At 38.2% G+C, this 57,671-nt stretch carries 47 protein-coding genes and 2 tRNA genes (1 of these 49 only partly in view); 34 read left to right on the top strand and 15 right to left on the bottom strand.

Annotated features, from left to right (window positions below; all coding sequences use genetic code 11):
* A protein-coding gene (locus R2R28_RS24155) for a peptidase M61 (protein ID WP_316828222.1) crosses the window boundary here: on the top strand, positions 1-1,522 show its 3' portion. The gene continues 257 nt to the left of window position 1, outside the view; the window shows 1,522 of its 1,779 coding nt (coding positions 258-1,779); its start codon lies beyond the left edge, outside the window; its stop codon occupies positions 1,520-1,522.
* A 204-nt stretch (positions 1,523-1,726) separates the two neighbouring features.
* Here the strand turns inward: R2R28_RS24155 and R2R28_RS24150 are convergent, their stop codons facing one another.
* A complete protein-coding gene (locus R2R28_RS24150; RefSeq protein WP_316828221.1) occupies positions 1,727-2,191 on the bottom strand; it encodes a hypothetical protein in 465 nt (154 codons plus the stop codon).
* 256 nt (positions 2,192-2,447) lie between these two features.
* On the opposite strand from R2R28_RS24150, the gene R2R28_RS24145 reads away from it, so the two are divergent.
* The 3 genes from R2R28_RS24145 to R2R28_RS24135 all read left to right on the top strand — a co-directional run bounded on the left by R2R28_RS24145 (position 2,448) and on the right by R2R28_RS24135 (position 7,900).
* Positions 2,448-4,223 carry a long-chain fatty acid--CoA ligase gene (locus R2R28_RS24145; RefSeq protein WP_316828220.1) on the top strand — a complete coding sequence of 592 codons (1,776 nt, stop codon included), beginning with the start codon at positions 2,448-2,450 and terminating at the stop codon, positions 4,221-4,223.
* Positions 4,195-5,916, top strand: a complete 1,722-nt coding sequence (ggt, locus tag R2R28_RS24140; protein ID WP_316828219.1) for a gamma-glutamyltransferase — start codon at positions 4,195-4,197, stop codon at positions 5,914-5,916. Before R2R28_RS24145 ends, ggt begins: the two co-directional genes overlap by 29 nt.
* A 661-nt stretch (positions 5,917-6,577) precedes the next feature.
* A complete protein-coding gene (locus tag R2R28_RS24135; protein ID WP_316828218.1) occupies positions 6,578-7,900 on the top strand; it encodes a DUF6089 family protein in 1,323 nt (440 codons plus the stop codon).
* Between the two features lie 187 nt (positions 7,901-8,087).
* Here the strand turns inward: R2R28_RS24135 and R2R28_RS24130 are convergent, their stop codons facing one another.
* Positions 8,088-9,065: a hypothetical protein gene (locus R2R28_RS24130; RefSeq protein ID WP_316828217.1), complete on the bottom strand. Its 978-nt coding sequence runs from the start codon at positions 9,063-9,065 to the stop codon at positions 8,088-8,090.
* A gap of 109 nt (positions 9,066-9,174) precedes the next feature.
* Here R2R28_RS24130 and R2R28_RS24125 point away from each other — a divergent pair, with 109 nt between their 5' ends.
* From R2R28_RS24125 to R2R28_RS24085, 9 genes are all read left to right on the top strand, one after another.
* Positions 9,175-9,609 (top strand): MarR family winged helix-turn-helix transcriptional regulator, encoded by a 435-nt coding sequence (locus R2R28_RS24125; RefSeq protein ID WP_316828216.1) that lies wholly within the window; start codon positions 9,175-9,177, stop codon positions 9,607-9,609.
* Positions 9,610-9,620: 11 nt separating this feature from the next.
* The gene (locus R2R28_RS24120; protein WP_316828215.1) at positions 9,621-12,026 is read left to right on the top strand and encodes a 3-hydroxyacyl-CoA dehydrogenase/enoyl-CoA hydratase family protein; all 2,406 of its coding nucleotides are present in this window, start codon (positions 9,621-9,623) and stop codon (positions 12,024-12,026) included.
* A 362-nt stretch (positions 12,027-12,388) separates the two neighbouring features.
* Complete coding sequence (locus tag R2R28_RS24115) at positions 12,389-13,564, top strand: acetyl-CoA C-acyltransferase (protein ID WP_316828214.1); 1,176 nt, start codon at positions 12,389-12,391, stop codon at positions 13,562-13,564.
* Between the two features lie 104 nt (positions 13,565-13,668).
* Positions 13,669-14,022 (top strand): four helix bundle protein, encoded by a 354-nt coding sequence (locus R2R28_RS24110; protein ID WP_316828213.1) that lies wholly within the window; start codon positions 13,669-13,671, stop codon positions 14,020-14,022.
* Positions 14,023-14,183: 161 nt separating this feature from the next.
* Complete coding sequence (locus tag R2R28_RS24105) at positions 14,184-15,977, top strand: acyl-CoA dehydrogenase family protein (RefSeq protein ID WP_316828212.1); 1,794 nt, start codon at positions 14,184-14,186, stop codon at positions 15,975-15,977.
* Between the two features lie 265 nt (positions 15,978-16,242).
* Positions 16,243-16,689 (top strand): FKBP-type peptidyl-prolyl cis-trans isomerase, encoded by a 447-nt coding sequence (locus R2R28_RS24100; protein ID WP_316828211.1) that lies wholly within the window; start codon positions 16,243-16,245, stop codon positions 16,687-16,689.
* Positions 16,690-16,830: 141 nt separating this feature from the next.
* The gene (locus tag R2R28_RS24095) at positions 16,831-17,322 is read left to right on the top strand and encodes an FKBP-type peptidyl-prolyl cis-trans isomerase (protein ID WP_316828210.1); all 492 of its coding nucleotides are present in this window, start codon (positions 16,831-16,833) and stop codon (positions 17,320-17,322) included.
* A gap of 3 nt (positions 17,323-17,325) precedes the next feature.
* Positions 17,326-18,198 (top strand): hypothetical protein, encoded by an 873-nt coding sequence (locus R2R28_RS24090; RefSeq protein WP_316828209.1) that lies wholly within the window; start codon positions 17,326-17,328, stop codon positions 18,196-18,198.
* Positions 18,199-18,323: 125 nt separating this feature from the next.
* Positions 18,324-19,355, top strand: a complete 1,032-nt coding sequence (locus R2R28_RS24085; RefSeq protein ID WP_316828208.1) for a hypothetical protein — start codon at positions 18,324-18,326, stop codon at positions 19,353-19,355.
* 8 nt (positions 19,356-19,363) lie between these two features.
* On the opposite strand, the gene R2R28_RS24080 is transcribed toward R2R28_RS24085, so the two are convergent.
* Together R2R28_RS24080 and R2R28_RS24075 are read right to left on the bottom strand one after the other, a co-directional pair.
* Positions 19,364-20,659, bottom strand: a complete 1,296-nt coding sequence (locus R2R28_RS24080) for a deoxyribodipyrimidine photo-lyase (protein ID WP_316828207.1) — start codon at positions 20,657-20,659, stop codon at positions 19,364-19,366.
* 141 nt (positions 20,660-20,800) lie between these two features.
* A complete protein-coding gene (locus tag R2R28_RS24075) occupies positions 20,801-21,703 on the bottom strand; it encodes a TIGR01777 family oxidoreductase (protein ID WP_316828206.1) in 903 nt (300 codons plus the stop codon).
* Between the two features lie 170 nt (positions 21,704-21,873).
* Between R2R28_RS24075 and R2R28_RS24070 the strand changes: the two genes are divergently transcribed.
* The 4 genes from R2R28_RS24070 (at position 21,874) to R2R28_RS24055 (ending at position 27,992) form a co-directional block, all read left to right on the top strand.
* Positions 21,874-23,148, top strand: a complete 1,275-nt coding sequence (locus tag R2R28_RS24070) for a DASH family cryptochrome (RefSeq protein WP_316828205.1) — start codon at positions 21,874-21,876, stop codon at positions 23,146-23,148.
* A gap of 211 nt (positions 23,149-23,359) precedes the next feature.
* Positions 23,360-26,155 carry a 2-oxoglutarate dehydrogenase E1 component gene (locus R2R28_RS24065; RefSeq protein ID WP_316828204.1) on the top strand — a complete coding sequence of 932 codons (2,796 nt, stop codon included), beginning with the start codon at positions 23,360-23,362 and terminating at the stop codon, positions 26,153-26,155.
* 151 nt (positions 26,156-26,306) lie between these two features.
* Positions 26,307-27,545, top strand: a complete 1,239-nt coding sequence (odhB, locus tag R2R28_RS24060; RefSeq protein ID WP_316828203.1) for a 2-oxoglutarate dehydrogenase complex dihydrolipoyllysine-residue succinyltransferase — start codon at positions 26,307-26,309, stop codon at positions 27,543-27,545.
* Between the two features lie 87 nt (positions 27,546-27,632).
* The gene (locus R2R28_RS24055; RefSeq protein ID WP_316828202.1) at positions 27,633-27,992 is read left to right on the top strand and encodes a DUF2809 domain-containing protein; all 360 of its coding nucleotides are present in this window, start codon (positions 27,633-27,635) and stop codon (positions 27,990-27,992) included.
* 113 nt (positions 27,993-28,105) lie between these two features.
* Here R2R28_RS24055 and R2R28_RS24050 read toward each other — a convergent pair whose 3' ends face one another.
* The 5 genes from R2R28_RS24050 to ileS form a co-directional block, all read right to left on the bottom strand.
* Entirely contained in the window at positions 28,106-28,786 is a 681-nt protein-coding gene (locus tag R2R28_RS24050; RefSeq protein ID WP_316828201.1) for a DUF1080 domain-containing protein, read from the bottom strand.
* A gap of 180 nt (positions 28,787-28,966) precedes the next feature.
* Entirely contained in the window at positions 28,967-29,485 is a 519-nt protein-coding gene (locus R2R28_RS24045) for a DUF4269 domain-containing protein (RefSeq protein WP_316828200.1), read from the bottom strand.
* Between the two features lie 338 nt (positions 29,486-29,823).
* A complete protein-coding gene (locus R2R28_RS24040; RefSeq protein WP_316828199.1) occupies positions 29,824-30,426 on the bottom strand; it encodes a lipoprotein signal peptidase in 603 nt (200 codons plus the stop codon).
* The gene (locus R2R28_RS24035) at positions 30,426-30,809 is read right to left on the bottom strand and encodes a TraR/DksA family transcriptional regulator (RefSeq protein WP_025144123.1); all 384 of its coding nucleotides are present in this window, start codon (positions 30,807-30,809) and stop codon (positions 30,426-30,428) included. Before R2R28_RS24035 ends, R2R28_RS24040 begins: the two co-directional genes overlap by 1 nt.
* A 30-nt stretch (positions 30,810-30,839) precedes the next feature.
* Complete coding sequence (gene ileS, locus R2R28_RS24030) at positions 30,840-34,241, bottom strand: isoleucine--tRNA ligase (RefSeq protein WP_316828198.1); 3,402 nt, start codon at positions 34,239-34,241, stop codon at positions 30,840-30,842.
* A 268-nt stretch (positions 34,242-34,509) separates the two neighbouring features.
* On the opposite strand from ileS, the gene R2R28_RS24025 reads away from it, so the two are divergent.
* The 7 genes from R2R28_RS24025 (at position 34,510) to R2R28_RS23995 (ending at position 41,132) form a co-directional block, all read left to right on the top strand.
* Positions 34,510-34,782: an isoleucyl-tRNA synthetase gene (locus R2R28_RS24025; RefSeq protein WP_316828197.1), complete on the top strand. Its 273-nt coding sequence runs from the start codon at positions 34,510-34,512 to the stop codon at positions 34,780-34,782.
* A gap of 338 nt (positions 34,783-35,120) precedes the next feature.
* Entirely contained in the window at positions 35,121-35,786 is a 666-nt protein-coding gene (locus R2R28_RS24020; protein WP_316828196.1) for a DUF6134 family protein, read from the top strand.
* A 1-nt stretch (position 35,787) separates the two neighbouring features.
* Positions 35,788-36,792 carry an NAD-dependent epimerase/dehydratase family protein gene (locus tag R2R28_RS24015; protein WP_316828195.1) on the top strand — a complete coding sequence of 335 codons (1,005 nt, stop codon included), beginning with the start codon at positions 35,788-35,790 and terminating at the stop codon, positions 36,790-36,792.
* A gap of 111 nt (positions 36,793-36,903) precedes the next feature.
* Entirely contained in the window at positions 36,904-37,695 is a 792-nt protein-coding gene (locus R2R28_RS24010) for an SDR family NAD(P)-dependent oxidoreductase (protein ID WP_316828194.1), read from the top strand.
* Between the two features lie 53 nt (positions 37,696-37,748).
* Complete coding sequence (locus tag R2R28_RS24005; RefSeq protein ID WP_316828193.1) at positions 37,749-38,315, top strand: RNA polymerase sigma-70 factor; 567 nt, start codon at positions 37,749-37,751, stop codon at positions 38,313-38,315.
* Between the two features lie 4 nt (positions 38,316-38,319).
* Entirely contained in the window at positions 38,320-39,270 is a 951-nt protein-coding gene (locus R2R28_RS24000; protein WP_316828192.1) for a FecR family protein, read from the top strand.
* A gap of 5 nt (positions 39,271-39,275) precedes the next feature.
* Positions 39,276-41,132 (top strand): STN and carboxypeptidase regulatory-like domain-containing protein, encoded by a 1,857-nt coding sequence (locus R2R28_RS23995; RefSeq protein WP_316828191.1) that lies wholly within the window; start codon positions 39,276-39,278, stop codon positions 41,130-41,132.
* Positions 41,133-41,215: 83 nt separating this feature from the next.
* On the opposite strand, the gene R2R28_RS23990 is transcribed toward R2R28_RS23995, so the two are convergent.
* Positions 41,216-43,567 (bottom strand): efflux RND transporter permease subunit, encoded by a 2,352-nt coding sequence (locus R2R28_RS23990; RefSeq protein WP_316828190.1) that lies wholly within the window; start codon positions 43,565-43,567, stop codon positions 41,216-41,218.
* Between the two features lie 121 nt (positions 43,568-43,688).
* Between R2R28_RS23990 and recO the strand changes: the two genes are divergently transcribed.
* From recO to R2R28_RS23975, 3 genes are all read left to right on the top strand, one after another.
* On the top strand, positions 43,689-44,414 hold the full coding sequence (gene recO, locus R2R28_RS23985; protein ID WP_316828189.1) for a DNA repair protein RecO: 726 nt from the start codon (positions 43,689-43,691) through the stop codon (positions 44,412-44,414).
* A gap of 94 nt (positions 44,415-44,508) precedes the next feature.
* Positions 44,509-44,586, top strand: a tRNA-Val gene (locus tag R2R28_RS23980).
* A 58-nt stretch (positions 44,587-44,644) separates the two neighbouring features.
* Positions 44,645-44,719, top strand: a tRNA-Val gene (locus tag R2R28_RS23975).
* A gap of 275 nt (positions 44,720-44,994) precedes the next feature.
* On the opposite strand, the gene R2R28_RS23970 is transcribed toward R2R28_RS23975, so the two are convergent.
* The gene (locus tag R2R28_RS23970) at positions 44,995-45,411 is read right to left on the bottom strand and encodes a VOC family protein (protein WP_316828188.1); all 417 of its coding nucleotides are present in this window, start codon (positions 45,409-45,411) and stop codon (positions 44,995-44,997) included.
* A gap of 133 nt (positions 45,412-45,544) precedes the next feature.
* Between R2R28_RS23970 and R2R28_RS23965 the strand changes: the two genes are divergently transcribed.
* From R2R28_RS23965 to R2R28_RS23955, 3 genes are all read left to right on the top strand, one after another.
* The gene (locus tag R2R28_RS23965; RefSeq protein WP_316828187.1) at positions 45,545-46,456 is read left to right on the top strand and encodes a hypothetical protein; all 912 of its coding nucleotides are present in this window, start codon (positions 45,545-45,547) and stop codon (positions 46,454-46,456) included.
* A gap of 71 nt (positions 46,457-46,527) precedes the next feature.
* Positions 46,528-47,160: a class I SAM-dependent methyltransferase gene (locus R2R28_RS23960; RefSeq protein WP_316828186.1), complete on the top strand. Its 633-nt coding sequence runs from the start codon at positions 46,528-46,530 to the stop codon at positions 47,158-47,160.
* 69 nt (positions 47,161-47,229) lie between these two features.
* Complete coding sequence (locus R2R28_RS23955; RefSeq protein ID WP_316828185.1) at positions 47,230-48,126, top strand: NAD(P)/FAD-dependent oxidoreductase; 897 nt, start codon at positions 47,230-47,232, stop codon at positions 48,124-48,126.
* Between the two features lie 14 nt (positions 48,127-48,140).
* Here the strand turns inward: R2R28_RS23955 and R2R28_RS23950 are convergent, their stop codons facing one another.
* Both R2R28_RS23950 and R2R28_RS23945 read right to left on the bottom strand, forming a co-directional pair.
* Positions 48,141-48,305 (bottom strand): hypothetical protein, encoded by a 165-nt coding sequence (locus R2R28_RS23950; RefSeq protein ID WP_316828184.1) that lies wholly within the window; start codon positions 48,303-48,305, stop codon positions 48,141-48,143.
* Between the two features lie 203 nt (positions 48,306-48,508).
* Positions 48,509-49,966, bottom strand: a complete 1,458-nt coding sequence (locus R2R28_RS23945; protein WP_316828183.1) for an amino acid permease — start codon at positions 49,964-49,966, stop codon at positions 48,509-48,511.
* A 479-nt stretch (positions 49,967-50,445) separates the two neighbouring features.
* On the opposite strand from R2R28_RS23945, the gene R2R28_RS23940 reads away from it, so the two are divergent.
* The 4 genes from R2R28_RS23940 (at position 50,446) to R2R28_RS23925 (ending at position 55,829) form a co-directional block, all read left to right on the top strand.
* Entirely contained in the window at positions 50,446-50,781 is a 336-nt protein-coding gene (locus R2R28_RS23940) for a PadR family transcriptional regulator (protein WP_316828182.1), read from the top strand.
* Positions 50,782-50,795: 14 nt separating this feature from the next.
* Positions 50,796-52,535: a PspC domain-containing protein gene (locus R2R28_RS23935; protein WP_316828181.1), complete on the top strand. Its 1,740-nt coding sequence runs from the start codon at positions 50,796-50,798 to the stop codon at positions 52,533-52,535.
* Positions 52,536-52,673: 138 nt separating this feature from the next.
* Positions 52,674-55,127, top strand: coding sequence for an outer membrane beta-barrel family protein (locus tag R2R28_RS23930; protein WP_316828180.1), 2,454 nt, complete (start codon positions 52,674-52,676; stop codon positions 55,125-55,127).
* A gap of 339 nt (positions 55,128-55,466) precedes the next feature.
* Positions 55,467-55,829: a hypothetical protein gene (locus tag R2R28_RS23925; protein WP_316828179.1), complete on the top strand. Its 363-nt coding sequence runs from the start codon at positions 55,467-55,469 to the stop codon at positions 55,827-55,829.
* 834 nt (positions 55,830-56,663) lie between these two features.
* Here R2R28_RS23925 and R2R28_RS23920 read toward each other — a convergent pair.
* Positions 56,664-56,855, bottom strand: coding sequence for a hypothetical protein (locus R2R28_RS23920; RefSeq protein WP_316828178.1), 192 nt, complete (start codon positions 56,853-56,855; stop codon positions 56,664-56,666).
* 437 nt (positions 56,856-57,292) lie between these two features.
* The gene (locus R2R28_RS23915) at positions 57,293-57,478 is read right to left on the bottom strand and encodes a hypothetical protein (RefSeq protein WP_316828177.1); all 186 of its coding nucleotides are present in this window, start codon (positions 57,476-57,478) and stop codon (positions 57,293-57,295) included.
* Positions 57,479-57,671: the final 193 nt, after the last annotated feature.

Raw genomic sequence — 57,671 nt, 5'->3', positions numbered from 1 at the left:
AGCAGCAAATATTCAGGTAAATTACCGTGTTTATGCATTCGAAATCTCGGTGCGTACTCCTTTTATTGATGAATCGCATGCTTTCTTATCTCCAACAGGGATTTTTATGCATCCTGCTGGCATGATTAAATCACCAAGTACCGTAAAAATTGTTCCCTTCAATACCTGGAGCAAAGTATCAACCGGTTTAGTGCCCGTTGCTGGCGAACAGTTTACTTATAAAGCCAGTGATTTTGATATTCTTTATGATAGCCCTATTGAAGTGGGTAACCAGGATGTTTTCGAATTTACAGCAGCAGGCGTTCGCCATGAAGTAGCCATGTATGGTGGCGGTAACTACGATAAGGAAAAACTTAAAGTAGATATGGCTAAAATTGTAGAAAAAGAAACAGAAGTTTATGGTGAAAACCCAAACAAACACTACGTTTTTATTGTACATAATTTCTTAAAAGGCGGAGGTGGTTTGGAGCATTTAAATTCGACCACTTTAGGTGCAACCAGAAACGCATATAATACAGCTGAAGGTTACAAAGGTTTTTTAGGTTTGGTGGCGCATGAATATCATCACCTTTGGAATGTTAAACGCTTACGTCCGGTGGCTTTAGGTCCGTTTGATTACGATAACGAAAATTACACCACCAACCTTTGGGTAGCAGAAGGTTTTACTTCGTATTACGAAAATAAATACCTGCACAGGGCTGGTTTTACCGATGTAAACGAGTTTTTGAAAGATCTTGCCGGAGGTGTTGGTACCGTATTAAATACACCGGGAGCTAAATATCAATCTGCAGCTTCATCAAGCTACGATGCCTGGATTATCGGTTATCGCCCGAATGAGAACTCAAAAAACAATTCCATTTCTTATTATAACAAAGGTGAGGTAATTGGTATTTTAATGGATCTTGAAATTATTAACGCCACAAAAGGCGCCAAAAGTTTAGATGATGTGATGAAAGCCATGTATTTACAGTGCAAAACTTTAAAACGCGGTTATACCGATGCGGAGTTTAAAGCAATGGTTGAAAAAATATCAGGCATTAGTTTTACTAATTTCTGGGCAAAATATGTGAACGGTGTAGATGATGTTGAATATGTAAAATACTTCGGTTATGCCGGGGTTGATGTTGCTACAGAAAATGCTACGCCAGGTAAACCGGTTACTGGTGCTTCTGGTCAGTTAACCAACGATGGTTTGGTTATTACTTCTACAACAAGGAATTCTGCGGCCTGGATTAGTGGGTTAAACGTAAATGATGTGGTACTCAGTTTAGATGATACTTCTTTAAGTGATGCCTTATCAACCGTGAGGTTAAAAAGTCCGTTAATTTCTTTAGATGTAATTCCGTTAGTAGGCAAAAAGAACATCGGCGACGTATTAAAGCTAAAAGTTAAACGCGATGGACTTGAAAAAGAAATTTCTTTAACCTTAAAAGAAAATCCAAACGTACGCTTAAAAGCAACCGTAAACGAAAATGCAACACCAGCGCAAAAAGCAGTGTTAAAAAAATGGACAGGCGTTTAGTTCGTTAGCAGTTAAAAGTTTTCAGTTAGCAGTTGATTATTACTGCAAACAAAAAATCCCGTAAGATGAATTTCTTACGGGATTTTTTATGCTTTGACTTTCAGCTTTAGTCTTTTGACTATCTGCTTTTGACTTTCAGCTTTAGTCTTTTGACTTTCAACTTTAGTCTTTCAACGCCAAACGCGCTCCGTTCAACAAGTTCTGCTAAAAAGTATATCTAAACCCTAAACCAAATCTTCCGGCGTTAAAATCGCTATCATTGCTGCCAATATATAGCCTAGGTCTCCAATCTAAAGCCAAAGCTAAAGGAGCGCCTGAGAATTTATAATCTAAACCAACCATTGGTACTAAATAAAAGCTAGAGCCACCATCATACAATTGTAATGAGGGACCACCACCTAAATACCAATCTAAACCTTTAGCTCCCGGGATAGAAGAATTATATTGAAGAAAAGCCTGGAGAACGGTAGAGTTTCCGCCAAATAAAACATCGCCTTGAATCGCAGCTTTTGAACTGAAATGATGTCTGATGGAAGGACCAACCAAAGTAGCACCATCACCAAAATCGATACCTAAACCAATTCCGGTTTTATAGTTTTGAGCTTTAACGTTTGTAGTCGTAATGGCAAATAATGCAATGCAGCCTAAAATTGTAAATAACTTTTTCATAATTTAAATGTTTTTGTAAAATAATTACCTGCCTAACAACTTTAATGCCGTTTATGTTTTTTTGGTCAAAATCTAAAATGATAAAAAACAATGCTTGCATAGTAATTTTGTAATTGCTAAGTTTATTTAAATATTTTTTTAGGAGGAGGTAATGCAGTGTTTTATTGATTGCGAAGTATTATTTTCATTAAAAAGAGATATTGACATCAATCTTTGAGATTGAATTTTTAACTTAACCAAATATTATACAATTCATATGGCGGCAGAAATTAAACGGGTTTTTGATCTTTTGAAGTATAGCCTCGAAAATCCACAGCAGGAGTTCATCAGCGGAAAAATTAATGGAAAATGGATAAATTATAGTACAGGCGATTTTTGTGCTGCCGTAGATAACCTGAGCCGTGGCTTAATTAAACAAGGTATTTCAAAAGGCGGTAGGGTAGCGGTAATGTCGCATAACAGGCCTGAATGGAATATTGCAGATTTTGCAGCTAACCAGATTGGAGCCTACCAGATTCCATTATACCCAACCCTTGCCGAGCACGACATTGAATTTATATTAAAAGATGCAGAGATTACCATCATTTTTGTTGCCGACGAAGAACTATATAAAAAAATAAAACCTTGCGCTGATGCGGTAAATTCTGAAATCAAAATTTATAGCTTTAACGAAATTCCCGAAGCCGAAAACTGGAATACATTAATCGAATCGGGCAAAGCCAGTACAGACATTGACCTCGATGAATACCGTGCCAGGGTTGCACCCGAAGATATCTTAACTTTAATTTATACTTCCGGAACTACTGGTACCCCCAAAGGAGTAATGTTAACGCATGATAATTTAGTGGCGAACTTTGTAAACTCAGCCGTGGTAATGCCTGATGGTGTTAAAAAAGGTTTGAGCTTTTTGCCCTTGTCGCACATTTTCGAACGGATGATCATTTATCTCTATCTGTTCAACCATACCGCTATTTATTATGCCGAAAGTATGGATACCATTGTGGCCGATATTCAGCATGTAAAACCCAATGCATTCTCTACCGTTCCGCGTCTGCTCGAAAAAGTGTACGATAAGATTATGGAAAAGGGAAAGGCATTAACAGGTGTTAAAAAAGGAATCTTCTTCTGGTCGGTGGCTTTGGCCGAAAAATATACCATTGATGCAGGTGCCTGGTATAATTTTAAACTTGGTATTGCCCGTAAACTGGTTTTTAAAAAATGGCAGGAAGCCCTTGGTGGTGAAATTGTGGTAATTGTTTCAGGTGGGGCTGCACTAAACCCACGTTTAGCCAGAATTTTCTGGGCAGCAGGTATGCCTGTTTTCGAAGGTTATGGTTTAACCGAAACCTCACCGGTAATTACCGTTAACCACTTCGGTGGAACCATGTTCGGAACCGTTGGTGAAGTAATTAAAGGGGTAGAAGTTAAGATTGCACAAGATGGTGAAGTGTTAACCCGTGGTCACCAGGTAATGAAAGGTTATTACAACCGACCTGATTTAACCGATGAAGCTGTAGATAAAGACGGTTGGTTCCATACCGGAGATATCGGCGAGTTGGTTGATGGCCGTTTCTTAAAAATTACTGACCGCAAAAAAGAAATGTTTAAAACAGCTGGTGGTAAATATGTGGCGCCACAAATGCTGGAGAATAAATATAAAGAATCGATATTTATCGAACAGATTATGGTATTGGGCGAAAACAGGAAATTCCCTTCAGCCCTGATCGTTCCAAATTTCGAAACCTTAAAAACATGGGCAGGCAGAAAGGGCATAACTTTTACCACCAACGAAGAAGTGATTAAAAACGAACAGGTACTTGCCAAATATAATGAAGTGATCGAGGCAGCCAATGTTGGCTTTGGTAAGTGGGAGCAGGTAAAAAGATTCGCGCTGTTACCAAAAGAATGGAGTATAGATGGAGGCGAACTTACCCCGAAATTAAGTTTAAAAAGAAAAGTAATTACCGAAAAAAATAATGAGGTAATCGAAAAAATATACAAGGATGCAGAAAACTATAAAGCCCCTCAATAATTTTAAAAATTGTTTAGCTTCCTTAACCCTGGTGGTTTTACTGGCTGGTTGCGTAACTGGTCAACTGGGGAAAAACAATAGTGGCGAATATAAAAACGGTATGGTGGTTTCGGCCCATCCGGAAGCATCGCAGGTTGGGATAGATATTTTAAAAAAGGGAGGTAATGCTGTTGATGCAGCGGTGGCTGTTCAGTTTGCGCTTGCTGTGGTTTATCCGAATGCTGGCAATATTGGCGGCGGTGGTTTTATGGTTTACCGTGGTGCAAACGGCGAAATTAATACTTTAGATTTCAGAGAAAAAGCGGCTGCATCAGCAAGCAGGGACATGTATCTCGATGCTGCCGGAAACCCGATTGTAGATAAAAGTCTTTATGGCCATTTGGCTTCCGGTGTTCCAGGGTCAGTTGATGGCATGGCAGAAGCACATCAAAAATACGGCAAACTTTCCTGGGCGCAAGTAATACAGCCTGCGATAGATTTGGCACAACGCGGTTTTAAAATTACAAAACGCCAGGCAAGCGAATTAAATAGCCTCCACCGAAAATTGATGGATTTTAACCCCGCAGGAACTGCTTTTGTCAACCTGGAAAGTACCTGGCAGGAAAATGATGTACTGGTTCAAACAGAACTGGCCAATACTTTAAAACTCATTCAGGAAAAAGGCAGGGCAGGTTTTTATGAGGGCGCAGTGGCCGATTCGGTGGTGGCTGAAATGCAACGCGGAAAAGGATTAATCACAAAAGAAGATTTAAAAAATTACCATTCGGCCTGGCGTAAACCCATTACCGGTAATTACAGGGGTTATAAAATTATTACCATGCCACCAACATCAAGCGGTGGCATTGCCCTTGTGCAGTTATTACAAAGTGTAGAAAAATTTCCCCTAAAAAAGTGGGGCCATAATGCCGATTCTACCGTTCAGGTAATTGTAGAAGCCGAAAGAAGGGTATATGCAGATCGTGCAACACATTTAGGCGATCCTGACTTTTACGCAGTACCGCAACAACAACTGTTAAGCTCAGATTATAACCAAAACCGTATGGCAAATTTTAACTGGGCGGCAGCTACACCCAGCACAGAGGTATTGGCGGGTGAAATAAAGGGAGCAGAACATGAAGAAACTACACATTTTTCTATTGTAGACCGTGATGGTAATGCTGTTTCGATCACAACTACTTTAAACGGCTCTTACGGATCGTTGGTGGCAGTAAAGGGTGCGGGTTTTTTACTCAATAACGAAATGGACGATTTTTCGGTTAAACCAGGTGCGCCAAATATGTACGGTTTGGTAGGAGGTGAAGCAAATGCCATTGCGCCAAATAAAAGAATGTTAAGTTCTATGACGCCTACTATTGTAGAGAAAGATGGAAAATTATTTATGGTGGTGGGTACACCAGGAGGATCGACCATTATTACCTCTGTATTCCAGACCATTATAAATGTAATTGATTTCGATATGTCTATGCAATCAGCTGTTGCTGCAAAGAAATTTCACCATCAATGGCTGCCTGATGAAGTATATGTAGAAAAAGATGCGATTGATAGTGTATCGACTGAAAAATTAAAAGCAAAAGGTTATAAAATTGTACCCAGAGGAGCAATTGGCAGGGTTGATGCCATCTTAAAAACCAAGTGGGGGAACTATCAGGGTGGTGCCGATCCACGTGGCGATGACAAAGCCGTTGGCTGGTAACAAAATCATCTCTTAACACGAAAAATCAGGGCAGCCTTGCCGGATCAAAAACACTTGAGTAACATCAATATAATGAACTGTTTTTCTTTTATTCTTTCATCTTGTGGCAACTTTTAAGAAGTGTAGAAATATTTCCCCTGTAAAAAAGTAAACATTTTTGCAAGTAGGTTACACATAAATATTATTTGTTTAGTGTTAAAATCAATGCCTTTTTAAAACAAATAAAACATTCAATGTTTTGATGTTCAGAGTTGTAGAGAAAAATGGAATATTGTTATAACAGTTGCTACACCTATAGGGAGTATTATTACTTTTGCAATCCTAAGGAATCAGTAATGCTGGCGATTTTAAGTTGTTAATTTTATCAACCTCTTAAAAGCGAGAGAATTTTATCACTAATGGCTAAAATAAGTTGGGTATAAGACAAGAAATTTCTTCCCCTTTACGGTTCAAAGATTTTAAAGGATAAAGATTTAAAAAATGGCCAGGCATACTTTTTAAAGAAGATATGTCTCAAAAAACAAATTCAGTATATTAGTGATAACGCCAAATTCGTCAACAGTTATTGTTAAGAAGTTAATAATTATTTTGACAAGCTTGTATTTTTTGGTATGGCTATTGTAAAGATTGGGAAACGCTATTCAACGTTATACAGAAAATTATGAAATTACAATTATTCAAAACCTTACCAGTAGCACTCGCTGGTTTATTAATCGGGTCGGTTGCTTCAGCGCAGGAGAGCCCGGTAACTTCAACAACCAAGTTCAGGACATGGTCGATTGGTGTTAACGCAGGTGTATTAACCCCGCTTTCACCACTTGGAGGTAAAAACGATTTTAGCAACAACAAATCGAGTTTAGGTTATGGCCTTTACATCAAAAAACAATTTACACCTTATTTCTCGCTACGTTTAGACGGAGTTCGCGGTAAATTAAAAGGCGATAATACCGAAGCTTACGAAAGTGGTGTGGTAAACAATTCTCCGGTAAGGGCTTTTGATACCGAGCTATCATACTCTGGAACTTTGAATGCTGTAGTAAACATGTTCAATATTGATATGTTTAAAAAAGAGAACACTTTACAACTTTATGCTTCAGCTGGTGCTGGTATTGCAGGTTACAAACCAACCATTACAACAGCTGGCGGAACTACCGAACTTAATGGAGGTGATAACATTCACGAATTAATTATCCCGGTAGGTTTAGGTGCTAAATTTAAAATTTCTGATGCCGTTAACTTAGATTTAGGCTGGACAATCAACTTTGTTGATGGCGATAACTTAGATGGTTACTACAGAGGAGGTAATGATAAATACAACTATGCTTACGCTGGTTTAGAATTTGCTTTGGGCAGTGGAAAACAATTGGCTTTCCACAATCCGGTAGCTTTAACTTATGATGAAGCTTTAAAGGCAAAACAAACTGCTGATGGTTTAAGATCTGATTTAAATGCGCAAAAAGCCGATAATGCAAAATTACGTGGTGAATTAAACGATATCTTAAAAGATACAGATGGTGATGGCGTAGCAGATAAATTGGATAAATGTCCAGATACACCTGCAGGTACAGTTGTTGATGGTTCTGGTTGTCCATTAAAAACTCCGGAAAAAGTTGTAGAAAAAGTAATCGTAACCGAAGAAGACCGTAAGGTAGTTAACGAAGCAATTAAAAACTTAGAATTCGATTTAGGTAAAGCTACTATCCGTTCTAAATCTTTTGCTTCATTAAACAGGGTTGCCGGATTATTGGTGCAGAAAAACTTTAGCTTAAAATTAGCAGGTCACACTGATAATACTGGTTCAAAAGAATTAAACTTACGTTTATCTAAAGACAGGGCAGAATCTGTTAAAGCATATTTAGTTTCTCAAGGTGCAAATGCATCACGTATTGAGGCTACAGGTTATGGCATGGGCCAACCAATTGCTACCAACAAAACAGCAGCTGGTCGTCAACAAAACCGTCGTGTAGAGTTTACACTTTACTAGTCTGTTTTAACACAGCATAGAAAAAGTCCCGATGAAAATCGGGACTTTTTTGGTTTAATGAGGTTTAAAGCGATACAGTCGTCATTGCGAGAAGGCTTTTTTAGCCGACGAAGCAATCTTATTTGCATGGGTTTTAGCGATCGCTTTAAGATTGCTTCGTCGTTCCTCCTCGCAATGACGACTCTTCTTATTTAAGATCCACAATCACCTTTTTAATTTCGCTTAAATCATTCATCTCAAAATTTAGCGTTTCGGGATAGAACCTTTGATAAATAATCTTATCATCTTTACTATCATACACGCTGATGATTTTATCGTTAGATCGTTGTGTGTACACCACATATTTAACCTTACTATCTTTACTCAAAATCAAACTATCAAGATCATGGTAGGATACAAATTTGAGCTTATAATTATAAGGTTCTAAAACAACGCCTGATTTTGGTAAAAGTGCCAATCTGGATGAAAACACCTCTTTAATATATTCAGGTACGTAAAGTGTTTCTTTTGCTAGTTCGGGCAGGCGTAATTTATTGTAAAATTGATAATCAATGTTACAGTTTTCATTGGCAAGTAATCCATCGTTGATCTGTTTTAAATAACCAGCTAAAAAGCCCGGTGACCAGTTCAGAAAAACAGACTTATTATAAAGTTTTGATAAAAGATTATTTTTTAAAGTTCTTTTTGATCCGAATTGTTCGTCCTGAGTTTCAATTTGGATGTTCGTTGCCCGGTCAGCAAAAAGATTAACCATGGCCAATACACGTTCTTCCTTTACTTTGGGTTTTTTAGATGGACTTACTAATTTTAATGCATAAACTACATTTACATGGGTAGAGCTATCCAGTTTCTCCGCATAGCCATCAAAATAGAAAAATGAGTAATTGGCAACCGTATCGTAACGGGCCAGTTCTTCGGGTTTGATAATTTTATAAGGCGTAATTGTCCAGGTTCTTTTAATGGCCTGCTCAAATTTTTCAAGTTCAGCGTAATCGCTATACTGCAGGGTAAATAATGTGGTCGTTTTTTTTAGGACTTCTAATTTTTGACTATTCAAAATATTCGCCCCAAAATAAGATACCTGACTTTTGCAGGTTGTTGTCCATACCAGAAATAGGCTAAACAGGAGTGTTCCTTTAACTTTTAACATATTAAGTGATTTCATTTTGTGTACAATAATAATAAGAAAATTTTGACAATTATTTTGAATTTTCCTATTGCATTAACAAAATACATTCATTAGCTTTGTTATGCAAGCATAATAAATTAATAAAATGAAGCAACAACAAACCATAGATTACCATATTAAGTTTGCCTGGCAAAATATGTTCAACAAGTATAATCAAATGGCATCCAGTTTTGGAATTACACAGGCCATTGGTTACATGCTTATTAATATTGATGATACTGATGGAACTGCAGTTTCAAATTTAGCGGCCTTGCTTGGTGTTAAGGCTACCAGCCTTTCGCGTATGTTAAACAATATGGAAGAGGCCAGTTTGATTTACCGCGAAACTTCTGCTGGCGACAAACGTTCGGTAAAAGTTTTTCTCACTGATTTTGGCAAAGAAAAAAAACAATTAGCTAAAGGTGTTGTTCGAAAATTTAATGAATACCTGGATGAGCATTTTACCAAAAAGGAGAAAGAAACATTCATTAATTTATTGATAAAACTAAATGATATTACAGTAGGATATACTGTTGATTAAATACAATTCTGATGAAACGAAGCATTAATAAAGTTGCTGTTTTAGGTTCGGGTATTATGGGTTCGCGTATTGCATGCCACTTCGCCAACATTGGTGTAGAGGTTTTGCTGTTGGATATTGCCCCTAAAGAACTTACTCCAGAAGAGCAGGCAAAAGGATTAGCCCTGGATAACCCGGCGGTAAAAAACCGGATTGTAAATACAGCTTTGCAAACAGCCGTAAAAACAAATCCATCGCCTGTTTATACCAAAAAAGCATTAAATAAAATCAAAACAGGGAATTTCGACGATGATATGTCGAAAATTGCCGGTTACGATTGGGTAATTGAAGTAGTAGTCGAAAACCTAGATATTAAGAAAAAAGTTTTCGAGCAGGTAGAACAATTCCGCAAACCTGGTACTTTAATTACTTCCAATACCTCTGGTATCCCCATTCATTTGATGGCCGAAGGAAGAAGTGACGACTTTAAATCTCATTTCTGTGGAACACACTTTTTTAATCCGCCGCGTTATTTAAAATTACTGGAAGTTATTCCTACTCCACATACCCAACCGGAAATTGTTGATTTCCTGATGCATTATGGTGATAAATTTTTAGGAAAAACAACCGTTTTATGTAAAGATACTCCTGCTTTTATTGCTAACCGCGTAGGTGTTTATTCCATCATGGCACTTCTGCACCTGGTTGAGAAACTGGATTTAACAGTAGAAGAAGTTGATAAATTTACAGGCCCGGCATTGGGCAGACCAAAATCGGCTACTTTCCGTACTTCAGATGTGGTTGGTTTAGATACCATGATCAAAGTGGCGAAAGGTCTTTATGATAATTGTCCCGATGATAAAGCACATGAGTTATTTAAACTTCCTGCTTACGTGCAGAAAATGGAAGAGAACAAATGGCTTGGCGATAAAACCAAACAGGGTTTCTATAAAAAAACAAAAACTGCAGAGGGCAAAACAGAAATCCTTGCGCTTGATTTAAAAACATTAGAATATAAGCCTCAGCAAAAAGTAAAATCGGCTACTTTAGAAATGACCAAACCGGTGGAAAACCTTCGTGAACGCATGAAGATTTTTGCTAAAGGAAAAGATAAAGCAGGCGAATTATTCCGTCATTCTTCGTTCGGCCTTTTCGAATATGTTTCTGATCGTATCCCTGAAATATCCGATGAGTTGTACCGCATCGATGATGCCATGCGTGCAGGTTTCGGTTGGGAATTAGGCCCGTTTGAGCTTTGGGATGCCGTTGGTGTAAAAGAAGCCATTGAAGGGATGGAGCAATATGGCAATAAAGCTGCGGCCTGGGTACACGAAATGCTAAATGCCGGAAATACTTCATTTTATAAAGTAGAAAATGGCGTTAAAAAATATTATGATATCCCTTCTAAAAGTTATAAAGCTTTACCGGGCACAGATGAATTTATCATTCTAGATAACCTTCGCGAAAATAAAACCCTTTGGAAAAATTCAGGGGTTTCGATCATTGATTTAGGCGATGGCATTCTGAATGTAGAATTCCACACCAAAATGAATACCATTGGTGGTGATGTGATTTCGGGAATAAACAAAGCGATTGATATGGCCGAGAAAGACTACCGCGGTTTGGTAATTGGTAACGATGGTGCAAATTTTTCTGCTGGTGCAAACGTGGGGATGATTTTTATGATGGCGGTTGAGCAGGAGTGGGATGAATTAAATATGGCGATCAGGATGTTCCAAAACACTTCGATGCGTATCCGTTATTCTTCTATTCCGGTTGTAGTGGCACCTCATAATTTAACCTTGGGTGGTGGTTGCGAGTTCAGTTTACATGCCGATCACGTTCAACTTTCTGCCGAAACGTATATGGGCTTGGTTGAGTTTGGTGTAGGCGTTATCCCAGGTGGTGGCGGAACAAAAGAGTTTGCTTTACGTGCTTCTGATGAGTATAAAGATGATCAGATTGTGCAGAATGCGCTTAAAGATCGCTTTTTAACCATTGGGATGGCCAAAGTTTCTACTTCAGGTTACGAAGCATACGAGTTGGGTTATCTGCAAAAAGATAAATTTTCGATCTCGATGAACCGTAACCGTTTACTGGCCGATGCAAAAGCAAAAGCAATTGAACTGGCCGATGCAGGTTACACCAAACCGGTACAACGCAACGATATCAAGGTGTTAGGAAAGCAAGGTTTAGGAATCGTTTATGCGGGTGCAAATAGCATGTATGCCGGGCATTTCATTTCTGAGCATGATAAAAAAATATCCGAAAAATTAGGTTATGTGATGTGCGGCGGCGATTTATCTTCTCCAACAGAAGTAACCGAACAATATTTACTGGATCTGGAAAGAGAAGCATTTTTATCACTTGCAGGCGAACGGAAATCGTTAGAGCGGATCCAAAGCATTATTACAAAAGGGAAACCGTTGAGGAATTAAGATGAGAGTGGAGATGTGAGTATCAAGTATCAAGATTGGATGCTTGAAGACTTTGAAGAGCAGGGGAGGGTTTTTTGAACATCAAGCCTAATTTCTCTAAACCCGATAGAAGTGGCAATACTTTTTGGTGGTTACCGAAAAAGATTGCCACGTCGTTCCTCCTCGCAATGACAGGAATGGTTGCAATGACAGAAGTTAAAAAAGATTGAAACGAATATCGGGACTACCAGAACCAATGAAATGCAGGTTTTGTTTTTCTAAATATTAATAAAAATAAAATACCGGCGATTTTCAAGCTTGAGCCTAGTCTTGATACTTGATATTCGCTACTTAATACTAATAAGCTACTTAGATACTAAACAATGGAAGCATATATTATAGCAGGATATCGTACAGCAGTAGGTAAAGCACCACGCGGCGTATTCCGTTTTACAAGAGCTGATGATTTAGCCGCAGAAGTGATCAGGGCTTTGGTGGCATCGGTTCCGAATTTAGATAACGAACAGATTGACGATGTAATTGTGGGTAACGCTACACCCGAAGCAGAGCAGGGCTTAAATATTGGGCGTATGATTTCGCTGATGGGCCTGGATACCGATAAAGTTCCGGGGGTTACTGTAAACCGTTATTGTGCGTCGGGTTTAGATACCATTGCCTCTGCAGTTGCCAGAATTAAAGCAGGCATGGCCGATTGTATCATAGCCGGTGGTGTTGAGGTAATGAGCGGAATGCCTTTCGGTGGATGGAAATTGGTTCCAAACGCTGAGGTAGCGAAAAACAACCCGGATTGGTATTGGGGTATGGGTTTAACAGCCGAAGCCGTAGCGAAAGAATATAACGTGAGCCGTGAAGATCAGGATGCTTTTTCGTTAAAATCTCATGAGAAAGCCATTCACGCTATAAAAAATGGTCATTTAAAAGATGGTGTTCTGCCAATCACGGTAAACGAAAATTACCTTGATGCCAACCTTAAAAAGAAAACGCGTTCTTACGTGGTTGATACCGATGAAGGTCCGCGTGCAGATACTACTTTAGATAAGTTAGCGAAACTGAAACCTGTATTCGATGCCGTTGGAAGCGTAACCGCGGGCAACTCATCGCAAACATCAGATGGGGCAGCTTTTGTTTTAGTCGTGTCTGAAAAGAAAATGAAAGAATTAAATGCAGAGCCGATTGCCAGATTAGTAAGTTATGGTATCGCAGGTGTTCCGCCGCGCATTATGGGGATTGGTCCAATTGAGGCGATTCCAAAAGCATTGAAACAGGCGGGTTTGAAAAAAGAAGATATCGATTTAATCGAACTGAACGAAGCTTTTGCCTCTCAATCTTTAGCTGTAATCAGAACATTGGATTTAAATCCTGATGTAATTAATGTAAACGGTGGTGCAATTGCACTGGGTCATCCACTAGGTTGTACCGGAGCAAAATTGACCGTGCAGATTATGAATGAGCTAAAAAGACAGAACAAAAAATACGGAATGGTAACCATGTGCGTAGGAACCGGACAAGGTGCCGCAGGAATTTTTGAGTTGTTTTAATTAGTATCGAGATATGAGTATGTAGTATCAAGATTTAATAGCAGGTGAATAAACCAGTTTATAAATCATCCCGACATATTACTCAGTCACTAATACTAATATATATGCACAACTTTAAAGAGTTAAAAGTTTGGCAAAAATCAATTGATTTAGCTGTTGATGTTTACAAAGCTAGTTCATTTTTGCCTGTTGATGAGAGATACGGTTTGATTTCTCAAATGAAACGATGCTCTGTTTCTATACCCTCCAATATTGCTGAGGCGGCCGGTAGGGGAACTAGCGCTCAGTTTAAATATTTTTTAAGCATAAGTCAGGGCTCGGCTTTTGAATTAGAGACCCAATTGATTATTTCAAACCGACTTGATTTACTAGATGATGAATTATCAGCCGATTTGATTGAAAAAACAACAGAAATTCAAAAAATGGTTTATGCTTTGGATAGAAGTATCAAGATATGAGTATCAAGTATCAAGATTTAATAAGGTAATAATGAAAATAATAAAACGGTGGCAAGTATTTGAGACTATCCTTGATACTCGCTACTAAATACTAACACTTGGCGACATTCAGTTTCAGATCCTGTCATGATACTTGATACTCGCTACTAGATACTATTAAAATGGAAACAACTGAAAAAAAGACAATTAAAGGCGGTGAATTCTTAATTAAGGATACCACCTATCAGGAAGTATTTATCCCTGAAGAATTTGATGAAGAGCAACAGATGATTGCACAGACTTGTCGCGATTTTTTAGCTTCTGAGGTTTATCCCAATTTAGATAAAATTGATAAACAGGAAGACCCTGAATTAATGCCAACGCTTTTAACCAAAGCTGGCGAACTTGGTATTCTTGGTGTTTCGGTTCCGGAAGAATATGGCGGTTTTGGAAAGAACTTCAATACTTCTATGCTCGTTGCCGACGTGGTTGGTGCCGGACATTCTTTCGCGGTTGCACTTTCTGCACATACAGGCATTGGTACCTTACCGATTTTATATTATGGTAACGAAGCACAAAAAGCAAAATATATCCCTAAACTAGGTTCTGGCGAATGGAAAGCAGCCTATTGTTTAACAGAGCCAAATTCGGGTTCGGATGCAAATTCTGGAAAAACAAAAGCCAAACTGAGCGACGATGGTAAACATTATATCATTACAGGGCAAAAAATGTGGATTACCAATGGCGGTTTTGCTGATATTTTTATTGTTTTCGCTAAAATTGACGATGATAAAAACTTAACTGCATTTATTGTGGAGAAAGATTTCGGTGGCATTACCATGAATCCCGAAGAACATAAAATGGGTATCAAAGGTTCTTCAACCCGCCAGGTTTTCTTTAACGATTGCCCTGTGCCTGTTGAGAATATGCTGAGTGAACGGGAAAACGGTTTTAAAATCGCGGTAAATATTTTAAATATCGGTCGTATTAAATTATCGGCTGCAGCTATTGGAGCGTCAAAGGCAACCTTAAATACAGCCATTAATTATTCAAATGAACGTATTCAGTTTGGTCGCCCGATTTCGAAATATGGTGCCATCCGCTTCAAAATTGCAGAAATTGCCTCTAAACTTTATGCAGTAGATGCCGCAAATTACCGGGCTGGACAGAACATCGATGATACTTACGACCAACTGGTTGCGGGTGGAATGGAATCGGGTAAAGCCCGATTAAAATCTGTAGAGCAATTTGCGGTAGAGTGTGCCATTTTAAAAGTATGGGGCTCGGAAGCACTGGATTATACGGTTGATGAAGGCGTGCAGATTTATGGGGGCATGGGTTTTTCTGCCGATGCACCAATGGATAGGGCTTACCGTGATGCACGTATCAACAGGATTTTCGAAGGTACGAACGAAATTAACCGCTTGTTAACCGTTGATATGATGCTGAAACGGGCCATGAAGGGAGAATTGGATTTAATGACACCAGCTACTGCTGTTGCCGCTGAATTAATGAGCATCCCTGATTTTGGCGAAGAGGATACAACTTTATTTGCTGCAGAGAAAAAGGTATTGTCTAATTTGAAAAAAGCAACACTAATGGTAGCAGGTGCTGCGGTTCAAAAATTAATGATGACGCTAAGCAAAGAGCAGGAAATTTTAATGAACATAGCCGATATGGCCGGTTATGTTTACGTATTGGAATCGGCTTTATTGCGGACTGAAAAATTAGTAAGCACGCGTGGTGAGGAAGCATCTGCAGGACAGCTGGACTTATTGAGGATATATTTGGTAGAAGCTGTAGATGGTATCGCCAAAGCAGGTAAAGAAGCACTTTGGGCTTTTGCGGAAGGAGATGAACAACGCATGATGTTGGTGGGCTTACGCCGTTTTACAAAAGTAGAACCGTTTAACGTTAAAGATGCACGCCAAAGGGTTGCGCAACAATTAATTGAAGCGAATAAATATATTTTTTAAGGTAGAAGGTTAGAAGGCGAAGGGTTTAAGGTTTGAGTGCATAACTCAGGCCCTAAACCTTTTTTAGTTTGTAATACATTTTGTATTTATCATAAAGATATTTCTATCTTATTTTGTCATGTTGAGCCTGTCGAAACATATGCTGTCATGCTGAGGAACGAAGCATCTGTTTCATCGGTTGCGGATGCTTCGTTCCTCAGCATGACATAAGTTCAAAAAATTATCACCTCTAAACTTTATAACATTAAAACCTTATTTTCGCCACATGATTAAATTTAGATTTCTTGCGATACTTCTTTTATGCTTAGTTGGAGTTTCATCTTGTAAAAAAGACGAAGATCCCGAAAAACAGATTACCGATTTTATCCAAAAGAATAATATCAATGCTGTGAAAGATGCTTCTGGCTTATATTATCAGATTATTAAGCCTGGTACCGGTTCTTTTAACTATCCCACTAATACCAAAATAACCATCAAATATGAAGGAAGGTTGTTAAACGGCGATGTTTTTGATAACGGCGGGGGTAAAGAACAAACCTTTAACCTGGCCGAATTAATTCAGGGCTGGAGAATAGGTATCCCTAAAATTCAAAAGGGCGGAGAAATCAGGTTAATCGTTCCACCAGGTTTAGGTTATGGAAGTGGTGCTGTAGGTTCAATCCCGGGTAATTCGGTATTGGATTTTACCATTCAGTTGTCTAATGCACAATAAAAGTAAAGACTAAAGGAGAAAGATCAAAGCTGGAAACCTGTATTTTCAATTTTCAATAATGTTCTTTGACCCTTAGCTCTTTAAAAATTGTTAAAATAGGTTAAAAATTGTAGCATCCGTATTAAAAGCTTATTTTTGCAGATGATGGTTAAGTTTAAACATATTATTTTATTGATATGCGTGGTGGGGTGCATTGCTGCCTGTAAGAAAGATGTATCTATGGATGATTCTTATGACCCTACTCCACAATTTAAAGCAGATACTGCTGCAATAGGTGCTTATGTTAAGGCTAATAATATCCCGGTAACAAAAGATGCCAGTGGTATTTATTATCAGATTATCGCACCTGGATCAGGAAATGTAACCTACCTTACTTCAACTTTAATCACCGCTGATTATGAAGGTAAATTATTAAACGGTACTATTTTCGATAGCACTAAAGGAACACCAATCTCTTTTAAACTTGGAAATGTTATTTTAGGTTGGCAATTTGGGATTCAAAAAATACAAAAAGGCGGGATGATCAGGTTAATTATCCCATCTTACTTCGCTTATGGAACAAAGTCACCATCAACCTTGGTTCCTGCTAATTCAGTACTAGATTTTACTATAACACTTACAGACGTACAATAATAAATGAACAAATTTACTAAACTTGGCCTATTTACACTTTTACTGGCTACTGTAGTTTTCAGCTCTTGCAAAAAGGACTATGAGACGATAGAAAGCGTAGATGATGCAGCTATTCAAACATATTTGAAGCAGAATAATCTTACTTTCACTAAAGATTCAGGAAAAGAGTACTATTATAAAATTACAACGCAAGGTACTGGCAGTACGGTCTTAAATCAGGATTCAGTTTATTACACTTATACTTTCAAAACTTTATCAGGACAGGTATTACAGCAAGTATCTGATTTGATGATTGTGGGTACCTATTTAGGGTATACAGATCAGTTTCGTATTAATAGCACTGCTGTGAATTATATTTTTGCTCCTGTTAGAGAAGTATTATCTAAGTTAAACAGGGGGGGGAAAGCTACTTTAATTATGCCTTCGCATTTAGCTTTTGGTAAAAATGGCATAAGTACTTTGAATATCGGCTCAAATGAGAATATTCTTGTTGATTTGGTAATGTATAGCGAATCTAAGAGGCACGAAATCGATGAGTTAGAAATTAATAAATTTATTGCTAATAATAATTTAACACTGATTAAAGATCCTTCAAGGGCACGCTATAGTATTAGTACTCCAGGAACGGGAACCGATGCAATTAGCGTAAATTCTACAATTGTTGCAAATTATACGGTTAGGTATTTAGATGGAACGGTGATACCGCAAGCTTCTGATCAGATAACTGAAGTGCTAAGCAATTTATATAAAGGCTGGCAACTAATTTTGCCAGGTAAAGTAACTGCAGGAGGAAAACTTCGTTTGGTGCTCCCAGCTGACCTAGCTAATGGAACTCCTTTGGATTTTGACATAGAAATTGTGAGTGTTACGAATTAGAGAATATCTTTTTAAAACTTTTTAAAATGCTCAACTATTAGTTGAGCATTTTTTTTGTTTTCCTGTTTTATAACTTATTTTTTAGTTGTATACTTGTATGGTAAGGGAAAACATACAATTAATATATGAAAAACAAAATTAATTTACGCTGCTTAATACTACCTATATTAGGCGTTATCTCAATTGTCTCCTGTAAAAAAGATGCTAATGTTGGGAATTCAGATGAAAAAATTTTAACAGATGCCGTAACTATTGAAAACAGCTATTTAAAATTTAGAGATCAAAAAGCCTTTGATTCTATTGTTAACGTTCTTTTAAAACCAGAAAATTTAAATTCAAAGCCAAAGGAGTTCGCCAGCTTCAAATCTTATCACGATGCTTACATTGATATAGCTAAGGAGTATGAAAATGTAAATACAAGCAAGTTATTTGATGATTTTAAAAATAAGTACTCAAATATTGTAGAAATCAAAGCAGATAGTTCTTTATCGTATAAATTTGGTACGCCGCTTTCAGCGTTGTTTACTAATATTAAAGGTGAGGTAAAAATTGGCAATGTAACCACTGTTTACACAAAAGACCAAAGGATGATATCTTATGCTGGTACTTATAAAAATGAGTCACAAATCAATAGTATATATAAAACTGACGCCAATAAGGGTTTATTTGTAACAAAGATTTCAAACAAGGCTGTTGGGATGGCTGATGTGGAAGCGACTTATGGACCAACTGTTACAAATACTATAAAATCTGAATTATTTTATAACGAGGACGGTAAGAGAAGACTTTTTGTTGAATTATGGAAAGATAGTGCGCCAAGAACTGACATTGAGGTTTGGGATCCAGCGTCATTAGAGTACCGTATCAGATACTATTTTAGTTCACGCCAGGAGTTAAAGAAAACTTTTGGCGGATGGAGAACAAATGAAACCGACTACTATTTCAGTAATTTGAATTATAATTACAGCTTTACTATTTACCCATCTCCAAACCCAACTTTATTTAATTATAGTTTAACAAGTTATAGTGTTGGAAATGCAACCGGACCTATTATCTTGGATATAGGAACTAAAGAAGGTAAGCCTGGCTCAATTAGCGGTACAGGCCGTTTCTTTAGTGGTGGTGTACCTAACGCTCCCTCATTTAATGTAAATTAATTAACAATTTAATTTAACGCTTCTTTAAAAACTTTTAAAACCCTTTCCCTTGCAAAAGTATGCTCAACTATTGGTTGGGCATATTTTTTTGTTCCGAATTCTGGCACCCATTTTTTGATATATTCAAACTTTGGATCGAATTTTTTGGTTTGAAGTTCAGGGTTAAATACCCTAAAGTATGGCGCGGCATCGTTACCTGAGCCTGCTGCCCATTGCCAGCCGCCAACATTACTTGCCATTTCGTAATCCAATAACTTTTCGGCAAAATAGGTCTCGCCCCAACGCCAGTCAATCAATAAATGTTTGGTTAAAAAGCTGCCCACAACCATACGTACGCGGTTATGCATCCACCCGGTTTGGTTCAATTGCCTCATCCCTGCATCTACAATGGGGTAGCCCGTGTTTCCTTCGCACCAAGCCTTAAATTCTTCCTCATTGTTGCGCCATTTAATCTTATCATATTGCTTTTTAAACGAATCCGAAGCAGAATAAGGGAAATGCCAGAGTATGGTCATGTAAAACTCCCGCCAAGCCAGTTCTGAAAGCCAGACATTCGATTTTGCCTCTATTGCGTCGCTTACTGCTTTTCTAATACTTAAGGTGCCAAAACGCAAATGCAAGCCAATGTGTGTCGTACCATCTATTGCGGGGAAATCGCGTTCCTTTGCATAGTTATCCAGTTTGTTTTTATAACTGATTTTCGGAAAATCCAGCTTGCTTTTTTCAAAGCCCATGTCTTTTAATGTTGGGCCTGGTAAATGTTTGGTTTGAAATAAATTTTTGAAGTATTTTTTTGTAGGATAGGCCTTTATATAGAAGTCGTTCAGTTTGGCATGCCATTGTTTATAAAAAGGGGTAAAAACAGTGTATGGTGTTTTATCGGCCTTTAAAATTTCGTTTTTTTCAAAAATAACCTGATCCTTATAGGTTTTAAAAGCTATTTTTTCGCTGGTTAAAAATTCAGCCATATTATCATCGCGTTCGCGGGCGTATGGCTCATAATCGTGATTGGTATACACTTCCTTAACCTCGTATTCTTTTAAAATTTCAGGCCATATTTTTTCAGGTTTGCCATATTTTACCAGTAAATCCGATCCTTGTTGCTGAAGCTCTTTCTTTAAATCTACAATGGTTTGGTAAATAAAAGTTACCCGGGCATCATCTTTTGGAAGTTTATCTAATATGTTTTGATCAAAGATAAATAATGGTAAAACTGGATTACCACTCTTGAGCGCATGATACAAAGCAGCATTATCTGCTAAACGTAAATCGCGGCGAAACCAGAGGATAGATATTGAAGTCATTTGTGATTTTAGAATTGTAATTTTTTCGAGGGGATTATAGTTGGCAATTAACGGTTTGCAGTTAACAATTAAGCAATTTATCCGATTTAGCGTTAAAGCGTTTGGCGTCGATTAACCGATTTAAACACTTAACCGATTAACCTATTTATACAGGTCTTTCAAAGCATCTTCCAAATGTGTGAATTTAAATTTAAATCCGGCATCTAAAATTTTTTGCGCAGAGGTATTGTTGCTCATTAAAACGGCTTCTACCCGTTCTCCTAACAATAATGCCAATACCTTTTTAGGAACTTTAATCGGCCAAACCGGTCGGTGCAATTGTTTGGCAATGGCTTTTGTTATGGCGATATTGGTTACCGGAAAAGGCGCACAGGCATTGTAGCAACTTTCCAATTTAACATTTTCTACGGCTTCGATATACATTTCAACCATATCATCAAGGTGTATCCAGGGCGTCCACTGTTTGCCCGTACCTAAAGCTGCACCGGCGAATAATTTAACCGGTTGAGCCAATTGTGGCAATGCGCCACCTTTGCTGCTAAAAACGATCCCTGTACGGAGTTTTACTACCCTTAAGCTTAACTTTTTGCCCTGATCTACGGCATCTTCCCAAAGTTTACAGCACTCCGCTAAAAAACCATAACCATTTGGACTTTCTTCTGTTAAAATTTCATCGCCGCAATCGCCGTAAAAACCCACGGCAGAAGAAGAAACGAATGATTTGACCTCGTGATCGGGTTTAGACTTAATGGTTTTAAAAAGTAGCTCAGTTGATTTTACTCGACTATCAATAATCTGTTTTTTACGCTCATCCGTCCATTTTTTATCTGCTACAGGTTCTCCTGCCAAATGGATAATGGCATCCACACCGTTAAAACAATTTGCATCAATGGTACCTTTATACACATCCCACACAAAACTGTTCGGATCATTACTCTTTTTTCGGGAAAGCGTATTCACCTCGTAACCTTTGCTTAACAAATGCTTTTTCAGCTCAGTACCCACCAGTCCGGTTGCCCCGGTAATCAGAATCTTCTTTGCCATCTTTTTAAAACACTAAAGATACAAAAGGGTTTTTTTGATGCCATTTTAAAAGATATTAATTTGGTTCTAATGCTTTTGTTACCTGTTTGTAAAGAAATATTTAGGGGTTTGATGAAGAAGAAAAATAAGATAAATTTGTAAACGCGTTCTTACACCCTTTTCGATAAAAGATGTCCAAAAAAATTTTAGTCTGGTTCAGAAATGATCTTCGCCTGCACGATAACGAAATGCTGGTCGAGGCAATTGCTAAATCTGATTCGATTTTGCCAGTTTACATTCTTGATCCCCGTTCTTTTGGGGAAACAAAATATGGTACGTTAAAAACAGGCAACATCAGAGCGCAGTTTATTTTAGAAAGTGTTTTAGGCTTACGTACCGCTCTAAAACAAATTGGCGGCAATTTACTTATTGCCGAAGGTAGTCCTGAAGAAATTATTCCTCAATTGGTTCAGGAATACGAAATCACCGAAGTATACCATCACCGCGAAGTAGCCCGTGAAGAAACCCACGTTTCTACCCTGGTAGAAAATGCACTTTGGAAACTACGCATTAATCTTAAACATTTCATCGGTCATACCTTATACAATAAAGAAGATTTACCTTTCCCGATTAAAGATATCCCCGACGCTTTTAACCAGTTTAAGAAGAAAATCGAACGCGATTCGATTATCAAACCTTGTTTTGCAGCCCCAGATCGCATTAACGTAGCCGAAGTAATCGATTGGGGTACGTTATCTTCGTTAGAAGAGCTTAATCTTTTACCACAACTGAAAGATCAGCGTGCTGATTTCGAATTTGCTGGCGGTGAAGCCGAAGGTTTGGTGCACCTGCAGAAGGTAATTGTGGCCATGCAACAGGCGGCAACCACAAAGAATTTAATTCTGGCTTCAAAGTTATCTGCCTGGTTGGCAATGGGCAGTTTGTCACCCCGTAAAGTGTACTGGGAAATTAAAAAAATGGAAGGTGTACCTAATACCAAGGCTATGTTTAACCATATTTTGTTGGGCTTGCTTTGGAGGGATTATTTCCGTTTTATGTTCAAAAAATACGGCAATACATTTTTTAGCCCGGATGGTTTTGGAAGCCAGGGTTTGGTTGACATTACAAACGAACAGGATAATTTCTATAAATGGAAGAATGCCCAAACGGGTTTTGCAGTGGTAGATGCCGTAATGACAGAATTAAACCAAACCGGTTTTATTTCGAATATTGCCAGACAAACGGCTGCTTTATACCTCATCAATAATTTAGAAGTTAGCTGGATTTTTGGCGCGGCTTATTTTGAAGAAAAACTGATCGATTATAATCCAGCGAGTAACTGGGGGAACTGGGCCAATATTGCGGGTGTGGGGAATGATCAAAAATCAAAGAGTGTGTTCGACTTAGATAAAAATATCAAAAATCTCGACCCAAAAGGCAATTACGCTTTAACTTGGGCATCGTAATTGTAAGGATTGAGTTATAGAATGATTGAGTGTTGAATGAGTGATTTTTGAGTGATTAAATTTTAACGGATTTTGCCCATTTTTTGTCTGCTGGATCACGCCGCTCTCTCATTCGCTAATTTAAAACGCGCTCATTTATTTTAATCGAGATTTTTGCCATTTATATAAGGTAAAATTCTAATTTTGTAATGCTTATAGTAAACAGTAAATAATGGATAGTTTATCTTATCTTAACGGCGCAAATGCCGAATACATAGATTCTTTATATCAGTCGTATCAACAAGATCCTGAATCAGTTGAGTTTGGTTGGCAAAAGTTTTTTGAGGGTTTTGATTTTGGAAGAGGTTCCGAAGCCCCGTCAGTAACAGCAGAAACTCCTGAACACTTCTTAAAAGAGGTTAATGTTTTAAACCTGATTGACGGCTATCGTAGCCGAGGTCATTTGTTTACGCATACCAATCCGGTGCGCGAAAGACGTAAACATTTGCCAACATTAGATCTTGCAAATTTTGGATTATCGGATGCCGATTTAGAAACCGTTTTCAACTCTGGTGTAGAGATTGGTATCGGTGCCGCAAAATTAAAAGATATTGTAGCCTTTTTAAAACAAACATACGCACACTCAATCGGTGCAGAATATAAATTTTTACGTACACCTGAAGTGTTGAACTGGATTCAGCAAAAAATGGAAAGTGCACGTAATACCCCTAACTTCTCAATTGAAGAGAAAAAACGTATTCTCCGGAAGTTAAACGAAGCGGTAAGTTTCGAAAATTTCCTTGGAACAAAATTCTTAGGTCAAAAACGTTTCTCGTTAGAAGGCGCAGAAGCTTTAATCCCGGCATTGGATTCAGTAATCGAAAAAGGTGCTGAATTAGGAATTGAAGAGTTTGTAATTGGTATGGCACACCGCGGTCGTTTAAACGTATTGGCCAATATCATGCAAAAAACCTATAAAGATATTTTTGCAGAATTTGAAGGCAAGAGTTATAACCCGGATACCCCATTTGGTGGTGACGTAAAATATCACTTAGGTTATTCAACCGATGTTACCACCAATGCAGGTAAAAGCGTTCACTTAAGTTTATGTCCTAACCCATCGCACTTAGAAACGGTTGATGGTGTGGTAGAAGGCATGAGCCGCTCTAAAATTGATTTCAAATATGGTGGCGATAACAGTCGTTTAGCGCCAATTTTGATTCACGGTGATGCATCAGTTGCCGGACAAGGTATTGTTTACGAAGTAATTCAGATGGCAGGCCTTGAAGGTTATAAAACTGGCGGAACGATCCACTTAGTGATCAACAACCAGATCGGTTTTACCACCAACTATAAAGATGCACGTACCAGTACTTATTGTACTGATATTGCCAAAGTAACCTTATCTCCCGTTTTCCACGTAAATGGTGATGATCCTGAAGCTTTGGTTTATGCAATTAACCTGGCAATGGAATACCGTCAGAAATATAAAAACGATGTTTTTATTGATATTCTTTGTTACCGTCGTTTCGGTCACAATGAGTCTGATGAGCCAAAATTCACGCAGCCATTATTATACAAAACAATTGAAAAACACCCTAATCCAAGGGAGATTTATATTGAGCAATTAACTAAAGAAGGTAAGTTAGAGGCTGGTTTGGCAAAAGAAATGGAAAAAGATTTCCGTGGTATTTTGCAGGAACGTTTAAACGAAGCAAAAGAATATGTTGCAGGAAGTACCGAAGTTAAATTTGGTGGTGCATGGGCAGATTTACGTATGGCAACGCCTAAAGATTTCGAAACTTCACCAGTAACTGCAGTTAAAAAATCTACTTTATTAGAAATTGGTAAACGCATTACTGCCTTACCAACCAATAAAAAGTTCTTCAAAAAAATCGAAAAACTATTTGCTGAGCGTAGCAAAATGGTTAATGAAACTTATGTTTTCGATTGGGCAATGGGCGAGCAGTTGGCTTATGGTACTTTGTTGTCAGAAGGTAAACGCGTTCGTTTAAGCGGTCAGGATGTTGAAAGGGGAACTTTCTCCCACCGTCATGCGGTTTTAACCCTTGAAGACAGCGAAGAAGAATATGTACCATTGGCAAATATTTCAGATCAACAGGCACCATTTGATATTTACAATTCACACTTATCAGAATACGGTGTTTTAGGTTTCGAATATGGTTATGCGATGGCAAACCCGAATGCTTTAACCATTTGGGAAGCACAATTTGGCGATTTCTTTAACGGGGCACAAATTGTGGTTGATCAGTATATTGCAAGTGCAGAAACCAAGTGGCAGCGCGAAAATGGTTTAGTAATGTTATTGCCTCACGGTTACGAAGGTCAGGGACCAGAACACTCATCAGCACGTATTGAGCGTTTTATGGAACTTTGCGCCGATTATAACATGCAGGTAACCAACTGTACTACTCCGGCAAACTTCTTCCATGTGTTGCGCCGTCAGTTTAAACGCGATTTCCGTAAACCATTAGTGGTATTTACACCAAAAAGTTTACTGCGTCACCCCGCCTGTGTTTCTAAATTAGAAGAATTTACAGATGGTGGTTTTAAAGAGGTAATCGACGACGTAAATGTTAAAGTGGCAGAGGTAACACGTATTGTTTTCTGTAGCGGTAAAATTTACTACGAGTTATTGGAGAAACAACAAGCTGATAAATTGAAACATGTAGCCCTGGTTCGTGTAGAGCAGTTGTATCCAACCCCGGTTGATCAGATGGAAGCCATCCAGAAAAAATATAAAAATGCGAAAGAAATTTTCTGGGTACAGGAAGAACCAGAGAATATGGGCGCATGGCCATATTTATTCCGCAGGTTGTACAAAACCGCATTAAAAGGGATTGATGTAATTTCGAGAAGAGAGAGCAGCAGTACGGCTACAGGTTTTGCAAAACAACACGCTAACCAACAGGCTTATATTTTAGCAAAGGCTTTAGAGGTTTCGGTAACAGAAGATGTAAAGGATATTGCTAAAAAAGCCACAAAAAAATTAGTTCAGATAGATTAAAGAGCATAGGGCCGTGCGTTTGGAGCATAGCGTTTGATAATTGAAAGATAGGTTTAAGACGGAAGGTTTGAGGTATAGGGTTTAAACTCCCTAAACATTTCAGCTTTACAACATTTAACCTTTAACGATAAAAAACATAACATTACAAAAAATGAGTTTAGAGATAAAAGTTCCACCTGTAGGTGAATCGATAACCGAAGTTGTTTTATCACGTTGGATAAAAAACGATGGCGATGTTGTTGAAATGGATGAAGTTATTGCCGAGTTAGAATCGGATAAAGCAACATTCGAATTAACTGCAGAACAAGCTGGAACTTTAAAAACCATAGCTGCCGAAGGTGATACTTTAGCCATTGGTGCAGTAGTTTGTAAAATTGAAGACGGCGGTGCAGCTGCTAGTCCTAAGTCAGAAGTCGAGAGTCCTAAGTCTGATGCACAAGCTCCGGCTGCTGTTGCAGAAGCACCTAAGGCTCAGGATTCAGCTGCTTCTAAAGACTCTTATGCTACAGGAACGCCATCTCCTGCTGCTGGTAAAATTCTTGCAGAAAAAGGAATTGATGCTGCGGCTGTAAAAGGTACTGGTGTTGATGGCCGTATTACCAAAGATGATGCTGTGAAAGCTGAAGCTGGCAAAAAACCAGAAGCACCGAAAGCAAGTGCTCCTGTTGCAGCTGCTGCTCCTGCAGGTAGCCGTGGCGAGCGTCGTGAGAAAATGTCTCCGCTACGTAGAACTGTTGCGAAACGTTTAGTTGCTGTTAAAAATGAAACCGCAATGTTAACCACTTTTAACGAGGTTAACATGAAACCAATTATGGATTTACGCGGAAAATATAAAGACCAGTTTAAAGAGAAATATGGTGTTGGTTTAGGTTTTATGAGCTTTTTTACTAAAGCAGTTACCGAAGCTTTAAAAGATTTCCCTGCAGTTAATGGCCGTATTGAAGGTGAAGAATTGGTTTACAATGATTTCGCTGATATTTCTATCGCAGTTTCTGCACCGAAAGGTTTAGTGGTTCCGGTAATCCGTAATGCCGAAAGCATGAGCCTGGCCCAGATCGAGAAATCGGTTTTAGAATTAGCTTTAAAGGCACGTGACAGCAAATTAACACTAGAAGAAATGACTGGTGGAACTTTTACCATCACTAACGGTGGTGTGTTTGGTTCAATGATGTCGACACCGATTATCAATGCGCCACAGTCGGCTATTTTAGGCATGCACAACATCGTTGAGCGCCCTGTGGCTGAAAAAGGTGAGGTGGTAATCCGTCCGATGATGTATGTTGCTTTATCTTACGATCACAGAATTATCGATGGACGTGAGTCGGTTGGTTTCCTGGTTCGCGTAAAACAATTGTTAGAAGATCCAGCTAGATTGTTATTGGGTATCTAGGTTTAGATCTAATATATTTTATAAAGAAGTCAAGTTTTAATAGCCAGTGTGCTATAAAAAACTTGACTTCTTTTTTATACCCGAAAAATGAAATTAACGTTCAACTCAAAATCCCTCTTTATTTTCCTGGCGATATTCATCGTGGAAATCTTAATTGGCAAATACCTTAACGACGCTTTTATCAGACCTTTTGGCGGTGATGTATTGGTTATTATCTTGATTTATGCATTCTTTAGGATTTTCCTTAAAACAAATAATAAGCAGTTAGCATTAGGCGTCTTAATTTTTTCTTTCGTAATTGAGTTCCTCCAAAAGGCAAATTATGCTACCTGGTTTGGTTGGGAAAACAACAAATTAATGAGCATTATATTGGGTACTTCCTTTAGCGTTTACGATCTGCTCGCTTATTTTGTAGGTTATCTGCTCTGTTTGTGCTTTAAGGATTGAGTTCTGAGCTACTTTATAAAATCGACGTCATTTCGAGCGCAGTGCAACGCAGTCGAGAAATCTGTCTGGATAGATCTCTCCATTTCGCTACGCTTCAGTCGAGGTGACGAATGCTATTTAGACAAAGCTTTAATTGGTTTTAAATCCAATTGTTTAAATTCTACTTCACTGCCCTCGGCTTGTAGTGCAATCTGGCCACTATTTGCGGTGCAGTTTGTACCGTAATTTACCAATGTACCATTTACCCAAACTTTAACTTCGTTATTCAGGCATTGTATCACCATGGTGTTCCATTCGCCAAGCGGTTTTTCGCTATCATCTGTCAGGTTTTTAATACGGCGGAGTTTATCGCCATTTACACCCCATTTTTCTTTAGGGCCACGTCTGGCAACCATATCAGGTACCGTAATATCTTCTTCAATGCACCAGAAATCGCCAGCATCTTTATGTTGCATCTGTACTTCCAGCGATTTTGGAAACATGCCATACAGTGCCCTTGGTGTTGATGCATGTACCAAAACACCACAATTACCTGGTTTGCCGGCAAAACGGTATTGTACGGTTAACTGGTAATTTTTATAAATTTTATCGGTTATTAAATGCCCGCCTGGTGTACCTAAACTTACCAGCATACCGTTACGAACTATAAATGGATTGATGGTATCGGGCTTCTTGTCCATTGCAGGCACATCTACATGCCAGCCATTGAGGTTTTTTCCGTTGAAGAGGCTTTTTTGGGCAAATGCTGAGCTACTAATAATGACTAATAATAAAAAGAAGTAGTAAAGTTTCATAATATATTTGGTTTTGTATTCCAAATATATCATATAAATGGCAGAATAATTGTAAGTAGGACCGTCATTTCCACTGGAGTGCAACGGAATGGAAAAATCAATAATAGCTTTATATTATAGATCACTCCACTGCGGTCGAGATGACAATGCCTCGCAGTCTGACTTGGACTTAGCGTCGTTCTAATACTCCAATTTCAGTAATTCTTCGTATGCATCTCCCTCAAGCCCTAATAACTTGGCAAAAGCTGGTTCAGTTTTATAGCCTCGTTTTTTTAGGCTAATAATTTCCTGCCGGAATTCTTCGCCTTTTTCTAAAATAAGTTTATGCTCAATAAGCATGTGCCGGTAAGCGTTTTGCAGCGTTGTAGGGGTGTTTTGCCCGAATATCTCTATCTCAAACCCATTAATAATGAAATTTGCTTTAATTGCCTCGAATTTTAGACTTTCGGTGATAACAAAGCCATTTTCTCCTCCGAATAGGTTTTTTAGCTCATTGATAAACACATTTTGATCAGATATTTCACAGATGATATCCAGATCACTGCCTTCGATATCAATATTAATGGGGATGGTACCGACTAAAACGGGGCTGTAAACCGTAAGCTTTTCTAAAACCTTATGAGCTGTTAAAATTTGGTATGCTTTTATCTGTTTTTCGTTTCCTGAAAGGAGGTAAGATATTTCGAAGAAATTGATCATTTATTATTGGCTATGGGTTTTTAACCTTTGTTTCTTGCAGTACCCAAAGTTAATAAACCCGATAGGATGAATGCCAATGTAATTTAGCATTGTCGTGATTTTTATTTTGTTGGTTGGTGTGATGCCAAGCCGTAAGGAAAAGCGCAGGCCTCATTGGCAATAAGGATAGCGGGAACAGGCTTAAATATTTGCTGCTGGAATTGCTTTTCAAAACAATTTGGTTTATGTTTTCGCTTGACCTGTTAATCTTTCGTTGGCTGGTGTGAAACCAGCCAATATGAGATAACAAAAAAGCCCATCTCAGTTAAGAAATGGGCAATGTTTTTATGAAATTTTATTTAATCCTCTACAATCTCACTGTTGATGCTTACTTCGTCCTTTACATCTTCTTTAAAGTAGTTTTTTTGGAAGATGAGGATCAATATTACCCCAACAGAAATGGCTGCATCTGCAAGGTTAAAAACGGGCCTGAAGAAAACAAACTCTTCGCCTCCCCATATGGGTAACCAGGTAGGAAAGTGACCTTCGGCAATAGGGAAGTAGAACATATCTACCACGCGGCCGTGGAACCAGCTTTCGTAACCATAAATTTTTCCGTAAAATACAGAATCGATAATGTTGCCCAATGCGCCTGAAAAAATCAAAGCTACATTTAAGATTAAGCCACGGTGGTATTTATGTTTGATTAAATAATGCAAACCATAGCCAATTCCGCCAACCGCTGCTATGCGGAAAAGAGATAATGCTAATTTGCCAAACTCGCCACCAAATTCCATACCGAAGGCCATGCCATTATTTTCGGTAAAATGGATGATAAACCATTTACCAATAATATGGAACTCCTGACCAAGGTACATGTGTGTTTTAACCCAGGTTTTAACCAGCTGATCGGCCAGTAAAACCAAAAAGATTACAATTAAAGGTTTTGTATAGCCTTTCATTAACTCTGCTTTAATTTAGCTTCCATGCTTAAAGTAGCATGAGGTACTGCACGTAAACGTTCTTTCTGGATTAGTTTACCGGTTTCGCGGCAAATACCATAAGTTTTGTTCTCGATACGAACCAATGCATTCTCTAAATTGTCGATAAACTTTTTCTGACGGGCAGCCAATTGATTGATCTGTTCTTTCTCCATCGTTGCAGAACCATCTTCTAATGTTTTGTATGCACCTGAAGTATCTTCAGTTCCGTTTGCATTTGGGTTACTCAAAGAAGTGGTTAAAGAGTTAAGTTCCTCTTTCGCCATGCGTAATTTATCTTGGATTAGTTCTTTGAATTCCTGAAGTTCACTGTCTGAGTAGCGTGTTTTATTACTGTTTTCCATGTTTTTAATTTAGTTTTCTAATATATGGATTTATATTTTAGTTACTGAAATGCTTAACTCAACATCATCAATCACGATTTTGTTTGCATTATTTACAGTATCTGTTAATTCTAATTCATCAGCTAAAATTTCCGCGCAAATGTAACCCTTGTTTTTGGTAACTGCGGTGGCTACCAAGTTATCATTTTGTAACGAAACTTTAATCCTATCGGTCACTTCAAAATTTAGTTCTTTCCGTAAATTCTGGATGCGGTTAACCAATTCGCGCGAAATGCCTTCCTGTTTCAATTCTTCGGTAATGGTTACATCTAAAGCAACGGTTAAGCTGCCTAAGTTGGTAACCTGCCATCCCGGAATATCTTCTGCAAAAACTTCTACATCATCATTTAAATTGATGGTAAATTCTTCGCCGCTGCTTCCAACTACGATAATGAAACCATCATTTTCTAAACGTTGGATATCATCCTGATTGGAATTTTCTAAAGCCGCTTTAACCAGACTCATATCTTTACCCACTTTTTTACCCAACGATTTGAAGTTCGGTTTCAGCTTTTTCTTTACGATGCCGTGCGTATCAGTAATGAATTCGATATGTTTTACATTCGTTTCTGAAAGGATATAATCTGCAACTTTAGCTATTTTTTGTTCGAAATCACCATTTAAAGATGGGATTAAGATTTTCTCTAATGGCTGACGAACATTGACGCCCGATTTTTTACGCAACGATAAAACCATTGATGAAATATCCTGTGCATAAACCATACGCTCGTTCAAATCAGTATCGATTAAACTTTGATCAGCGTCTTTCCATAAAGTTAAGTGGACAGATTGCGCTGCATATGCATCGGTAATGGTTAAGTTTCTGTATAACCAATCGGCAAAGAAAGGTGCCACAGGACTCATCAGTTGTGATAAGGTTTCTAAACAAGTATACAATGTTTCGTAAGCGGCACGTTTATCATCGGTCATTTCGCCTTTCCAGAAACGGCGACGGCTTAACCTGATGTACCAGTTACTCAAATGCTCATCAACAAAAGTTTGAATAGCACGGGTAGCTTTGGTTGGCTCGTATGTGTTATAACTTTCATCAACTTCGTTGATCAGGGTTTGCAATAACGATAAAATCCAACGGTCTAATTCTGTTCTGTCTTCAACTTTGCTTAAATTGTTTTTGTCGATTTCGAACTTATCGATATTCGCATATAAAGCAAAGAAAGAATAAGTATTGTAAAGTGTTCCAAAGAATTTACGGCGCACTTCAGCAATTCCATCAATGTCAAATTTTAGGTTATCCCATGGATTGGCATTCGAAATCATGTACCAACGGGTTGCATCAGCACCATATTCGTTAATGGTTTGGAATGGATCAGCGGCATTGCCTAAACGTTTGGACATTTTTTGTCCGTTTTTGTCTAGCACCAGCCCGTTCGAAACCACATTTTTATACGCTACTTTATCAAAAACCAATGTAGAGATCGCATGCAGGGTATAAAACCAGCCACGGGTTTGATCTACACCTTCGGCAATAAAATCTGCAGGGAAATCTTCATTTCCATCAATGGTTTCTTTGTTTTCGAAAGGGTAGTGCCACTGCGCATAAGGCATAGCCCCAGAATCGAACCAAACATCAATTAAATCACTTTCGCGGCTCATTGCTTTGCCTGAAGGTGATACTAAAATAATCTTATCAACCACATTTTTATGTAAGTCGATCAGGTCATAGTTCTCTTCAGACATGTTTCCGATTTCGAATCCTTTAAAAGGATTTTCTTTCTGGAAACCAGCTGTTATAGATTTTTCAATGGCATTATAAAGTTCCTCAACAGAACCAATTAATACTTCTTCTTTTTTATCTTCAGTTCTCCAGATCGGTAAAGGAATTCCCCAATATCTCGATCGTGATAAGTTCCAGTCGTTGGCATTTTTCAACCAGTTTCCAAAACGCCCCTCGCCTGTTGATTTTGGTTTCCAGTTAATGGTTTCGTTAAGATCGAACATCCTGTCTTTAACATCTGTAACCTTAATAAACCACGAATCTAAAGGGTAATATAAAAGTGGTTCATCAGTTCTCCAGCTGTGTGGGTAACTGTGAACATATTTTTCTACTTTAAAAGCTTTATTTTCTTCCTTTAATAAAATAGCGATTTCTACATCAACCGATTTTTCGGGTGCTTCACCAGCATTGTAATATTCGTTTTTTACATATTTGCCTGCAAAAGGACCAACATGTTTGGTAAATTTACCCTGTAAATCTACTAATGGAACGGGTGTGTCATTCTCGTCTAACACCAACATTGGTGGTATTTCCGGAACGGCTTCTTTAGCTACTTTAGCATCATCTGCACCAAAAGTAGGGGCGGTATGCACAATACCGGTACCATCTTCAGTAGTTACGAAATCTCCAGAAATTACCCTAAAAGCATTTTCAGCATTTTGATATGGCAATGCATAAGTTAAAAGTTGTTCGTATCTAATTCCAACCAGCTCAGTTCCCTTACATTCAGCAAGTATTTGATAAGGGATCTTTTTATCGCCGGCTTTAAAATTGGTGAAATCTTCAACTTCATTGCTTTCGAAGAAAGTTTTACTAAACTGCTTTCCAACCAGGTTTTTTGCCAGAATTACATTTGTTGGCAAAAATGTATACTGGTTAAACGTTTTGACTAAAACATAGTCGATTTTTGGCCCGACTGTTAAAGCCGTGTTCGACGGTAAAGTCCATGGAGTAGTTGTCCATGCCAATAGGTAAATATCACCAAAACCTTGTAAGAAAGTTGGTAATGTGTCAGTTAAAGCTTTAAACTGAGCAACAATTGTGGTGTCGGTAACGTCACGGTAAGCTCCGGGCTGATTTACCTCATGCGAACTCAATCCTGTACCCGCTTTTGGAGAATAGGGCTGGATAGTATAACCTTTATAGATTAAACCTTTATCGTAAATCTGTTTCAAAAGCCACCATACCGATTCCATGTATTTCGACTTATAGGTAATGTATGGATCATCCATATCAACCCAATAGCCCATTTTTTCAGTCAATTCGTTCCACACATCTGTGTAGCGCATTACTGTTTTTTTACAGGCTTCGTTATAGTCTTCAATAGAAATGGTTTTACCAATATCTTCTTTAGTAATCCCTAATTCTTTTTCCGTTCCAAGCTCAACAGGTAGGCCATGGGTATCCCAGCCAGCTTTTCTTTTAACCTGATAACCCTTGATTGTTTTATAGCGGCAAAAAATATCTTTAATAGCACGCGCCATTACGTGGTGAATTCCCGGCATGCCATTGGCAGAGGGTGGACCTTCGTAAAAAGTAAACGGATTAGATTTAGGACGGGACGAAATGCTTTTTTCAAAGATGTTTTCCTTTTTCCAAAAATCCAGTATTTCTTGCCCTATTTTGGCAAGTTCCAATTGTTTAAATTCGCTATACATCAATTAAGTACCTCAAAAAATTAAGGTTGCAAAGTTAACAGAATTGACTGAATTTCGGTAGTTTTGATGTAAATACTTTTAACGTGAAATTATTTAATATTGGGCTTACACTGATGATTGTAGCCGTAATTGCATTGCCAATTGTTGCGGTTCTCAGCCCATCGAACCGGGATTTTGTGCTTTATGCTTTTTATTTCTGCGGCTTGCTCGAACTAATCGGGCTTATTTTTGTTTTAATCCATATTGTAACTCTAAAAAGAAAGAACCCATGATCAAGCTGTTAAAATTGCAGAAAGCCGTTTTCGTTCTCATTGCAGGCGTTCTTTCGTTTATTGCCTACAAAATTTTAGATGCCAACGAGGTTAAAGGAAGTATTTATTTTCAGATGCTCGCCGGTGTACTCATTATTATTGGGGCATTGTGGCTGTTATACCCGATTTTATTTGCCAAAAAAGATAGCGATGGTAATGCCGAAATCATCACCGACCCAACAGTTGAAGTTCCGGTAGATGAAGAAGAGAAAAAGCCTGCAACTGAATAAATCTGCGATAATCTTTTTAAATCAACTGGGTTATTTTTCCTTGAGCTTACATGTTCTCAGATGTCTTATATGGTTTAAAAGTTTTTTGAAAAGCAATGCCAGCATTCCATTTTAAGGTTCGTCCTGCTGTACGCTTTATCCTGATGAAGGATCAGGATGTTCGCTGCCATCAGGTTTAGATCACTTGGGCCTGAGTAAGAAATTTAGAATTAATATTCTTAGCCTTGGCTTTAAGCCCAAGAAGCACGTATAAACCATCAGAAATAAAAAAATTAAACCTATATAGGGGTAAATCTATTGTGAATTGTATTAGCTCTAAATAACAAATAGAGATAACTATGATTCCTGCATTAATTATTTGGGTCTGCAAGAAATATTTTGCTCCAAAAACCTACAAAAAATTCTCCTCCCAAAATCCGGTTAATCCGAAAATTGTGGCCATAGTGCTTTTTCTGGTCTGTTCATTTTCATCTGCTTTTGCACAGCAAAGTAAATTTAACATCAAACGTAATGGCGAGATAATCGGCCAGATGTATTTTCAGCAAAAAGAAGAAGGCGATAACGTTTACCTAAAAATAACTTCAAAAGTACAAACCCGCTTTGTTTTTAAAATCGACGTAGAAACAGAAGATGTCGCACATTTCAAAAATGGCAAACTGCTTACTTCAAACGTAAACAGGGTTGTAAATGGCAATGCTAAAGAGGCCAAAAAAACAAGCTGGATCAATCATGTTTATCAGCTTAAAACCGGCGATAAAACGACTACGATTAAGCAACCTATCAATTATAACATGATGCTCTTGTACACGAAAGAGCCGGTTAATATCTCCGAAATCTATTCTGATAATTTTCAGTGTTTTATCCCTATTCAAAAAAATGGTGCGCATCAGTATCGGATCAATCTTCCGGATGGAAATTACAACGATTATCATTTCGAAAATGGCATTTGCAAACTGGTTGTCGTAAATCATTCCTTGTACACCATTAGAATGGAAAGGGTTTAATATGGAAGCTGTTGCAAATAAATACTTAAGGGTTTTGGTAACAGGGGCATCAGGCTTTATCGGCCGGAAACTGAGTTTTGCCCTGGCAGAAATGGGTTACGATGTAATTGCACTTTGCAGAAATGTAAAACATCCGTTTTTGATGAAACATAGAAATATCCAGTTCGTAAAAGGCGATGTTTTAGACCCTTCGAGTTTAGAATGCGTGATGAAAGATTGTTATCAGGTATACCATACTGCGGCTATGGCTAAAATGTGGTGTAAAAATGAGCAGGATTTCTACGATGTAAATGTAGTTGGGACAAGAAATGTACTCAATTGTGCATTAAAAACAGGGGTAGAGCGGGTAGTACATACCTCAACCTGTGGGGTATGGGGACCCACCTTAAACTTACCTGTTTCGGAGAACGATCCAAGAGCGGTCGGTTTTCCGATCAGTTACGAACGTACAAAATATCTGGCCGAGCTTGAGGTTAAAGAATTTGTGAAAAAAGGATTGGAAGTTGTCATTGTAAACCCATCAAGGGTATATGGCGATGGGCCGATTACCGATAGCAATACCGTAAGTAAAATGGTTACGGGCTACATCAATGGTACCTGGCATTTTATTCCCGGTGATGGAAAAGCCATTGCGAATTATGCTTTTGTAGATGATGTGGTAGATGGACATATTGCGGCGATGCAATACGGCAGAAATGGTGAACGCTATATTTTAGGAGGGATTGATGTTTCGTTTAATGGCTTTTTCAATACTTTAAAACAGCTTACTGGTAAACAGAGAAGTTTGTATAAAATTCCGGTAGGCATCATTAAAACCTATAGTTTGCTTGAATCATTAAAATCGAAACTCTTTAACCTTACGCCATTTTTTCTGCCAGAATTTGCCGATAGGTTAAAATGCAATCAGCAATATTCGAGTAATAAAGCCATTGCCGAACTAAATTACCGGATAACACCTTTTACAGTGGGCTTAGGGAAAACGATTAATCACTTTCAGTATAATTAAACAATATATTAACCACAAATGAAAAGGCTGCACACGGATAGGATTTAGCATCTGGTATCCAGATCTGTGTTTATCTATGTAAATCTGTAGTTAAAAATTAATCGATATAAAATGAAACAGTTAACCGTATTAATTACAGGGGCAAGTGAGGGATTAGGAAAATCTTTCGCCATCGAATCGGCCAAACGCGGACTAAATTTGGTATTGGTTTCGCTGCCAAATAGCGGCCTCGAACACTTAGCCAATTACCTTCGTCTAAACTTTAACAGTAAAGTATTCTGTATCGAAATGGATTTGACTAAAAGTACCGCTGCCATCGAAATATTCGGACAGCTTAAACTGCAGCATACCGAAGTTAATGTTTTAATAAATAATGCAGGTTTAGGAAACTGGAGTTGGTTTGAAGATAAAAATGTTGATTTTTACCGCACGCAGATCGATTTAAACATTACAAATACCGTTCTCCTTACCCGTTTGTTTTTAAACCATATCGACAAAACTACGGCAAGTTATATCTTAAATGTAGGCAGTTTAGGCGGGCATTTTATTGTGCCGAAGAAACAGGTTTATGGGGCAACAAAGTCGTTTATTGGCTATTTTACCCGTTGTTTGCAACTAGAACTCAGCGGAACAAATGTGCATATCAGTTTACTCAGTCCGGGGGGGATTAATACCAAACCCGAATTGTTGGTAATGAATAATGAACTTAAAGGTTTTGCAAAAGCCACCATTTTAGAAGCTGATTATGTAGCCAAAACAGCGATTGATGGTATGTTAAAAGGAAAAAAGGAAATTATACCGGGTTTTGCCAATCGCTTTTTGCTTGTGCTGGATAAAATTATCCCCGCCTTTTTAAAAGAAATTATAATTAGGCGTAAATTGAAAACGATTTTAACAACATAAAATATAGACCAGAAACCTGCAAGGTTTTTAAAAGCCTTGCAGGTTTTAGCTTTATGGAAAGTAACGATACCCACCTTATCGGATTAATTAAAAGCGGGAATAAACAGGCTTTCGACGAAGTGTTTTTAAAGCATTTCAAAAGTCTGCATGCTTATGCTTTTACCATCATCAGGGAGAAAGATGATGCTGAAGAAATCGTGCAGAACGTTTTTGTGCGTATCTGGACGAAAAGGGAACAGCTTAAAGAAGATGGTTTTTTAAAATCTTTTCTCTATCGTGCTGTACACAATGAAAGTCTGAATTATTTGAAACATCAAAAAGTGAGATCGAATTTTAACGTTCATTATGCTGATGCCGTGAAAAACGATATGGGGAATTTAAATACGGAGATTATGGCTACAGAACTGGAAAAGAATATCCATTCGGCAATAAATGAGTTACCCGAAAAATGCAGAAATGTATTTCAGTTGAGCAGGTTCGACCAGATGAAATATCAGGAAATTGCCGATGCGCTGAACATTTCGATCAAAACGGTTGAAAACCAAATGGGGAAAGCATTAAAGATATTACGGCTTAAAGTGGTTGATTTCCTGATCCTCATTTTTATATTATTGAAATAAGCTTATGGATAAAAATTATACAAATATTAACGATGATGTGCTTGCAAAATACCTGCTTGGAGAGGCTACTTTGGCTGAAATCGAGCAGGTAGAAGCCTGGGCAGCATCAAATCAGGATCACCGTAAGCAATTGGAAGATTTTAGAATGATCCTGGAGAAAAGTAAACTTCAGATTGATGATTCGATAAACGAACACCAGGCTTTGGAACGGCTAAATATCCGTTTGAAAAAAGAAACCAGGGCAATCAGTTATAAATTTGTGCTGCGTTGGGTAGCGGTAATCGCCATCATTTTTAGCACAGGTTTATTTTTCTATAACAACTTAATAGGCAATAAAATTGATGTAAATAGTGGTGGCGAAACTTTAACCCAGGTTTTACCTGATGGATCTACTGCAATATTGAACAAACAATCTTCTATATCTTTTGTAGGAGGGTTTTTTAATAAAACACGCGATGTGAAATTAAAAGGCGAAGCTTTTTTTAAAGTCAGCGCTGATAAATCGAAGCCCTTTATTATTCGTGTTAACGATGTTCGCGTAACCGTTGTGGGTACGGCATTTAATGTGAAGAGTAATGGAGAAGCTGTTGTTGTGATTGTAGAAAGCGGTGTTGTTAAAGTGAATAATCAGAGGGATAGTGTGCGTTTAATTGCAGGCGAAAGGGTGGAGGTTATTCAAAATCAGGTACATTTAATTAAAGGTAAAAATCAGGGTAAACTATATAATTACTTTTACACACACGAACTGATTTGCGATGGAACCGCACTTGCTGATCTGGTTGAGGCGCTTAATGAAAAATTTAAATCTAATATCGTCATTGCTAATCCTGCATTAAAGATGCTCCGGATCAGTACAACCTTTAAAAATAATTCGCTGAAAGAAATTTTGGATGTCATCTCCGAGACTTTTAAAATCAAAGTAGAATATGGGCAAGGTATAATCAAACTTAAATAATAACAATGCGTACGCTCAAAATCACTTTTCTGTTTCTCTTAATTTCTTACTTTTCGGTAAAAGGGCAATCCAATCTATCCAGAAATATTTCTTTAAATATCGATCGGCAAAAGTTAGGTTCGGTCTTGAATACTATTGAAGCGAAAGGTGATTTCAAGTTTTCATATAACAGCAGTATCTTACCTGTTGATAGTTTGGTCAGTATTCATGAAAATAATCTGAATATTGCCGAAACCCTCGATAAATTATTAAAACACCGGTTCGAATACCGCCAGTCGGGTAAGTTTGTAATCATCCGGTATGCCCCGCTCGAACTGCTTCTGCTCATTAACGAATCGGTTGGCAATCCCGAACTTTATACCATTTCCGGTCAGATTGTAGATAAACTGACGAACAAACCGATTCAGGATGCCAGTATTTACGAAAAGAATTTGCTGGTTTCCGAAATATCAGATGGGAACGGTTATTTTTCTATGCGTTTGAAAAATATTACACAACCTATTTCGCTAACGGTAAGCAAAGAAAACTACAAATCTACCATCACCCATTTTTTGGCTGAGGTAAGCATTACCCCTGCAAAAGAAAATAGCAGTGAGCGGTTTATCTCCGGTAATTTAGGTGATGTTGAAAATACCTGGTTAGGAAATGCCCTGGTTACTGCGCAGCAAAAAATTCAATCGATTAATATTGGTGGCTTTATTTCTAAAGCCCCATTTCAGTTTTCGCTGATCCCAAGGCTCAACTCACACGGCTCATTAAGCGGGCAGGTGGTAAACAAGTTCTCCCTTAATGTAATTGGGGCTTACAGTGCCGGGGTAGATGGGGCAGAAATCGGTTTGGGTTTCAATATTGATAAAAGTGATGTGCAATATTTTCAGTTTGCCGGCGGTTTCAATTTGGTAGGAGGCAATGTCCGCGGGGCACAGATAGCTGGCTTTTTTAATTATGTTATAGGCGATGTTCGTGCAGCCCAGGTTGCCTTAGCCTATAACCGGGTAGGTAAGGGTTTCGAAGGTTTCCAGGTAGGTGGAATTTATAATCACGTTAATCAGGATATGAAAGGTATTCAGCTTTCATTAGGACTTAATACTATAGGTGGAACCTTAAAGGGGTGGCAAACAGGGGCGTTAAATCTGGTTAATAAAGAGACGAAGGGTGTTCAGATTGGAATTGGTGGTAACATCGTAGCTGGTAGAACAAGTGGAATACAGGTGGGGGGTGTTGCCAATATCAATAAAGAAAGCAGTGGATTAAATCTTGCTGTGCTTGCCAATTTGACTGGGCAAACGGCTAGCGGACTTCAAATTGGCGCAATTAATTACGCTAAAAAGTTAAAGGGTGTTCAATTGGGGATTCTAAATGTTTCGGGTCAAAATGATGGCTATTCAATCGGACTGGTAAATATTGCTTTAAAAGGATATCATAAATTTAGCTTCAGTACAAACGAAAGCACAAATTATAATGTGACTTACAAAGGTGGTAGCAAACATTTATACAATATGCTCATGTTCGGCACAAATAAAAAGTCAGCCGAAAAGATATACACTGGCAGCTTGGGTTTTGGCAAGGAGATGAAAGTATTCAGAAGTGTTTCCCTAAATCCTGAAATAAGTAGTCAATATGTGTACCAGGGCAGCTGGAATTACCTTAACCTGCTGAATAAATTTGAACTTCCGGTAAACATCAGGTTAAATAAATGGCTGGCCATTCAGGGTGGTCCGTCGCTTAACGTGTATTATACCAAACAAAATACCAGAATTGGCGAATTTGGGCTGTTGCAGGAAAAACATAAAGATTTCACTTTCAACGATCCAAGATATACAGGATGGTTAGGCTGGAATGTGGGGTTGGTAATTTTATAAAATAGCCTTGGGTTTAAACCCAAGGCTAATAATATCGATTTATTTAGGCATCCGGAACTCCCAACTGAAAACTCCAAACTCAATTAATGGTCAAATTCACCTGCGTTTTTCGCCGATTCTTCATCTGAAATCACTTTTCTTACCTTCTTTTTATCTAACCACAATACCAGTGCTGGTAATAATGTTAAATTGAAAATTAAGGCTACCAATAAGGTGATGGATAGCAGTAGTCCAAGCACCACTGTTCCGCCGAAAGTAGAAGCAGTGAAAATTCCGAAACCGAAAAATAGAATGAGTGCAATATGTGTCATACTTACCCCTGTTTCAGTAATCGTATCCGTAATTACCTTAGGAACGCTAAAATTGGTCAGGTTTAATTCCTGCTGATATCGCGTAAGGAAATAAATCGTCTGATCGGATGCCAAACCAAAGGCAATGGTGAAAATTAAAATGGTAGAAGGTTTTAATGAAATCCCAAAATAACCCATTATACCGGCGGTAATAATAAGAGGAACAATGTTTGGTAATAAAGAAATAAACATAATACCCAGGCTTTTAAACTGCAATAACCTTAACAATGAGATTAATACAATGGCTAAAGCGATACTTTCTACCAGGTGCCTTAACATATAATCCGTGCCTTTAGAAAAGATAATACTCGATCCGGTAAGTTCTACATCAAATTTAGATGGAGGCAAAATACTGTCGATTCGTGGTTTTAATTCGGCCATAATCGCATCCAATCGTTTCGAGCCCACATCGGCCATTTGGAAACTAATCCTTGTGCTTTGATTCCCTTTGCTGATAAAGTTGGTTAACAAGCTCGCATTTCCCTTGCCACCATTGGCGATATAAGCCAAAATGAAATTCTTCTCCAGGTTATCTGGCAAACGGAAAAATGTAGAATCGTTATTGTAGAAAGCCTGAGTGGCATATTTCAATCCCATATTTACCGAAATAGAACGTGAAAACTCCGGATAAGCTGAAATCATTTTCTCCAGTTTTTCCATTCTTTTCAGGTTGGTTAAATTGAAAACACCGTTCTTTTTTTTGGTATCTACACTTACCTCTAAAGGTAAAATACCCTCAAAATTTTTCTCAAAGAATTTAAGATCCGTTAAAATTTCAGAATTTTTTGGTAAATCATCAACCACATAACCATTAACATTGATTTTCATCACGCCAATAAAAGCAATGATGGAAATAATAATTGTTCCGATATAAATCAAACCACTTTTATGTTGTACAAGCGTATCGGTTTTAATCAATAATTTGTGAAGGAAACCTTCGTCGATATGGGTTTGTGGTTTCAGTTTTGGTGCAGGCAGGTAACTGAAAATAATCGGGATTAAACATAAACACATTAACCAGGTAACCATCACGTTTATAGAAGCTACACTACCAAATTGCATCAAAAGCTCACTTCCTGTAAAGTAAAGCACACCAAAACCTATGGCTGCGGTAATGTTTGCAATTAAGGTGGTAATGGCAATCCGCTCAATGGTAATGCTTAACGCTTTTTGTTTGTCGCCATGTTTACGAAGCTCATTCTGGTATTTGTTTAGCAATAAAATACTGTTCGGTATACCGATAATTACAATCAGCGGTGGGATCAGCCCTGTTAAAATGGTTAATTCGAAGCCGAATAATACTAATGTACCGATACTCCAGATTACGCCCATCACTACTACTAAAATAGGGAAGAACACCGCGTAGAATTTCTTGAAGAAAAATAATAAGATCAGGGCCGAAACCAAAATCGATAAACCCAGAAATAATACAAACTCATTACTTACCAGTTTACTAACCGCAGTACGGATGTAAGGCAAACCCGAAATATGCACCTGAATTTTGGTAGATGATTGAAATGCCCTGGCTTTGGCTTCAATTTCTTTTAAAATTGGGTTACGTTCTGCCGTGTTTAAGATTTTTGTATCAAAAGTAATGGCCATCAGGGTGGCATTCTGACGATTATATACCAATCCTTCAAAAAACGGGTTGCTATAAATGGTATTTTTAATCGAATCCATTTCTGCGTCGGTTTTAACCAAACCTCCGGGCAATGGCTTTAGAACAAATTTTTGATTCACCGTATCTTTTTCCAATTGAAAAATCCGCCCAGAAGATAAAACCTGTTTAATTCCTTTTAATTTCTGGATTTCGTTAGAAAGCTGAACCCATTGGTTGTAAACCTCTTTTTTGAAAATATCGGGCGATTGTATGCCGACCACCATCACACTCCCATCTTCGCCAAAAGTCTTTTTAAAAGCATTATATTTTACGAATGCGCTATCGGTAACAGGCAGGATTTTACTCCCGGTGTAGGAGAGTTTTACATTTTTGGCCTGATAAGCCATAAAAATGGTTCCTAAAACAAAAAATACGATGATTGCGATACGGTTCTGAAGAATAAATCTCGATAGCTTAACCCACATGTGCAGCTTAGTTTAATAATAATTTTAACGGCAAAACTAATCTTATTTGTAAAATGCGATTACTTTTTGCACAATTAAATTTGCACAAATAACATACTTTTGAAAAAATTGTTTTAACAGCATGTTGCATAAAGTTAGAGGCATTGTATTAAAGACGACCAATTACAGTGAAAGTAGTGTGGTGGTGCAGGTACTAACCGATAAATTCGGCATGCAATCTTACCTCATCAATGGCGTGAAAAAGCCAAAGGCCAAGATTAAAATGAACATGCTGCAATCGCTCCATTTGTTGGATATGGTGGTTTATCATAAAGCGAATACCAATATTCAGCGGATATCGGAGGTAAGGCAAACACCCGTTTTTAAAAGTATTCCTTACGATATGCTTAAAACCAGTATCGTGATTTTTTTAAATGAGGTATTGTATAAAAGTATCCGGCAGCAATCGGCAGATGAGAGTTTATTTGATTATATTTTTAATTCAATAGCCTGGTTTGATGAGGTAGAAGAGATTAATCCTAATTTTCATTTATCTTTTTTATTAAAACTTACCAGGTTTTTGGGGTTTTCGCCGAACGAGAAAAGAAGAAATGACCAGATTTACTTCGATTTACAGGAAGGAGAATTTACTTCCCGAATGCCAATCCACGCCAATTACCTCCAATTGGAAGATGCCGTTGGCTTTATTTCACTTTTTAATTCACCCCTCGAAAAAATTTCTGAAATAAAGTTGAGTAATACACAGAGGCGGTTTTTGTTAGATAAGATATTGGTTTTCTATACCTTACATACAGCCTCCTTTGGGGTGGTGCAATCGCATAAAATCCTCGAAACTTTGTTAAGTTGAAAAAAAAGAAAAAAAGATTTGCAGAACAGTTTTATAGCGCTATATTTGCATTCCCAAACGGAGGATGGGGCATTAAGTTTGACAAAATATAAAAGGGAAATTAGCTCAGCTGGTTCAGAGCACCTCGTTTACACCGAGGGGGTCGGGGGTTCGAACCCCTCATTTCCCACCAAAGCCTTTTAGTTTTACTGAAAGGCTTTTTTATCAAACTTTGAAATATAACAAAAAAAGGGAAATTAGCTCAGCTGGTTCAGAGCACCTCGTTTACACCGAGGGGGTCGGGGGTTCGAACCCCTCATTTCCCACTAAAGCCTTTCAGGAAACTGGAAGGCTTTTTTTATGATCAAAAATTTAAATGGCTCGTTTAGCCGAAGTGGTCGTTTCCCACTAAAGCCTTTCAGGAAACTGGAAGGCTTTAGTGGGTTATCCTTTTGAGTAATAGATCCCTTTCAAAGCGGTCGTCATGCTGAATTTATTTCAGCATCTTTCATACTATAAAGACCCTGAAATGAATTCAGGGTGACGCACGCATAGGATTTACCTTATAAAGATCCTTCGCTACACTCAGGACAACAATATGTTATTTAGGCTCCCACAACTCAATCTTATTACCTTCCGCATCCATAATATGGATAAATTTTCCAAAATCATATGTGGCAACTTCATCGAGTATGGTTACGCCGTTTTCTTTAAGTTTTTCCAATAGCGCTTCAAGATTTTGAACGCGGTAATTGATCATAAATTCCTTTTTCGAAGGGGCAAAATATTCATCTCCTTTTTTAAACGGGCTCCATTGAAGCGTTTCAACTTCATCAGGGTTGTTAAGGTTTCTCGAATCGAAACTCACAGAGCCCCATGCGTTAATTTCGACCCCTAAGTTTTTGGCATACCAATCTTTCGTTTCTTTCGGATTATCTGAAAAAAAGAAAATGCCACCAATTCCTGTCACTTTTGGTGTGCCATCAGCGGCTGAAGTTAAGTTTTTTGAATCTTCCATATTGTTTGTTTTGTGTTTGGTTATAAATTTAAGAAATGTCTGAAAAGTTATTTATTTTTCGATTTATTGTTGACTCTAAGATAGAAGAAAATCAATTATATATCCGAAATTGCCTGCTGAAAAATAGTGGTAAATGCTTAGTAAAATTATCAGGTTCATTTTCTTTGGCAACTACTTTGTAGGCATTTTGGCGGTAGCCCTAACCCTCGAAGCCACTCTTCAGCTGAGGCTGCCTTTTAATTCGCTAAATTATTACCTGTTGCTGTTTTTGGCACCAACCATTTATTATACTTATGCGTATAACAAAGTTTCTACGGCGCCATCTACCACTAATCCTCGAAATCAATGGTATTTTAAACATAAAAATTTTATCAATTGGAGCCAGGCGATACTTTTTATCGCCTGCATGTTGCTGGCCATTAACCTGCTGTACCAGAACTATCGGCATATTTTAGCCCTCCCGATTGGTTATTGGATGGCCATATTGATTATTGTTACGGCCGGAGGCTTATATTATGGCTTGTTGCCAAGATCTTTCCTTAAATTCAATCTCCGCAATACCGGTTGGTTAAAGGCATTTGTAATTGGCTTTGTATGGGCTTGTTGCGCCAATGTGTTACCACTAATTATGCTGAAAATTGAAACCGGCACAGGTTATCACGATTCGGTATTATGGACCTGGTTATTTATTAAAAACTGGATGTTCTGTACCGTAAATGCCATTATTTTTGACATCAAAGATTACCCAACCGACGCCAATAAACATTTGCGCACTTTTGTGGTTCGTTATGGCTTGCGAAGAACAATCTTTAGCATTCTGATTCCCTTATTGATTATTGGTTTAATTTCTTTAGGGATTTTTGCCAGTTACAAAGGTTTCGGCCTGCCGCAGGTTTTATTTAATGTGCTACCCTTTATCCTTACCATTTATGTGGCTTATTCCATGCACCGAAGGAAAAATATCCTTTACTACCTCATGGTTATCGATGGATTGATCTTATTTAAAGCAATATGTGGGATGGTAGGGATGCAGTTTGTGCAATAAGCTGAAAGCATAAAGCCAATGTTATATTTGAAAAGTTCAATCTTGATACCTGATTCCCGTTACTTGATACTATGCTTAACAACTACGATAAAATAGCCAATCATTACGATACATTAAGTCGTTTAGTGTTTTTTAAGTCGCAGGTTAACGCACAGATTAATCAGCTTCAATATATTCCGAAAGGCAGCACGGTATTAATTGTAGGAGGAGGAACAGGTTGGATTCTGGAAGAACTGGCGAGGGTTTATGCCAGTGGTTTAAAAATTGTGTATGTAGAAATATCGGCTAAAATGACCGCGCTTTCTCAAAAACGAAATTATCAGGATAACCAGGTAGAGTTTGTAAATCTTGGTATTGAGGATTTTGAAACCAATATTACATTTGACGTGATTTTAACACCTTTTCTATTCGATAATTTTGCAGAGCAGCGAGCTGTAAAAGTATTCGGACAGTTAAATGGATATTTAAAAACAGACGGATTATGGTTTCTGGTCGATTTTTCACTTCATAAAACCAATGGAAACTGGTGGAAACGACTACTACTCAAATCGATGTATCGTTTTTTTAAATTATTGGGCATTGTAGAGGCCAATCATCTGGTTGATATGAACCCTTACTTTTTGAAATGGGCTTATCAGATTTTAGAACTCCGTTTGTATTATGGTGGTTTTATCAAAGCTGTAATTTTTAAAAAAATAAAATGACATTTAATTAATGCATCTGTGTTGCATTTGTTAGATCAATTCAGATCTTTGTTTTAAAAAGATAAGGATATGGATTTTGATGTAATTATAATTGGAGGCAGTTATGCTGGTTTATCTGCCGCATTAACTTTAGGCCGTGCAACCAGAAATGTTCTGGTAATTGATGGCGGTAAACCCTGTAACAGGCAAACGCCCCATTCTCACAATTTCTTAACACATGATGGCGAACAACCTGCTGATATTTCTGCAACTGCAAAAACTGAGGTTTTGAAATATCCAACGGTGAAGTTTTTAGATGGAAATGCCAATTTGGCCAAACAGATAGCCGGTGGTTTTAACGTTGGCCTGGAAAATGGTCAGCATTTTACGACCCGTAAATTATTGTTGGCTACAGGTTTAAAAGATGTACTTCCTGCCATTAAAGGCTTGGCAGAATGTTGGGCCATTTCTGCTATACATTGCCCTTATTGCCATGGTTATGAAGTGAAGAACGAAAAGATAGGCCTGCTGATGAATGGTGATCACGCATTTGAAATGGCTAAAACCCTTAACCTATGGAATAAAGATTTAACCATTCTAACCAATGGGAAATCACAATTAACGGCCGAACACACGGAAAAACTAAAGTCAAAATCAATTACCATTTTAGAAGATGAAATTGTAGAACTGGCACATACGGATGGCCATGTAAAAAGCATTATTTTTAACAACGGTAAACATTTAGCTCTTAAAGCCATTTATGTTAAACCTGAGGTAAGTCAGCATGTAAATTTTAATGAACAGCTCGGATTCGAATTAACCGATATGAAAATGATAAAAGTAGATGAGCAGCAGCAAACCACTGCCAAAGGCGTTTATGCCGCAGGAGATTGCACAACCATGTTCAGGTCGTTATCCATAATTACAGCCGCTGGAACTATGGCTGCAGTGATGATCAATAAAGAGTTAATTTCTGAAGATTTTTGATTAATCATCGGAAATTAAAATAAGATAGCACCCACAATAGTCGCAATAAACATCACTGCCATTACAATTCTGTCTGCAGTAATCCATTGGTCTCTTGTAAGTGGTTTGGTAACTTTTTTTACGGTTTCTGCTTTGTGCCTCGAAAGCCTGAAAACGGATGTGTCTAATTTAATAATCATGGGATAATGTTTTAATAGGGTCGATTTTCTTAAGACAAATCCCAAGCCAAAAATTTAGAAAAATGTTAAATTGTGGATAACTTATATTTTTTTCTTAATTAATTGATATTTATACGGTTGTAAAATACGGCACATATTAAAAAGGGCAATCAGGCTGTTGGATATTCCATACAACCTGATTGCCCTATGTGTATAGTAAGGTCTTATGACAAGCTTTTTATCTGCTCTTCTTTTGCACGTAGTTTACTCTTCTTTTTGCCGTAACCGAAGTAAATGGCTAAACCAATTACCAGCCAAACAGCCAGCCTTACCCAGGTTTCCCAGGGTAAAAATACCATCATGGCGATACAGGTTAAAATACCTAAAATGGGAATTAATGGCACTAAAGGAACTTTAAACGGGCGTTTAGCCTCAGGGTTTGTTTTTCTTAAGATTAAGATCCCCACACAAACCATTAAAAATGCCAGCAAGGTGCCGATACTGGTCATTTCGCCCACCACATTCATGGGTACAAATGCTGCGAAAAGTCCAATGAATATACAAAGGATGATGTTCGATTTATAAGGTGTTTTAAATTTGGTATGTACATCAGAGAACATTTTTGGCAACAACCCATCTTTACTGATGGAATAGAACATCCGCGATTGTGCCATTAAATCGATTAAAATAACTGAGGTATAACCAATTAAAATAGCCAGAATAATGGCCTGACTTAACCATGCATAGGGTGTTTTTTCGATGGCAATGGCCACGGGTGCTCCGCTATTGGCAAATTCTTTGTAATTGGCTAAGCCCGTCATCACATGGCCAAATAAACCAAACAATACGGTACAAACCACCAATGACCCGATAATGCCAATAGGCAAATCTCTGGCTGGATTTTTAGTTTCCTGGGCAGATGCGGCAACGGCATCAAAACCGATAAACACAAAAAACACTAAACCGGCACCGCGTAAAACACCACTCCAGCCAAATTGACCAAATGTTCCGGTATTTTCGGGGATATAGGGATGGTAATTTGCAGGATCAATATATTGCCAGCCAAGGGCAATAAAAACCAATACAACACCAACTTTTAAAAACACAATAATTCCGTTTACAATGGCCGATCCTTTGGTGCCGCGGATTAATATAGCCGTCATTAATACCACAACCAGTGCGGCAGGGATGTTGATGATGCCCTTAACGGTAGAACCATCGGCGAGTTTAGCGGTTTCGAAAGGGGATAAGGTTAATTGCGGAGGCAGGTAAATATGTAAACTGGCCAAAAACTTGGTTAAATACTGCGACCAGCTAATGGCTACCGTAGCACAACCCACAGAATATTCCAATACCAGATCCCAGCCGATAATCCAGGCGAAAAGCTCGCCCATAGTGGCATAAGAATAGGTGTAGGCACTGCCAGCAACGGGAATCATGGAGGCAAATTCTGCGTAACACAATGCCGCAAAACCACAGCCTAAAGCCGCAATTACAAAAGATAGGGTAACTGCCGGACCGGAATGATTGGCTGCAGCCAAGCCGGTAATCGAAAATAAACCCGCGCCCAATGTTAAGCCAACACCAATTAAAATCAGGTTAATGGGGCCTAAGGTTCTTTTGAGTGTTCCTTCGCCGCTTTGGTTTGCCTCTGCAACAATGCTGGCAATAGATTTTTTCATGAAAATAAGTTAAGACGCTGCAAAATTATTAAAATATATTAATTCTATCGTATTTATATAGTATTAAGTGCGCCGCCATACTTACGAAGTTTAGAAAGGGATTGGGGCGAAGGAAGAACTTCGTAAGTTTACCGGTATAGTAGGCCGGGGCTTCGTAAGTTTAGCGCAATGGCTTGTAACAGCTACCTTTGTTACCTAAACCTGATAGCGCCGGATAGCCCCCGATTTAAGCAAATATTTGCATTTAAGATCTATTTAATCGGGGCTATGGGCAATAGCAGGACTGCAGAAACCGAAGTATTACAGGGCCTTTCTTTTCCAAAAAAACAGTAAAATTTTCAATTATTACTGAATTATTTCTACAGCACAAAATTTTATTTAAAATTATTTGTTTGATAGTCAGCATTTTATAGACTTACTTTTATTTATTTTAGTACTATGTATTGCATGGTAGTATATAAAACATATATCTTTGTTATATGATAGCAGAAAATACGCAAACGCAAATGCGGAAGGGAATTCTGGAATACTGTGTTTTATCAATCATCTCACGTGGCGAAATTTATGCTTCGGATATTATTGCCGAATTAAGGGCGGCAAAGCTATTGGTGGTTGAGGGTACATTATATCCATTATTAACCAGGCTTAAAAACAACGGTTTGTTAAGCTACAACTGGGTAGAATCTACCTCAGGTCCACCGCGTAAATATTATACCTTAACTGAAGATGGTAAGGGTATTTTATCACAATTAGATCAAACCTGGCAGGAGTTGGCTTATGCTGTAGGTATTTCACAAAAAGGAGCCAATTCATAATTTTAAAAAAGGAAATGGAAAAGACCATCATCATAAATATAGGGAACACGATTATTCACATTGAAGAAAGTGCCTACGAACTCTTAAAGGCCTACCTGAACGAAGTAAAACAGTATTTTGCCAACCATGCAGATGACCTTGAAATTGTAACGGATATAGAAAACCGGATTGCCGAACTGTTAACAGAGCAATTGGAAGAGCAGAAAAAACAGGTAGTAGATTCGGCCAATGTAAAATCGGTAATTGCACAGATGGGTAAGGTACAGGATTTTGATACGGCAGAGGAAGGTGAAGAGGAACCTGTGGTTAATAATACCTATCAACACCAGTATGTAGAGAAAAAATTATACCGTGATATGGACGACCGGGTGGTTGCAGGTGTGTGTGCTGGTATTGCACATTATGTAAATGCCGATCCTAAATGGATCCGTCTGGCTACCTTCCTGATCAGCTTTCTGGGTGGTTTTGGTTTGTTGGTTTACGCTTTGTTGTGGATCATCATGCCTAAAGCCAAATCGCGTGTTGAACGTATGGAAATGAAAGGTGAGCCGGCAAACTTACAGGGTTTTCAGAAGAACCTTGACGAAGAATTGCAGGCGGTTAAAGAGCGTTTGGGAGAAGTAAACAAACATGCACAGCCGATACTTGGCCGCCTCGGTATTTTTATCGGTGAGTTTTTCGAATGGCTTGGCCGCTTTATATCAGGCACCGGAAAAGTGATTTTTAAAGTAATTGCAGGCTTTATTGTGGTGTTTGGAGTACTCTTTTTACTCGCACTGATTATTGGTGTTGCGGCTTTCCAGGGTTTTTGGGATGCCAGTATTTATGAATACTTTCCCTTCTCTATTGTTAACGAAGGTAACAGGGGCATCATTCTGTTCGGCGCATTTATTGTATGTTTCGTGCCGATTTTAGCTTTGGTATTATTCTCCATCAGGGTGGCATTTAATAAGCAGGCCATTAATAAAACACTTTCTTTTGCACTGTTAATTATCTGGCTGGCCGGAGTGGCTGTAACGGGTTACCAGGCTGCTAAAATATCATCAGAATTTAAGCAACATGCAGAGTTAACGCAAACAACCGACCTTAAATCTTATCCGGTTTATACCATCAATATTGATAAAAGCAAATATTTCAGTAAAGAGGATAGTGTAGCATACCACATCGATGCCAACAACCGCCACCAGATTGTGGTTGATGATTTTGAAGATGGACCATTTGTTTCGCCGAACCATATCCGCATTGATATTAACAAAAGCGAAACGGGCGTTACACGTTTAACACAGAAATACGAATCGCAGGGCAAAACCTTTCAAAGTGCGTTGCAGAATGCACAAAACATTAGTTACAGTTACGAAGTGAAAAATTCAGAGTTGATTTTTAGTCCGCGGTTTCAATTGAGAAAAGGAACAATCTGGAGAAACCAGGAAGTAAGGTTAAATCTTGAAATTCCGGTAGGTACCAAATTGATTTTAAAGGAAGATGCTTACCGTTATGTTAATAATTACTGGACCTGGGATTGCAGAAATACGGAGAACGACCATAACGATTACAGTGTTTGGGTGATGACGGAAGATGGTTTGAAATGCGTTGCGCAATTAAAAGAAGAGGCCATTAAAAAAGAAGAACTTCAAAAAGAACTACTTGATTTAGAGTTGCTGCAAAAGGATAAAACCGATGATGTGATTTACCAGGATTCTGTTTCAAACAGGATCAGGGAAGTTAAAGGGGAACTGGGGATCAAACTCGAATAATAGTTTAGTTATTTAAAAAAATCGTCATTATAAGCGGAGTGCAACGCAGTCGAGAAATCTATTCTAACAGATCTCTCTCCCGAAAGTTAGGGATTGCGCTTCTGCTGAGATGACGGGTACACCTAAAAAGAAGAAACCATGAAAACATTATTTACGCTAATTGCATGCCTGATGGTGTGTGGGGCTTCTTTTGCCCAAAAATTAAATAAACTCACGGGCAAGATCGTTGATGAAAAGACTGTTCCGGTGTCGTTTGCCATTGTGAGGGTATTAAATTATCCCGATACCACAGCGATTAAAAGTGTATCAACCAATATTGACGGAGAATTTGTAATTGATGAGTTAAAGAGTGGTGCATATCAGTTATCGATTTCGGTTGTGGGTTTTAAAACCAAAAAGACCGATCGTTTTTCGCTAGATGGAGATTTGAACTTAACCGCTATCCGTATTGAAAGTGTAACTAAACAGCTGAATGAGGTGAGTGTTCAGGGTAGAAAACCATTTGTTGAACACCAGATTGATAAAACGGTACTAAATGTAGAAAGCAGTATCGTTTCTGCAGGAAGTACCGCCCTTGAGATTTTGGAAAAGGCACCAGGTGTACAATTAGACAGGCAAAATGAACAAATCCTCCTGAATAATAAAAGCGGTGTAATGGTAATGATTGATGGAAAGAATAACTTTTTATCGGCGTCTGACTTAACGGTCTACTTAAATAGTTTAAGCAGCAGCCAGATTGCTACTATCGAAATTATTACTAACCCATCTGCCAAATATGATGCCGCTGGCAATGCAGGGATCATCAACATCAAATTAAAAAAGAACAAGGCATTTGGTACCAATGGAAGTGTTTCATCAAGTTACCGCAATGCCATCAGGGCTAATTTACCAACCAATATTTACGGATCGGAGCTTAACTTCAATTTAAACCACCGCGTAGAAAAATGGAATTTTTATACCAATGCAAATGCATCAAAAAATAATAATTTTTCGAATCTGTTTTTAGAAAGAAGTACCAATGCCAATGGTTTACAAAGTCTGTTTAACCAGAATTTCCAGAAAATATATAACGGTTCGCGCCTGGCTGCAAAACTTGGTGCCGATTATTACGCAGGTGAAAAAACCACTATTGGTATTATGCTCGATGGCAGCAGAAGCACACGTACACTGGATAATTTTTCGCAAACCTTTATTAATGAGATTAAAGCCGGGGTTACCGACAATAATTCGTTAATCCTGAATTCTGACGCCAATACCCCGAATAAAAATTATAGCGCTAACTTCAATATCAAACACGATTTTAAAAAGGAAGGAGCAAGCTTAAACTTCGATGCTGATTACTCTGGCTTTGATTACGCTGGACTGGAAAACTTTAATACCAATTTTTACGATAATAAAGGGGTTATTTACAACAATACAGTGATCAGGAATAATAGTAAAACAGCCATCGATATTTATGCTGCAAAAACTGATTTTACCTGGCCAATATCAAAAACCACCAAACTGGAAACAGGCTTAAAAAGCACCTATGTTAAAACCAATAACGATTTCCTTTCGTCGGCGTTGGTAAATAACGAATGGCAGAATATAGTGGGGCAAAGCAATAACTTTATCTATAAGGAAAATGTAAATGCAGCCTATGTAAACTTATCTAAAGATTTAGGTAAGTGGCAAATTCAGGCAGGTTTAAGGGCCGAGTATACACAATCTACCGGCACATCGGTAACCAATAATACCGAAGCTAAACAAGATTACTTATCGTTATTCCCAACCGTTTTTATTAATCAGAAGATTTCAGAAAGCAGTAATTTACGTTATTCGTACGGCAGGCGGATAGACCGGCCAAACTACCAGCAATTAAACCCTTTTAATTTTTATATGGATCCTTATACCATACAACAAGGAAATCCATATTTAAAACCGCAGTTTACCAATAATTTTGAAGTAAGTTATAACTACAAAAGTGGCCTCTCTATCTCCCTAAGTTATGCCAGAACAAAAGATTTGATTTTGGATAGTAAAACAGCACAAAATGATACGACCAGGATTGTTACGGTTGGCCAGGGTAACATTGGTAGCGGACAATATTATAATGCAGGTTTATATTTCCCTGTTGCGATCACGAAATGGTGGAATCTGCAAAATAATTTTAACCTGCTTTACAATAAGTTTAATGATGATAACCTCGAAGGCGCTCCTTTTATGCTGAGTAAAGTAGCGTACAATTTTAACATTACCAATTCCATTACCCTGCCTGATAATTGGGCGTTGGAAATTAACTACTGGCTAAATTCGCCACGTGTACGCGGTTTGGAACGGACTACCATTTACCAGAATGCTTTAAATATAGGCGTGCAAAAAAGCTTCTTAAATAAAGCTTTAAAACTTAAGTTAAATGTGGATGATATTTTCCAAACCAATTACTGGAAAGGAACACTCGATTATCAAAATGTAAATTTAAGGGTTCAGAACAATTATATCAGCAGAAGGGCTTCATTCAATATCAGTTATAGCTTTGGTAATCAGAATTTGAAATCAAACCAGAACCGGAAAACTGCTGCGGATGATATTAAGAACAGAGCAGGAGGGTAGGTTTTAGCCGGGAGTCTTTAGTCCGGAGTCCTGAGTTGATTATCCAAACCATCAAGTAAGTAGATAAGTTTGGAGTTGGGCGTTTGTCAATGGTAGAGGTTAGAATTTTTAAATATGTAGAATCGTCATTGCCAGCTCGACTGGCAATCGTAATGCCTTAGTAGGGATTGCAGGTTGCATTAAGATTTCCGCCTGCGCGGGAATGACGACCATTCTTTAGAATCTGTCATTGATAGCCATGAACGATCAACTATTAAACCATCAACCAAGTAGATAAGTTTGGAACTGTGAGTCGACTTCTCTCGTCAATTAACCGATTTAAACAATTAACCAATAACAATGAAAAATATAATATGCAGTATCGTAATTTTAGTTACCACTATAGTATTTGGCTGCCACAACGGAGAGGGAAATTTATCGCTAAGCACACTAGATAACAGTACCGGTTTTAAATTTGTGGCGAAGTACGATGAAAATAAAACAGATAAACTGGAGAAATACCTGGATAGCACCCTGAACAACGAACTTCCCCTGGACCAGAATATAGATCTGTTCGTAAATTTAAACGGCAGCGATAAGTTTAACCTGAAAGCTAAAAAAGGCTGGCTGGTAATCGATTTTGATAAAAGGAACAGCTCTTTAGCGGGTTATATGAAGGTGAAGAAATTAACGGAAGGGATTAAAAAGAAACTATCGGAATGATCGCGTTTTTAACCACAGAGGGCACAGAGAGAAGGCGCAAAGAAACACAGAGTTGGGTGCTTATAATTTAAAGTTGGCGCAGGGAGTTTGGAGTTTGCTCGTCATTCACGACTTGGTTGGGAATCTTAAAGTTATGCGCAAACGCATTAAGATCCCCGCCTGCGCGGGAATGACGGCCAATTTTTAAATCTGTCAATGGTAGAGGTTAGCATTTTTCAAATACATTGGAGGTTTAATGACAGTGCGTAGAATCGTCATTGCCGGCTCGACTGGCAATCGTAATGCCTTAGTAGGGATTGCAGGTTGCATTATGATTAGCTTCGCTGAGCACTTCGTGGTTCCCGCCTGCGCCTATCGTGTGGACACAAATATTAGATTAGTTTTATTTGCTCCTATGCCGCAAGGCATTAAACTTTTGAGGCATCAAAAGTATGCAAAAATGCTTTGTCAATCCGGCAATGTGGCTTCTCACCATCCCACGCTCATCAAAAAAACATCAGCACTTTGTTTTGCTCGTTTGTGCTCAATGAAAGTTTGAGTGATACTTTCACAAAACCACTGCGTTTCAGGTTTAGTAGTGCAAGTTGTCCTATTGTGCAACTGTTTTTTTGATCCTTCCGCCACCTGGGATTGACGGGCGTGCTTCGGTAAGCGCTGTGTTATTTCAAAGCAAGCTAGCATAGTGCCTTATATAGTGCCTGAAAGATGTGTCCACATAATAGCGCCTGCGCGGGAATGACGGGCGATTTTTAAATCTGTCATCCTTGAGCCTGTCGAAGGATGCGTGGGCTTAATCTAATTTAACAATGATACAGTCCTGCGCTTATTTGGGTTTTAACGCTTAACATCAGCCGGAGCATTTGTGGTCGAATCTGCGGTAGCATCCGTATGCGTACTGTCGGTCATTTTGCTCGTATCCGTATACTTATGCATGGTGTCGGCATTTTCCTCCCCAGCTTTTTTACCCGTACATGCTGATAACGTTAAACCAAGAGCAGCGAATAAAATTATTATTTTCGTTTTCATATAAAATGTTATTGGTGTATAAATACAATTCTTTTTTAAAGGTAATTGTTTTGGTAATCGTAAAATTAGTTTGACGTTGATCTGCGTTTTTAATCTTTTTCAATCTGCGGAGAAATTAAACGGGGTGTTAAACAGGTTTCCCGCAAATTTAAGAGAATTTTAATCGGAGGTTAGGTTGGGAAATTGGAATTTTATTTCTTTTTAACCGCAAAGGTCACAGAGAAAAGAAACGCAAAGCGCGCAAAGTGGTACTTCTACAATCATCAACGGGGTAGCATCCAAAGCAATCTACCTGATCTGGCATTTTCTGTTTGGAATTTGGTTATTATTTCCTATTTCGCCATTGCGAACCTGACTATAAATTTAACCACAGATAAAAAGGATGCACACAGATAGAACATCCATCAAAAAACCTGCGTACATCCGTGGTTAAAATTTTAGCTTACCGATGGCTCTCCGCCAGTTCCTGCTGCGCGGCGGGTTTGCAACAGCGTATAAGTGCTGATGTTCTGGTTCAGCAGATTTACGGTTGATGCCCATGGTTCTGCACAATCGTTAATATCGAGGTTCGAATTAATCCGTGTACGCAATTTGTAATACAGATCGTTGGCCGTGTTGCGCAATTCTTTCAGTTTTTCGGTTGGTGCAGTGGCCAGTTCTTCGTTACGTTTAGCGAACGCGGAGGTTTCCTTATCATACCATATAAAGCCATAGCCTTTAAATTTTATGGGTAATTAAACCCGTTAATAAAATGTGGGATGATTTGATTAACCGTGTGGATGGGAAATAATTGATACACAGTTAAAAGGGATAGCA

The organism is Pedobacter miscanthi (assembly GCF_032678605.1).
Taxonomy (GTDB): Bacteria; Bacteroidota; Bacteroidia; order Sphingobacteriales; family Sphingobacteriaceae; genus Pedobacter; species Pedobacter miscanthi_A.
The sequence above is the reverse complement of the archived record's forward strand: the minus strand, read 5'-3'. Positions and strand labels throughout refer to the sequence as shown.

Bases quoted from the DNA above. Each gene is read 5' to 3' on its own strand.
- R2R28_RS24150 (WP_316828221.1), bottom strand. From the start codon at position 2,191: ATGAAAAAGTTATTTACAATTTTAGGCTGCATTGCATTATTTGCCATT.
- R2R28_RS24145 (WP_316828220.1), top strand. From the start codon at position 2,448: ATGGCGGCAGAAATTAAACGGGTTTTTGATCTTTTGAAGTATAGCCTC.
- ggt (WP_316828219.1), top strand. From the start codon at position 4,195: ATGCAGAAAACTATAAAGCCCCTCAATAATTTTAAAAATTGTTTAGCT.
- R2R28_RS24135 (WP_316828218.1), top strand. From the start codon at position 6,578: ATGAAATTACAATTATTCAAAACCTTACCAGTAGCACTCGCTGGTTTA.
- R2R28_RS24130 (WP_316828217.1), bottom strand. From the start codon at position 9,065: ATGAAATCACTTAATATGTTAAAAGTTAAAGGAACACTCCTGTTTAGC.
- R2R28_RS24125 (WP_316828216.1), top strand. From the start codon at position 9,175: ATGAAGCAACAACAAACCATAGATTACCATATTAAGTTTGCCTGGCAA.
- R2R28_RS24120 (WP_316828215.1), top strand. From the start codon at position 9,621: ATGAAACGAAGCATTAATAAAGTTGCTGTTTTAGGTTCGGGTATTATG.
- R2R28_RS24115 (WP_316828214.1), top strand. From the start codon at position 12,389: ATGGAAGCATATATTATAGCAGGATATCGTACAGCAGTAGGTAAAGCA.
- R2R28_RS24110 (WP_316828213.1), top strand. From the start codon at position 13,669: ATGCACAACTTTAAAGAGTTAAAAGTTTGGCAAAAATCAATTGATTTA.
- R2R28_RS24105 (WP_316828212.1), top strand. From the start codon at position 14,184: ATGGAAACAACTGAAAAAAAGACAATTAAAGGCGGTGAATTCTTAATT.
- R2R28_RS24100 (WP_316828211.1), top strand. From the start codon at position 16,243: ATGATTAAATTTAGATTTCTTGCGATACTTCTTTTATGCTTAGTTGGA.
- R2R28_RS24095 (WP_316828210.1), top strand. From the start codon at position 16,831: ATGATGGTTAAGTTTAAACATATTATTTTATTGATATGCGTGGTGGGG.
- R2R28_RS24090 (WP_316828209.1), top strand. From the start codon at position 17,326: ATGAACAAATTTACTAAACTTGGCCTATTTACACTTTTACTGGCTACT.
- R2R28_RS24085 (WP_316828208.1), top strand. From the start codon at position 18,324: ATGAAAAACAAAATTAATTTACGCTGCTTAATACTACCTATATTAGGC.
- R2R28_RS24080 (WP_316828207.1), bottom strand. From the start codon at position 20,659: ATGACTTCAATATCTATCCTCTGGTTTCGCCGCGATTTACGTTTAGCA.
- R2R28_RS24075 (WP_316828206.1), bottom strand. From the start codon at position 21,703: ATGGCAAAGAAGATTCTGATTACCGGGGCAACCGGACTGGTGGGTACT.
- R2R28_RS24070 (WP_316828205.1), top strand. From the start codon at position 21,874: ATGTCCAAAAAAATTTTAGTCTGGTTCAGAAATGATCTTCGCCTGCAC.
- R2R28_RS24065 (WP_316828204.1), top strand. From the start codon at position 23,360: ATGGATAGTTTATCTTATCTTAACGGCGCAAATGCCGAATACATAGAT.
- odhB (WP_316828203.1), top strand. From the start codon at position 26,307: ATGAGTTTAGAGATAAAAGTTCCACCTGTAGGTGAATCGATAACCGAA.
- R2R28_RS24055 (WP_316828202.1), top strand. From the start codon at position 27,633: ATGAAATTAACGTTCAACTCAAAATCCCTCTTTATTTTCCTGGCGATA.
- R2R28_RS24050 (WP_316828201.1), bottom strand. From the start codon at position 28,786: ATGAAACTTTACTACTTCTTTTTATTATTAGTCATTATTAGTAGCTCA.
- R2R28_RS24045 (WP_316828200.1), bottom strand. From the start codon at position 29,485: ATGATCAATTTCTTCGAAATATCTTACCTCCTTTCAGGAAACGAAAAA.
- R2R28_RS24040 (WP_316828199.1), bottom strand. From the start codon at position 30,426: ATGAAAGGCTATACAAAACCTTTAATTGTAATCTTTTTGGTTTTACTG.
- R2R28_RS24035 (WP_025144123.1), bottom strand. From the start codon at position 30,809: ATGGAAAACAGTAATAAAACACGCTACTCAGACAGTGAACTTCAGGAA.
- ileS (WP_316828198.1), bottom strand. From the start codon at position 34,241: ATGTATAGCGAATTTAAACAATTGGAACTTGCCAAAATAGGGCAAGAA.
- R2R28_RS24025 (WP_316828197.1), top strand. From the start codon at position 34,510: ATGATCAAGCTGTTAAAATTGCAGAAAGCCGTTTTCGTTCTCATTGCA.
- R2R28_RS24020 (WP_316828196.1), top strand. From the start codon at position 35,121: ATGATTCCTGCATTAATTATTTGGGTCTGCAAGAAATATTTTGCTCCA.
- R2R28_RS24015 (WP_316828195.1), top strand. From the start codon at position 35,788: ATGGAAGCTGTTGCAAATAAATACTTAAGGGTTTTGGTAACAGGGGCA.
- R2R28_RS24010 (WP_316828194.1), top strand. From the start codon at position 36,904: ATGAAACAGTTAACCGTATTAATTACAGGGGCAAGTGAGGGATTAGGA.
- R2R28_RS24005 (WP_316828193.1), top strand. From the start codon at position 37,749: ATGGAAAGTAACGATACCCACCTTATCGGATTAATTAAAAGCGGGAAT.
- R2R28_RS24000 (WP_316828192.1), top strand. From the start codon at position 38,320: ATGGATAAAAATTATACAAATATTAACGATGATGTGCTTGCAAAATAC.
- R2R28_RS23995 (WP_316828191.1), top strand. From the start codon at position 39,276: ATGCGTACGCTCAAAATCACTTTTCTGTTTCTCTTAATTTCTTACTTT.
- R2R28_RS23990 (WP_316828190.1), bottom strand. From the start codon at position 43,567: ATGTGGGTTAAGCTATCGAGATTTATTCTTCAGAACCGTATCGCAATC.
- recO (WP_316828189.1), top strand. From the start codon at position 43,689: ATGTTGCATAAAGTTAGAGGCATTGTATTAAAGACGACCAATTACAGT.
- R2R28_RS23970 (WP_316828188.1), bottom strand. From the start codon at position 45,411: ATGGAAGATTCAAAAAACTTAACTTCAGCCGCTGATGGCACACCAAAA.
- R2R28_RS23965 (WP_316828187.1), top strand. From the start codon at position 45,545: ATGCTTAGTAAAATTATCAGGTTCATTTTCTTTGGCAACTACTTTGTA.
- R2R28_RS23960 (WP_316828186.1), top strand. From the start codon at position 46,528: ATGCTTAACAACTACGATAAAATAGCCAATCATTACGATACATTAAGT.
- R2R28_RS23955 (WP_316828185.1), top strand. From the start codon at position 47,230: ATGGATTTTGATGTAATTATAATTGGAGGCAGTTATGCTGGTTTATCT.
- R2R28_RS23950 (WP_316828184.1), bottom strand. From the start codon at position 48,305: ATGATTATTAAATTAGACACATCCGTTTTCAGGCTTTCGAGGCACAAA.
- R2R28_RS23945 (WP_316828183.1), bottom strand. From the start codon at position 49,966: ATGAAAAAATCTATTGCCAGCATTGTTGCAGAGGCAAACCAAAGCGGC.
- R2R28_RS23940 (WP_316828182.1), top strand. From the start codon at position 50,446: ATGATAGCAGAAAATACGCAAACGCAAATGCGGAAGGGAATTCTGGAA.
- R2R28_RS23935 (WP_316828181.1), top strand. From the start codon at position 50,796: ATGGAAAAGACCATCATCATAAATATAGGGAACACGATTATTCACATT.
- R2R28_RS23930 (WP_316828180.1), top strand. From the start codon at position 52,674: ATGAAAACATTATTTACGCTAATTGCATGCCTGATGGTGTGTGGGGCT.
- R2R28_RS23925 (WP_316828179.1), top strand. From the start codon at position 55,467: ATGAAAAATATAATATGCAGTATCGTAATTTTAGTTACCACTATAGTA.
- R2R28_RS23920 (WP_316828178.1), bottom strand. From the start codon at position 56,855: ATGAAAACGAAAATAATAATTTTATTCGCTGCTCTTGGTTTAACGTTA.